Below are 57,025 nucleotides of genomic sequence, written 5' to 3' on the forward strand. Positions count from 1 at the left end.
CATCCACATGGGCCATGTGCGGAACTACGCAATGGGAGACGTCGTAGCCCGCTACAAGCGCGCTCGCGGCTATAACGTGCTGCATCCCATGGGGTGGGATGCCTTTGGCATGCCGGCCGAGAACGCTGCCATGGAGCGCGGCGTACATCCGGCATCCTGGACCTACCAGAATATCGCGTCAATGAAGTCCCAGTTGAAGGCGATGGGTCTCTCGCTGGACTGGAGCCGCGAATTCGCAACCTGCGATGTCGCCTATTATCAGCACCAACAGCATCTCTTCCTGGACTTCCTCGAGAAAGGGCTCGTCTATCGCAAGCAGTCGAAGGTGAACTGGGATCCGGTCGACAATACGGTGCTCGCCAACGAACAGGTGATTGACGGACGCGGCTGGCGTTCCGGCGCACTGGTTGAGCAACGGGAATTGACGCAGTGGTTCTTCAAAATCACCGACTTCAGCCAGGATCTGCTCGAGGCGTTGGATACGCTTGATCAGTGGCCGGAAAAGGTTCGACTGATGCAGAAGAACTGGATCGGCCGCTCCGAGGGCATGATGCTGCGCTGGGAGATCGTGCAGGAGACGGCTCCTGCCGGAGAAACCGAGATCGAGGTCTACACGACACGGCCGGACACACTTTTCGGCGCCTCGTTCCTGGCGATCGCAGCCGACCATCCGCTGGCCAAGGATGCCGCCGCGAAGAATCCGACTATCGATTCCTTTTGCGAAGAATGCCGCCGCGCCGGAACTTCGCTTGCTGCGCTGGAAACTGCAGAGAAGAGGGGTATCGACACCGGCATTCGCGTCAGACATCCTCTCGACCCTTCGTGGGAGTTGCCGGTCTACATCGCAAACTTTGTCCTTATGGACTACGGCACCGGTGCGATTTTCGGTTGCCCGTCCGGTGACCAGCGCGACCTCGATTTTGCGCTGAAGTACGGTTTGCCTGTAGTTCCAGTTGTCATGCCGGCAGGTGGTGATGCTGCGACCTTCAGTGTCGGCGACGTCGCCTATGATGGCGACGGCGTCATGATCAACTCACGCTTCCTCGACGGAAAGTCCACCAGCGAGGCGTTCGAAATCGTTGCTGACCGTCTGTCATCGATGACGCTCGGTAATGCTCCACAAGGCGAGCGTAAGGTGAACTTCCGCTTGCGCGATTGGGGCATCTCGCGTCAGCGCTATTGGGGCTGCCCGATCCCAGTGATCCATTGTGATGATTGCGGTGTTGTTCCCGTTCCAAAGAAGGACCTGCCGGTAAAGTTGCCGGAAGATGTAACCTTCGACCAGCCGGGCAATCCGCTCGATCGTCATCCGACCTGGCGGCATGTCGCTTGCCCGCAGTGCGGCAAGGACGCACGACGGGAAACCGATACGATGGATACTTTTGTCGATTCGAGCTGGTACTTCACGCGCTTCACGGCGCCCTGGGAAACCAAGCCGACCGACCCGAGCGCTGCCAATCGTTGGTTGCCGGTCGATCAGTACATCGGCGGCATCGAGCACGCGATCCTGCACCTCCTCTATTCCCGCTTCTTCACGCGGGCGATGCGCGAGACAGGCCACGTCGACGCCAAGGAGCCCTTCAAGGGTCTTTTCACGCAGGGAATGGTCGTGCACGAGACATACAGCCGCGGCACGGGTATGAGCCGCGAGTGGGTCGCACCGGCAGACATTCGCATCGAGGAACTGGAAGGGAAACGGCGCGCCTATCACCTCTCCAACGGCGAGGAAGTCGCGATCGGATCGATCGAGAAGATGTCGAAGTCGAAGAAGAATGTCGTCGATCCGGACGATATCATCGCTTCTTACGGCGCAGACACCGCCCGTTTCTTCGTGCTTTCGGATTCGCCGCCAGAGCGCGACGTCATCTGGTCGGAAGCAGGCGTCGAAGGCGCTCACCGGTTCACGCAGCGACTGTGGCGTCTGATTGCCGAGGCATCGGATAATCTGCGAGAAGTGGCGCCGACTCCGGCTAACGATGGGGAAGCTCAGGCTATTTCGCAAATCGCGCACAAGACTCTGAAGGCGGTCCAGAACGACTACGATCGTCTCTGGTTCAACAAGGCTGTTGCGCGGATCTACGAGCTCGTCAACGCATTGGCCTCACCCTTGACCCGCGTCGCAGCAGGTGAGGGCGATATGGCGTATCGCGCCGCCGTGCGCAACGCCTCGGAGGTCCTTATTCAGCTGGTAGCACCGATGACGCCACATCTGGCCGAAGAGTGCTGGGCAGTGCTGGGTAACGACGGTTTGCTGGCGCACACCGATTGGCCACGTTATGACGAGGGCCTTGTCGTTGAAAACGATGTGGTTTTGCCGGTTCAGATCAACGGCAAGAAGCGCGCCGAATTGACAATTTCTCGCGACGCAGATCAGAATGCCGTTACCGAAGGTGTGCTCGCATTGGATGATGTCAAGAAGGCTCTGAACGGTCAGACGCCTAAGAAGATCATCGTGGTTCCGCAAAGGATTGTGAACATTGTCGTTTGATATCGCTTTTAAGCTGCTGCGCGGCTCGGGCATGGCCGCAATCGTTGCATCCGCGGCCTTTCTTGCATCCTGCCAGGTTCGCCCCCTCTATTCCGAAAGCTCCGGCGTCGCGGGTAAACTCGCGTCTGTTGGCTTCTCGGAAGCGACGGGCCGCGTCGAGCAAGAAGTTCGCAATCGACTGATCTTCATCGCTTCACGCGGTGGTGGCGAGCCCGAGAACCCAGATTATAAGGTCGAACTCAGTGTTCGATCGAACGTCATCAGCACTCTGCTTGTCGCGTCGTCAGATGAGTCTCTGGCCGGACGCGCGACTGTCAGCGTTGACTACACTCTGAAGTCGACGAAGGATGGCCACGTCATCAAGGCAGGCAATCGCTATGCCACGGCCCTACTTGACTTTCCGGGCCAGGAATTTGCCAAGCAGCGTGCCATTCGTGACGCCGAGAACCGCGCCGCGCGGCAGGCTGCCGAGTTCGTTGGTGCCGATATTGCGGCTGCGCTTGGCCGCTGAGGAGCGGATCGTATGGCGGAGATCAAATCGCACGAGTTTGAGAGCTTTCTTGAGCGATCCGCCCGCAACTACCGCCTCTTCGTGATCTATGGACCGGATCGTGGCCTTGTATCGGAGCGCGCTGCCTTGCTTGCCGGCAAGACGGGCGTCTCGCTGGATGACCCATTTTCACTGATCAAGCTCGATATCGCCGAGTTGCAGCGAGACCAGGGCCGGCTGTTGGATGAGGCTGGGGCGATCGGCCTTTTCGGGGGCGATAAGCTTATCTGGATCCGGGGAGCCGCCAACGAAAGATATCTTGTCGATTCCCTGCAATCTCTTTCAGCGAGCACGCCGGAGGGCACATTTGTCATCATCGAGGCTGCGGACCTCAAGAAGGGCTCGCTCCTGCGCAAAGGCGCCGAGACCGCCCGCAATGTCATGGCGATACCTTGCTACTCCGACGATGCGCGTGCGCTTAACAGCTTGATAGACGGTGAACTTTCAAGCGCCGGTCTCAGCATCACGCCAGCTGCGCGCCAGGCCTTGCTGGAGCTTATTGGCGGGGACCGGATTGCCTCTCGCAACGAACTTCGAAAGCTCGCACTCTACTGCCGCGGTAAGTCGACGATAGAAGAGCACCATGTTACGGAAATTATAGGCGACGCCAGCGCAATCTCGGTGGATGACGCCGTCGATGCGGTGCTGAGCGGCAATCCAACCAGCTTCCTGCACGCGATGCAGAAGATCATGTCGTCCAAGACTGCCGTGTTTCTCGTTATCCAGGCCTGTCTGAAGCAATTTCAGTTGCTGGATGCCATGAAGACCGAAATGGAAGAGAAGCGATTGCCGTCCGCGCAAGTCATGCAGACGCTCGGCCGTCATCAGCATTTTCGACGAAAACCAATTATCGAACAAGCACTTCGAACTTGGTCTACAGACGCCATAGCACGAGAAGCCAATCGTTTGCAGGCCGCCATCTTGCAGACCCGCAAGCGAGCGTCCCTGGAAGACAGTATCGCGCTCCAAACACTACTTTCAACCACACTGCAGTCGGCGCGTCGGTAGCGTTTCTCTTCAGCGGCGCTCGAGAAGACGGCAGATTTCTTCCAGCTGCTCCAACGACTTATAGGATATTCTGATCTGACCGCCGCTTGCTTTGTGATTGATCGTCACATCAAGACCGAGTGCATCGGTTAGGGTCCGTTCCAGGGCCAACGTGTCCGAATCCTTCTGATCCTTTTGATGCGCCAAGGGTCTCGGCTCGGACTGAGCCTTGATATCATTTTGAGCCAAACGTTCGGCGTCACGTACCGACATGCCCTTTGATACGATCGTTCGGGCGAGGGCGGCCGGATCAGAGGTCGGCACCAAAGCGCGGGCATGACCGGCCGAAAGGCTTCCAGCGGCCAAGAGATCTCGGACAGGCTCCGGCAGCTTCAGAAGCCGCAACGAGTTCGCCACATGGCTGCGGCTCTTGCCGATGATTTCACCGAGATCGTTCTGGGTATAGCCGTATTCCGCGATGAGTTGCTCATAGCCGAGAGCCTCTTCCAGCGGATTGAGGTCGGAGCGCTGAACGTTTTCAACGATCGCAATTTCGAGAGCGGTCTTGTCATCGACATCGCGCACGATCACAGGAATCTCGACGAGGCCGGCAAGCTGCGCCGCACGCCACCGTCTTTCGCCGGCTATGATCTCGTATTGGTTGGTCGCCAGAGTCCGGACGACAACGGGCTGAACGATGCCGTGTTGCCGGATAGAACTTGCAAGCTCGTGCAATTCGCCATCATCGAAGAACCGCCGAGGGTTGCGCGGATTACGACTGACGAACTCGATCGGCACCATTTGATCGGCGCTTACTCCGCGACTGGGCGCGTCAACAGGCATCGGCTGATCCATCTCACCGATCAATGCGGCCAGACCGCGCCCAAGTCTTCTTTTCGAGACGTCATCGTTCATGTCTTAACTCGCCATTATCTCTTTCAAATCATGCCGCGAGACGTTGACGTTCGCGTTGAATAACCTCCGACGCCAGCTGGAGATATGCCTGACTCCCTGCGCACTTCAGATCGTAGAGAATCGCCGGCTTGCCGTAGGACGGTGCTTCCGACACGCGAACGTTCCGTGGAATCAACGTATGGTAGACTTTCTCACCAAGATGCGTACGGACATCGTTAACAACCTGTTGCGCCAGATTGTTGCGGGAATCAAACATCGTCAGCACGATCCCCTGGATATCAAGGCGGGGATTGACCGTGCGCCGCACTTGGTCGACGGTTTCTAGCAGCTGACTCAGGCCCTCCAGCGCAAAAAACTCGCACTGCAGCGGCACCAGCACGGAATGCGCGGCTGCCATAGCGTTCATGGTGAGCAGATTGAAGGAGGGAGGGCAGTCCACGAGAATATAAGAAAAGCGGAAAGCCGCTTCCTTCGTCAACGCTTTTTTCAACTTAAAAACACGATCGCTTTGGCTCGCGATCTCCATCTCAATCCCGAGGAGATCCATCGTCGACGGCACAATATGGAGATTCGGAACAGCAGTTTCCTGCGACACCTCTTCAATTCCATAATCGCCCAGCAACAGATCATAGGAAGATAGCCGGCGATGCTTTCGGTCGATACCTAGACCGGTACTGGCGTTTCCCTGCGGATCGAGGTCTACGATCAGGACCCGCTCACCGATTGCAGCAAGCGCCGTCGCCAAATTGATCGCCGTCGTGGTCTTACCGACGCCGCCCTTCTGATTTGCAATGGTGATTATCCGATTTCGTTCGCCAGCCATAGCCAAAGCCCGATCTGTTAAGCCACGCGCTGGAGATTGAAGATTTCCAAAATGACCGAATCCCGGTCGACAGCGCTCTTATGTTCTAACAGATCGAATCCCCAGCCACCATGCGCTTTCTTGAGCTCGCTCCGATAATCCCGGCCTTTATGAAGATAAGCGCGAAGTTTTGCGTTCCGTTTCGACCACGGTTCAATGTAGCCAAAGAGCTTCTCGAGATCAGCAAGCGCCCGCGCGGACACAAAATCACAATCCTCCACGATTAAGGGAGCATCTTCGATCCGAACCGGGTGTACAGACCCTCTGCCGCCGGTTTCGCGGAGGGCCGTGCGCAGGAATGCTGCCTTCTTGTGATTGCTCTCAACGAGATGAACCCACCCTCCACCGAGCTCGGCCAACATGATGGCAGTGACAATCCCGGGAAAGCCACCTCCGCTGCCTAGATCGATCCAGCGAAGAGGGGTTGATTGGAGCTGGAAAATCTGAGCCGAGTCGGCGATGTGGCGGTTCCACGCATCATCCAGGGTCGACGGCGCGCTCAAATTGATCGACCGCGCCCATTTTTGAAAGAGCGCCTCGAAGTGTTCGAGACGCTCCTGTGTTTCACGTGAAACACGTCGACCGTTCAGCTGCATCGTAGGGCTCTCGTAGATTGCAATAAGATGATTTTCAGGCCGACGCCGCGACGTCAATCGCGTTGCGACGCAGGTGAACGAGTAGCAACGAAATAGCAGCGGGCGTCATGCCGTCAATCTTCGCCGCCTGTGCGACATTAAAAGGACGCGCAACACGTAGCTTGTGCTTCAGTTCGTTGGACAAGCCGGAGAGCGCGTTGAAGTCGAAGTCATCCGGTATTACGCGATCTTCGTCCCGCTTGACCTGCGCGATGTCGGCTGATTGACGCTGCATGTAGACGGCGTAGCTAGCCTCAATCTCCAAGGCCCCAGCCACGCGACCGCCGATCTCTTCTAGCTCGGGCCAAATCCGTTCAAGATCCGCGAGGCTAAAATCCGGGTAGGAAAGAAGATCATAAGCCGATCGGCGTTGTCCATCCTGGTTGATCTTCAGGTCAAAGCCCGCAGCTTCACTTGGCGTCACCGAGAGTGACTTCAGTCTGGCGCGACCCGCGTCCAAAGCATCGTTGTATGCCTCAAAGCGATCACGGCGCCTGGAGGAAGCCGCCCCTATGCTCATCGCCAGAGGCGTTAGGCGGATATCCGCATTATCAGCGCGCAGCGATAGGCGGTATTCGGCGCGAGAGGTGAACATACGATACGGTTCGGCAACACCACGCGAGGTCAGATCGTCGACCATCACGCCGATATAGGAATCCGTTCTGCTGAAGCGGACCTCGTCCTGATTACCAGAAAGCCGCGCCGCGTTAATACCCGCGACCAGCCCCTGCGCTGCTGCTTCTTCGTAGCCGGTGGTTCCATTGATCTGCCCGGCCAGAAAGAGGCCCGGCATCTTCTTGACTTCAAGCGTTGGTTTCAACTCCCGCGGATCGACATGGTCATATTCGATCGCATAACCAGGCTGCAGAATAACGACCCGTTCGAGGCCGGGAATCGTGCGAATGAAGGCGTCTTGAATCTCGGCGGGCAGGGACGTCGAGATGCCGTTTGGATAGACCGTATCATCATCAAGTCCCTCCGGTTCAAGGAAGACCTGATGCCCGTCTCGTTCGCCAAATTTAACAAGTTTATCCTCAATCGACGGGCAATAGCGGGGGCCGACGCCCTCGATCTGGCCGGAATACATCGCGGAGCGCTTTAGATTCTCAACGATGATGCGATGAGTCGCCTCCGTTGTCCGTGTAACGCCGCAATCAATCTGCGGGTTCACGATGCGATCGGTCATGAAGGAAAAAGGGATCGGATCTTCATCTGCGCCCTGGCGGCCGACGCTCTGCCAGTCGATGGTCGTTCCGTCCAGTCGCGCCGGCGTTCCGGTCTTCAGACGTCCAAGACGCAGCCCAAGGTTCAGCAGCGTTTGAGAGAGGCCAACGGATGGCTCCTCGCCGACACGACCGGCTGGAATCTTCTGATCTCCGATATGAATGAGCCCTCGCAGGAAGGTGCCGGTCGTCAGCACGACCGATCCGCACGACAGAATCCGGCTATCTTTCATAACAACAGCGGTAACTCGACCATCCTTTATCGACAGATCAAACGCGTCGCCCTCAACCACGGTGAGATTTCGAACGCCCTCAATCTCCGCGAGCATTGCTTGCCGATAAAGCTTACGATCTGCTTGCGTGCGTGGGCCGCGCACTGCTGGGCCCTTCTTCCGGTTCAGCATACGAAACTGGATGCCGGCCGCGTCAGCGACACGACCCATGAGCCCATCCATTGCGTCGATCTCTCGAACCAGGTGACCTTTTCCAAGTCCGCCAATTGCCGGATTGCAAGACATGACCCCGACGGTATCGCGTCGATGCGTCACCAGGGCCGTCTTGGCGCCAAGACGCGCGGCAGCGGCAGCGGCTTCACATCCCGCATGCCCGCCGCCGATGACAATGACATCGAACCGTGAGGTATCCATTCTTCAAGCTCCTGAGATCGTCAGGTGATGCGCGATGTTGTCAGGCGAGTCAAGGCGTTTCACGTGAAACCTGACTACCAAGCCTGGATCGCATGTTTCACGTGAATCATTTTCCGATACAAAATTCACCGAAGATTACATCAAGCAGGTTCTCGACATCAACACGTCCGGTTACGCGTCCTAAGGCATCGCCGGCAACACGAAGATCCTCGGCCCGTAAATCCAGACCGCGGCCCGGGGAAAGAAGGGATGCCCGTAAAGCCGCTAATGATCTTGAAAGCGCGTCTCTATGACGAGCGCGGCTCGGGATGGCCATTGATTGAGGCTGCACTTTTGCCTTTAGACGCTGTATGATTAAGCCTCGAAGCGGCTCCAGTCCCGCGCCGTCCTTCGTGGAAATGACGAGATCGTATTGCCTCACGCTTCGACGTGGAAGATCGGATTTCGTGCCCACCAAAACTGCACCTTCAGGAGGCTCTTCCGTCACGCTGTCTATCGATAGGTCTTCGATAAAGATCAGTAGGTCCGCCTCTGTAATGATCTTCTCCGCACGGCGAATACCCTCACGTTCGACGATCTCATCGGTGTCTCGAAGACCAGCAGTATCGTAGAGTTTGACAAGGTACCCGTCCATACTCATGTCAACCTGCAGAACATCGCGGGTTGTACCTGCGATCTCGGTGACGATCGCAATATCGCGCTTGGCTAGGGCGTTCATAAGGCTGGACTTGCCTGCATTTGGCTTGCCGGCAATAACGACCTTGAAGCCATCGCGGATAATTTCGCCGGCCTCCAACTGCTCGAGATGGCAGGCGAGCTCCTCTGCCAGGCGCGACACATCCGCCCAGACCTGATCCGAGACTGAACCGGGAACATCCTCCTCATCGGGAAAGTCGAGCTCAGCCTCGATCAGCGCCCGCGCGCGGGTCAGTCTGTCTGACCAGCCATAGTAGATCGAGGACAGGCCTCCCGAGCTCTGCTCGACGGCCAGACGGCGCTGCATCTCCGTTTCGGCAGCAATAAGATCCGCCAAACCCTCGACCTCGATCAGATCCAGCTTCCCGTTTTCGAAGGCTCGTCGCGAGAATTCTCCCGGTGCGGCCGGTCGCAAATTCGGAAACCCAGCGAGTTCGCGGTGTAGGGCGTCGACAACCGCACGACCTCCGTGAAGATGCAGTTCCGCGACATTCTCGCCCGTAAAGGAATGCGGCGCCGGGAAGAGCAGGACGAGGCCGGTATCAATCAACAGACCATTACGAGTCCGAATCGATCGCAATGCGGCCTGCCGCGGGGCCGGAAGGCTCCCAATCAGAGCGGCAAGAACAGCCGGCACGTCCTGTCCGCTGATTCGCATGACGGCTAGACCAGCCGGAACAGCGCCACTCGACAGAGCGAATATCGTTTCCTTGTGGGGCAGCATCTTCCTTCTCCAGTTCAAGGCTGAAGAGAACGTTTGTTGAAATGAGAAAGCCGGCCACATCGGTGACCGGCTTTGTCGAGGAATCCGGCTAAGGATTACGTATTCATTGAATCGAAGAAGTCCGGATTGTTCTTCGTCTGCTTCAATTTGTCGATCAGGAACTCAATCGCGTCGGTTGTTCCCATTGGGGCCAGGATGCGGCGCAGCACGAAGATCTTCTGGAGATCTTGGCGCGGCACCAGCAGGTCTTCCTTACGCGTACCGGACTTCAAAATGTCCATCGCCGGGAAGATACGCTTGTCGGCAACCTTGCGGTCGAGAACGATTTCAGAGTTACCGGTTCCCTTGAACTCTTCGAAGATGACTTCATCCATGCGGCTGCCGGTGTCGATGAGAGCCGTCGCGATAATCGTCAGCGACCCGCCCTCTTCGATGTTGCGCGCTGCGCCGAAGAAGCGCTTCGGGCGCTGCAGAGCGTTCGCGTCGACACCACCGGTGAGCACTTTACCGGAGGAGGGGACAACAGTGTTGTAGGCGCGGCCGAGACGCGTGATCGAATCAAGCAGGATCACGACGTCGCGCCCGTGTTCGACGAGGCGCTTCGCCTTCTCGATGACCATTTCGGCCACCTGGACGTGGCGCACGGCCGGTTCGTCGAAGGTCGAGGAGATGACTTCGCCGCGGACAGAGCGCTGCATGTCCGTGACTTCTTCCGGGCGTTCGTCAATGAGAAGAACAATCAGGTAGCACTCGGGGTGATTCGCAGTGATCGAGTGCGCAATGTTCTGAAGGAGAACAGTCTTACCGGTACGTGGCGGCGCGACGATCAATCCACGCTGGCCCTTGCCAAGCGGCGCGACAAGATCGATGACGCGTGGCGATAGGTCCTTCGAGGTGGGAACATCCAATTCCATCCTGAAGCGCTCGTTCGGGTAGAGCGGCGTCAGGTTGTCGAAATGGACCTTGTGACGAATCTTCTCGGGATCGTCGAAATTAATGGTGTTGACCTTCAAAAGCGCGAAGTAGCGCTCGCCTTCCTTAGGCCCGCGGATCGGGCCTTCGACCGTATCGCCCGTCTTCAATGAGAAACGACGGATCTGCGAGGGCGAAATATAGATATCGTCCGGGCCAGGAAGATAGTTTGCGTTAGCGGACCGCAGGAAACCAAAGCCGTCCTGGAGAACTTCAACAACGCCTTCGCCGATGATCTCCACATCTTGGCTGGCAAGCACTTTCAGGATGGCAAACATCAATTCCTGTTTGCGCATCGTGCTCGCATTTTCGACCTCGAGCGATTCGGCGAATGCCAGCAGATCCGTCGGGGACTTACTCTTAAGTTCTTGAAGCTTCATTTCAGCCATGAAGTGACCATTACTCTTAAATTCTGGGGGGAAGGCGATGTCGAGGCTGTAATCGGTCCTGCGAAGGGATCGCAGACGATCGAACTTTACATACATGCCACAAGGATGAGGTGAAGCGAAAATAGCGAGTAAGGGTCACCGCCGCAAGGGGGCTGCTTAAAATCAAGCAAATTTAGCCGAAAGGTCTTTCATCAGAATGGCTTCACCACGACCAGAATGACAATCGCGATCATCAACAGGGTCGGTGCTTCATTCATGAAACGCCAGTAGCGCGCCGACCGTCGGTTTTCATCGCGTTCGAACGTCTTGAGCGCACGTGAGAAGAAGATGTGAATGCCGGTCAGAAGCACCACGAGACCCAACTTCGCGTGCAGCCAGCCGCCGTGAAAACCGTAGACCGACCAGGCGAGATAAAGGCCGAAGATCCAAGTCAGCATCATCGCCGGATTCATGATTACCTTCAGCAGGCGACGCTCCATCACCTTAAAGGTCTCCGACTGCGTCGAACCCGGTTCCGCATCGGTATGATAGATGAAAAGCCGCGGCATGTAGAAGAGGCCGGCCATCCACGAAATCACCGCGATAATGTGAAGCGCCTTGATCCAGAGATAGAGATTATCAGGATTCCAGAGAAATAGCCCAACAGCCAGAAATGCGAAGAACAGAATCGCGAAATGCGCGCGACGACGCGCATAGACGCCAGGCTTTTCGTCAGTCTGCTTTTCCATCAGCTATCGCCTCCATCCGCGGACATGCTCGACGAGCAGCTGGACGTTTTGAGGGTCGGCCTGGGGCGTGATGCCATGCCCGAGATTGAATATCAGCGGGCCGTCACCAAGCTTCTCGAGGATGTCATTGATACCTTCCTGGAGCGCCAAGCCGCCGGCAACGACCCGCATCGGATCGAGATTGCCCTGGACAGCTCCGTCCTTTTGCAGCTCAGCTGCGAAATCCAGAGGCACGGACCAATCAAGTCCGATCGCATCGGCGTTCGTTTTCCGGCGATAATCCTTCAGCAGGAAGCCGGCACCCTTGGCGAAGGCGATGACCCGAGCACTAGGCCGACGCGCTTTGATGGAGGCGATCATCCGCGCAACAGGTTTCACCGCGAACGCCTCAAACTCCCGCTCCCCGAGAACACCAGCCCAGGAATCGAAGATCTGTACGGCATCGGCTCCTGCATCAATCTGCGCGACCAAATAGTCGGCCGAAACCTCTGCCAGGACGGCAAGCAGATGTTCGAAGGCCTTCGGATGCTTGTAGGCAAAGAGCCGTGCAGGAGCTTGGTCGGGCGTGCCGTGGCCGGCGATCATGTAGGTCGCGACCGTCCACGGAGCTCCGCAGAAGCCAAGCAGGGTCGTCTCGGCAGGCAGCTCGCGCCGCAAGCGCTCCACCGTTTCGAGAACAGGCTTGAGGTAGTCGATGACATGATCTGTCTCGATCCTATCGATTCCGGTTTCATCGATTGGATCCATCTCCGGTCCATGCCCCTCCGTGAAGCGAACGTTGCGCTTCATTGCATCTGGGATCACCAGGATATCAGAGAAGAGAATGGCCGCATCAAAGCCGTAGCGGCGAATGGGCTGGAGAGTCACCTCTACAGCATGCTCAGGAGAATAACAGAGATCAAGGAAACTTCCGGCCTTCGCCCGCGTCTCCCTATACTCAGGAAGGTATCGTCCTGCCTGCCTCATCAGCCATATTGGCGGAGGGCTGAGCGTTTCGCCATCCAAGACCCTCATGATTTTCCGGCGGCTTTCACCCACGCGCTTCATCCCTATAAAAAATCTAAGATATTTTAAAAGGTTTCTATTTCTTAGAGTCTGTTTCTATCAAGGATTAAAATTCATCCACTGCCGGAGCCTTTTGTCGCGCCTCCACGAGCTCGCAGCAATTGAGTGTCGGCCTCTTTGCCTGAGATCGTGGAAAAGTCAGAAAATACGAATTATTCCAACTGCATAAAAGGCATCGCAGGTGAGACAAAGCTGTGGAAAAAATATAGATCATGTTCGAATTAGCAGCCGCTATCCACAGAACCAACAAGCCGCGTTTGTCAGCTCCCACGAAATTCGATTTGTGGAAAAGGTGGCATGTTTTCCCTTGCCTAACACCCGCTGGGCCTCTTAGCTCTCCGTTGTCCAGTCTTTTCAACAGGTCACGGAAAATAGCGTGGAGAACCGCACGAACTTCTTCCATCTGCATTTGATTTCTGACTCGACTGGCGAAACGCTAATTTCCGCCGGGCGCGCGGCATCGGCTCAATTCAAGTCCGCGCAGCCGATCGAGCACGTCTATCCGCTTGTCCGCAATCGCAAGCAGCTTTTGCAGGTTCTTCAATCGATCGACAGCCAGCCGGGTATCGTTCTCTACACGATTGTCGACCGAGAGCTCGCGACTTTCATTGACCAACGCTGCGCAGAGATGGGTGTTGCGTCGGTGAACGTGCTGGAACCGGTCATGAACGCTTTCCAGATCTATCTCGGTGCGCCGTCGCGTCGGCGCGTTGGCGCCCAGCACGTGATGAACGCAGGCTATTTCGCCCGCATCGAAGCGCTTAACTTCACGATGGATCATGACGATGGTCAGATGCCGGACGACTATAACGATGCCGATGTTGTAATCATCGGCATCAGTCGAACGTCTAAAACGCCGACGAGCATCTACCTTGCCAATCGCGGCATCAAGACCGCCAATATCCCGGTCGTTTATGGCGTGGCGCTCCCAGAGAGCTTGTTCGCCGCGACCAAGCCTTTGATCGTTTGCCTGATCGCCACGACTGACCGCATCTCCCAGGTCCGCGAGAACCGTATCCTCGGAGCAACGCCGGGTTTTGATCGCGGGGAATATACCGACCGAGCCGCTATATCAGAGGAGCTGAAATATGCGCGATCGCTCTGCGCCCGGCACAATTGGCCCCTCATCGACGTGACGCGCCGCTCCATCGAGGAGACGGCGGCTGCAATTGTTGCTCTCCGTCCGAAGCTGCGTTAAGCGCAACGGCACCAGACCCGTTCGAGGCTCCATGACACCCAAACTTGTTCTCGCATCCTCCAGTCCGTTCCGCCATATGCTGATGCAAAACGCTGGTCTCGCGTTCGAGGCTCATGCTGCCCACATCGACGAGCGCGCAGTCGAAGCACCTTTCGAACGCCAAGGCGCAACGCCGGATGCCGTCGCCCTCGTTCTTGCCAAGGCGAAGGCCAAGGAGGTCAGCGATCGGTTTCCTGCCTGCTTCGTGATCGGCTCGGATCAAACAATGTCTCTCGGCCCACAGACCTTTCATAAGCCTAAGGACATGGCCGATGCCGCGAACCACCTTCAAGTGTTGTCGGGCAAGACGCACCGGCTGAACAGCGCGATTGCGATCGCCTACGACGGCGACATCGTCTGGGAGCATGTCTCGCACGCCGAGCTTACGATGCGCTCGCTCGATGCCGACTTCATCCAACGGCATTTGATGCGCGTCGGAGAGAAAGCGCTTGCGAGCGTTGGTGCTTACCAACTCGAGGGAGAGGGGCTTCAATTGTTTTCGCGGATCGAGGGCGACTATTTTACAATCCTGGGACTGCCGATGTTACCGTTGTTGGAGAAGCTGAGAGAATTGGGTGCGATTGATGGATGATTCACGTGAAACACTTGGCCCGCAGGCCTTCGTTACGGGCTTTCCTATCAAGCATTCCCGATCGCCTCTCATTCATGGTTACTGGTTGAAGACGCTTAAGCTCCCGGGATCATATCGCGCCCATGAAGTAGCACCGGCCAATTTTCCAGCCTTTATCGCGTCGATGAAGAGCGGCGACTCGGGCTTCGTAGGCGGCAACGTCACCATCCCGCACAAGGAAATGGCATTCAAGCTCGCCGACGATCCGGATGCACTTTCTGAGGAGCTCGGTGCAGCCAATACGCTTTGGATGGAGGAGGGCCGGCTCAAGGCGACGAACACGGATGGACGCGGCTTCACTGCAAATCTGGACGAGCGGCATCCAGGCTGGGACAAGGCCCAGTCGGCTGTGGTCCTCGGTGCCGGTGGCGCGAGCCGGTCGATCATCCAGGCGCTGCGCGATCGAGGCATCAAGGAAATTCATCTGGTCAACAGGACGGTCGAACGTGCCAAGGAATTGGCAGATCGCTTTGGGCCGAGTGTAAACGCGCATTCGATGGCGGCTCTGTCAGAAGTCATGCGCGGTGCCGGCCTTTTCGTGAACACGACTTCACTGGGCATGGACGGTGAGGATGCGCCAGAGATCGACTTTTCGTCGCTGCTGTCCGACGCAGTTGTAACGGATATTGTCTACGTCCCTCTGAAGACGCCTTTCCTTATCCAAGCCGAACGACAAGGATTTGCTGTTATCGATGGTCTTGGCATGCTGTTGCATCAAGCCGTTCCAGGTTTCGAGAAATGGTTCGGACATCGTCCCAAGGTCGACGAGAAACTGCGTGCGCTCATTATCAAGGACATGGACAAGCATTGATGTTGCGGATCGGACTGACCGGCTCGATTGGGATGGGCAAATCAACGATGGCAAAGCTTTTCGCGGAAGCCGGAGTGCCCGTGAATGATTCCGATGCGGCAGTCCATGATCTCTATGCGGGGGAGGCGGCGCCGCTCGTCAATGTTGCCTTTCCCGGAACAATGAAAGACGGTGCTGTCGATCGGCAGGAACTGGCTCGCCAGCTGGTTGGAAGCGCTGATGGGTTCAAGCGCCTTGAAGCCATCGTCCACCCGCTCGTCAGAAAGCGTGAGGCGGAGTTCATTGAACGCGAGCGCCAACGCGGCTCGCCGATGGTGCTGCTTGATATCCCGCTACTATTTGAAACAGGAGCCGAGAGCAGGATCGATGTGATCGTGGTCGTTAGCTGTGATCCACAGATACAGCGCGAACGCGTACTTGCGCGGCCGGGTATGACAGTGGAGAAATTCAACATGATTCTTGCGCGCCAGACGCCAGATACGGAAAAGCGAGCAAGGGCCGATTATGTGATCGATACGGGGCATAGCATCGAAACGGCCAGAAAGCGGGTCGCGGAGATCGTCTCGGACTTGAAGCGGCGGCTCGCCAACGGGGACTTCCGGAATGCGTGAAATCATCTTCGATACGGAAACCACGGGCCTGGACAACCGTGTGGACCGCATTATCGAGATCGGCGGCATTGAGCTTTTCAATCATTTCCCGACCGGCAATACGATCCACATCTACATCAATCCAGGCGACCAGAAAGTGCACCCGGATGCGCTTGCCGTGCACGGCATCACCGATGAATTCCTGAAGGACAAGCCGTCGTTCGCAGATGTCGCGCAGCAAATTATCGATTTCTTTGGCGACGCGAAGTGGATCGCGCATAACGCCACATTCGATATGGGCTTCATAAACGCGGAACTAGCCCGACTTGATTTGCCGCCAATCCTGCCCGACCGCGTGCTCGATACGCTGTCGATGGCGCGCCGCAAGCATCCGATGGGCCCCAATTCACTCGATGCGCTTTGCCGTCGCTATGGCATCGACAATACACATCGAACGAAGCACGGCGCGCTTCTCGACTCCGAACTGCTTGCCGATGTCTACATCGAAATGATCGGCGGTCGTCAGGCCGCCCTTGGGCTCGGAAACGCTGTAAGCACGGCCGGTCAGGAAGTCGCGGTCGAAGAGATCATCATCGCCACGCTCGAACGACCACGCCCCCTTGCGCCGCGTCTCAGCGAAGCCGAGCAGCAAGCCCATGACGCACTGATTGCCAAACTCGGCGCGAAGGGTATTTGGGGAAAATACGATCTCACAAACTAAAAATGCCCGGGCAGACCCGGGCATTTCATTTTGTTTCAGCGTGCTATGCGCGTGCTGTTAGTTCGTGGTCGCCTGAACCTTGGCACGCGCCTGCTCTTCGGCAACGCGCTGCGCAAACATCTGAGAGAAATCGATTGGATCGATCATCAGCGGCGGAAAGCCACCATTGCGCGTGACGTCGGCAATGATCTGACGTGCGAATGGGAAGAGCATACGCGGGCACTCGATGAAGAGAACCGGCAGCATGTGCTCCTGCGGGAAGCCGGCAATCCGGAAGACGCCGCCATAGACGAGTTCGGTATGGAAGACCGTCTTGTCGCCATCCTTGGCTTCGGCGTTCAGAGACAGAACAACGTCGAAATCCGTATCGGAGAGCGGATTGGCGTTGACGTTGACATTGATGTTGATGGCCGGAGCCTTGTCACGTGCCTGCAGCGAACGCGGAGCACCCGGATTTTCGAAGGAGAGATCCTTGGTGTACTGGGCAAGGATGGTAAGGCTCGGGCTCGTTGCACCGTTATTGCTGTTTTCGTCGGCCATTGGCTTTTCCTCGAGGGCATTGGATGGTGCCGCTCTATCATTTCGGGCATGGTGTTACAACCCTGGGACAATCGGGCGGCTCGGGTGTTAAGTCACTCGCCGAGATGCTTCCCTGACCAGGGAGAATTGTCGTTGGGTTCGCGTCGATAATCCTCGTCGTCAAGGTCGACGATCTTGGAGTCTTTGGCGCGACTTGACGCTTTGAAGCCGCTTGTTGAACCGACGACAACGAAACGGCGGCTGACATATTGCCAGGCGAGATCACGCAGCGCTGGAATGAAGATCAGCAACGCTATGATGTCGGTGATGAAACCGGGGACCATCAACAACAATGAGGCGATCACGAACATGGCTGGGCGAAGCAGTTCGCGGCCCGGCACCATGCCGTTTCGCCCCTCGGCCGACATACGGCGAAGGATCCCGATGCCTTGGCGTCTGAGCAAGGTCATGCCGACCATAAAGCTCAAAATGACAAGCGCTAGCGTCGGCCAAAGCCCAATCGCCTTTCCGACAAGCACGAAACCGGCAATCTCGGCGAGCGGAAGCAGCAGCAGAAAACCAGGCAAGATCTTCAAAGGCATTGTCTTACTCCGGCCTGAGCCGGACTCCGTTGGAGGGTCGCGTTGCCGACCCTATTTGAATCATCTGTATAGGCGGACTATATGGGAGTACAAATCAGGGAAGTTAACAGCGGCTGCGGCGGGATATGGGTTCAAACGACTTCATCACATTGTTTTTTCTTGTCGCAGCGGTGCTGATTTTTCTGCAGCTGCGCAGTGTTCTCGGCCGCCGTACGGGCAATGAGAAGCCTCCACGCGATCTCTATACGCCGCGCGATGCTATGGGGCCGGAGTCTCCCGACGCTGGAAAAGTGGTGACACTGCCGCGGCGCGACGCATCGGGCGAAGAAGACGATCGCTTCGCCGCCATCGATGCTATCGCTCCGGCTGGCACCGCGCTCAACGCGTCTCTCCGCGAAATAAACAAGGCCGACGCCTCTTTCGATCCGAAGGAATTCGTGAACGGTGCACGAATGGCCTATGAGATGATCGTGATGGCGTTTGCGGATGGTGATCGTAAGACACTGAAGAATCTCCTGTCGCGCGAGGTCTATGACGGCTTCGACGCCGCCATCTCTGATCGTGAGTCTATGGGTGAGAAGGTGAAGTCGACCTTCGTTGGTATCGATAAGGCGGAGATCGCCAGCGCCGAGATCAAGGGCACGGAAGTCCAGATTACCGTCCGTATCGTCAGCCAACTGATCTCGGCCACCTACGACAAGAGCGACAAGCTCATCGATGGCGACGCGGAGAACGTTGCTGAGGTCAATGATCTCTGGACGTTCGCGCGCGATACTCGCTCCCGCGATCCCAACTGGAAACTCGTGGCCACTGAATCGGAACATGAGTGAAGACAAGCCGGGCTTTGCCCTTCAAGCAATACGCTTCGATGATCTGGAAGGCTGGATGGATGATGATCCCTCCGGCCTTTTTGAAGGGATGGAAGCATGCCGGCGGCAGATCATTGAGATCAAGCCGTATCGGACAGGCTCACTCGGCTTGACAGCGCAGGACCTTTTGCCGTTGCTCGAAGCAGCGCGGACCGAGAGCATTTCGTCGGCATCCGATGCCCGGGCCTTCTTCCAGTCACACTGTCGACCGTTCAGAATACTCCGCGCCGATGGCAATTCAGGTTTCGTCACCGCCTTCTACGAGCCTGAGATTATGGTCTCGGCTATGCCGGATGACGAATATCGCTTTCCCTTCTATCGCCGCCCTGATGATCTGATCGATATTGATGCGGGCAATCGTCCTGCGTGTCTGCCCGAAAGCTACGCCTTCGGCCGGCTGAGCGACGGCAGCATTCAAGCCTATCCGGATCGGCGCGCGATCGATGAAGGCTTCCTGGCGGGCAGAGGATTGGAGATTGCTTGGGCGAAGTCGAAGGTCGATGTCTTCTTCGTCCATGTTCAAGGTGCCGCGCGCTTGCGCTACCCGGACGGGAGCATCGGACGTATTACCTATGCCGGGAAGGCGGGACATCCCTTCTCGGCGATCGGCAAGCTACTCATCGAGCGCGGAGAAATCGAACGATCCGAGATTTCAATGCAGACCATTCGACGGTGGCTTGGCGCCCATCCGCATCAGGTGGATGAGGTTCTGTGGCACAATCGCTCCTACATTTTCTTCCGTGAGGTCCCGGCAGCAGATCTGAACGCCGGCCCTGTTGCTGCGGCAAAAGTGCCGCTGATTGCCGGACGTTCGCTGGCCGTCGATCGGCTCATTCACACCTTTGGCTTCCCGTTTTTCATTCGCTCCGAAAATCTCGTCCATCTCGATGGATGCAAGCCGTTCGCGCGACTAATGCTTGCTCTCGACACCGGCTCCGCCATCGTCGGGCCGGCGAGGGGTGATATTTTCACCGGATCGGGGGATCAGGCAGGAGAGCTCGCTGGAACGGTGCGCCATGATGCCGACTTCGTCGTCCTGCTTCCCAATGCAGCCGCAGCGAGGTTCGCTTGATGGCACGAGATCGGAAGCTCAACACCGACGATAGGATACTTTGGGGCAAGGTGGCGCGGAGCACACGCCCAATGCCCGGCAAGAAGGATGAACTGGCCGAGCTCGACGCGTTTCTGACAGAGGCAGAGGTTGAAAAACAGACCGCAGCAAGCCCGAAGCAACCTTCCGAAGGTGAGGCCGAGCCGGCTGCTCCGGTAGCTCTTAAAACACGGTCCGGTGTCCACCACCCGCTTGAGAGACCGGTCAAGCGGAAGATCGCCAAAGGCCGCCTGCCATTGGAAGCCCGTATCGACCTGCACGGGCTGGTCCAAAGCGAAGCTCATATATTGCTTCTCGAATTCCTGATGCGAGCCCACGAGCGAGGGATGAGACATGTCCTGGTGATCACCGGTAAGGGCAGTTCACTCGGTAGCGAAGGTGCTCTGAAGCGCGCCGTCCCGATGTGGTTCTCGAAGCCGGAGTTTCGCTATTTCATCTCGTCTTATGAAACGGCAGCCCACCATCACGGCGGCGAGGGCGCCCTCTACATCCGGCTGTCACGCCGCCACGGAGAGAGATCGTGACGCCGTTCGGTGAGGCTGTCCGTAAGCTGCGCGAACGCAAGGGCGTCTCGCAAAAACAGATGGCGGCGGCTCTCAATGTGTCCCCAGCCTATCTGTCGGCACTCGAACACGGACGACGCGGTTTGCCGACGTTCGATCTGCTGCAGCGTATCGCCGGCTACTTCAACATTATCTGGGATGAGGCGGAAGAACTCTTCCTTTTGGCCCGCTCCTCGGACCCCCGCGTGGTCGTGGATACGTCGGGATTATCGGCCGAACATACCGCATTTGCGAACCTTCTGGCGGGGCGTATACGCGATCTTGACCAAACGACGCTTGGCGAACTGACGAGCATTCTCGAAAACGGCGGAAAAGCGGACGGAAAACGGTCATAATCCCCTGATTTATAGCCAGTTTGAGCGCGCTGGCATTGGGAACTTGGATCAAAAACCCTATATTCTGGCATGTAAAAGGCAGGTGATTCGCAAGTCTCCCCTCTGCCCCGACAACAGGGAAATTCTCGAAAAGTATGACCGATATACCCACGACGGAAAACGGCGTTAGCACCGAATATGGCGCAGACTCGATCAAGGTTCTGAAGGGCCTCGATGCAGTGCGCAAACGCCCGGGTATGTATATCGGTGACACCGACGACGGCTCGGGTCTTCATCACATGGTCTACGAAGTCGTCGACAACGCGATCGATGAAGCGCTCGCAGGCCACGCCGATATCGTGACGGTAACGCTCAATCCCGATGGTTCGGTCACCGTCACCGACAACGGCCGCGGCATCCCGACGGACATCCATAGCGGTGAGGGCGTTTCGGCGGCCGAAGTCATCATGACGCAGCTGCATGCCGGCGGTAAGTTCGACCAGAACTCCTACAAGGTTTCCGGTGGTCTGCACGGTGTTGGCGTTTCCGTTGTCAATGCGCTGTCCGTCTGGCTGAGGCTGAAGATCCGCCGTCAAGGCAAGATTCACGAGATGAGCTTCACGCACGGCGTAGCCGATGCGCCGTTGAAGGTGATAGGCGACGCTGGCAATGAAACCGGCACGGAAGTCAGCTTCATGCCGAGTTCCGAAACCTTCACGATGACCGAATTCGATTACGGCACGCTGGAGCATCGCTTGCGCGAGCTCGCGTTCTTGAACTCGGGCGTTCGCATCCTGCTCAGCGACAAGCGTCATTCGGATGTCAGGCAGGAAGAGATGATCTATGACGGTGGCCTGGAAGCCTTCGTCTCCTATCTCGACCGTGCCAAGAAGCCGCTCGTCGACAAGCCGGTGGCGATTCGCGGCGAGAAGGACGGTATTACCGTCGAAGTCGCGATGTGGTGGAATGACAGCTACCATGAGAACGTCCTTTGCTTCACGAACAACATTCCACAGCGCGACGGCGGTACGCACATGGCCGGCTTCCGTGCCGCGCTGACCCGTCAGATCACCTCCTACGCCGATACGTCCGGCATCACGAAGAAGGAAAAGGTGACGCTGACCGGCGACGATTGCCGCGAAGGCTTGACCGCCGTTCTTTCCGTCAAGGTGCCGGATCCGAAATTTTCGTCGCAGACCAAGGACAAGCTGGTTTCTTCGGAAGTTCGCCCGGTTGTCGAGAACCTCGTCAGCGAAGCGCTGAGCACGTGGCTGGAAGAGCACCCGACCGAAGCCAAGGTCCTGGTCGGCAAGGTGGTCGAAGCTGCCGCAGCGCGCGAAGCTGCCCGCAAGGCACGCGAACTGACCCGCCGCAAGGGCGCACTCGACATTGCCTCTCTGCCCGGCAAGCTTGCCGATTGCTCGGAGCGCGATCCTGCCAAGTCGGAAGTTTTCCTCGTCGAGGGCGACTCGGCAGGTGGTTCGGCCAAGCAGGGCCGGTCGCGCGAGAACCAGGCGATCCTGCCGCTGCGCGGCAAGATCCTCAACGTCGAACGCGCTCGTTTCGACAAGATGCTGTCCAGCCAGGAAATCGGCACGCTGATTACCGCTCTCGGCACAGGCATCGGCAAGGATGAGTTCAATGCCGAAAAGCTGCGCTACCACAAGATCATCATCATGACGGATGCTGACGTCGACGGCGCGCACATTCGTACGCTGCTGTTGACCTTCTTCTTCCGTCAGATGCCGGAATTGATCGAACGCGGTCATCTCTATATCGCCCAGCCGCCGCTTTATAAGGTCTCGCGCGGCAAATCGATCCAGTACGTGAAGAACGAGAAGGCCCTTGAGGATTACCTGATCGGTCAGGGTTTGGAAGACGCTGCCTTGAAGCTCGGGAGCGGCGAAGTGCGAACCGGCCAAGACCTTGGCGAGGTGATCAGCGATGCACTGCGCCTTCGCGCGCTCCTCGACAATCTGCACTCACGCTACAATCGCGCTGCCGTCGAACAGGCAGCGATTGCCGGTGCTCTCAATGCGGAAGCCGTCAGCGACCGCTCGAGGGCAGAACAGCTCGCCGGTGACGTTGCCAGACGCCTCGACCTGATTGCTGAGGAGACCGAACGCGGTTGGGAAGGTGGCCTGACCAGCGAAGGCGGCCTCAAGCTTGAGCGCATGGTTCGCGGCGTGAAGGAAGTCGTCGTGCTCGATATGGCGTTGATCGGTTCCCAGGACGCGCGGCTTCTCGATCAGCTGTCGGCTCGCCTGAAAGAGATCTATCAGATACCTCCGTCACTCTCCCGACGCGACGGCGACGTGGAGATTTCCGGCCCACGGGCGCTGTTGGACGCGATTTTTGCAAGCGGCCGCAAGGGCTTGACGATGCAGCGTTACAAGGGTCTTGGCGAGATGAATGCCGAACAGCTCTGGGAAACGACGCTCGATCCGAATGTTCGCTCCCTGCTGCAGGTCAAGGTCACGGACGCGACGGACGCTGATGGCCTGTTCGCTCGCCTGATGGGTGACGAAGTCGAGCCCCGCCGGGAGTTCATCCAGGACAACGCACTGAGCGTTGCGAACCTCGATATTTAAGCTCCGTACGCAACACGAGATGCGTGTCTTCAAGGCCCCACGCTTCGACGCGGGGCCTTGTCGTAAGGACTAGTTCGCGATGAACTTGCCTCGAAACGCGACCTCCAAAAGAGGTTTGCGCTGGCTCGGGACCTCCCGTTCCTGATTCCGCTCCGAAAGCACGCTCTTGTCAGCAAGGCGCCCGACCGCGATGCCTGCCTCGACCCGATAGCCCTCGGGGATCGAAAAGGTTTTCTGGATCTCTTCGTGCTTGATACCGCCCATGCCGTGGGCGTAGAAACCCGAAAGCCGAGCCTGAAGCGCGAAATAACCCCAAGCGGTACCGGCGTCGAAGGAATGCGTATAGCTCGTCCTTCCTTCGGAGAAATCGCCGTTGAACCCCCTTGAGACAACGTAGATCAGGGCCGAAGCATTCTTTGCCCACTCCTGATTGGATTCGACGAGGAGCCCGACGAATTTGTCCCAATCCTCGGAGCCATTGAGCGCATAAATGAATCGCCAGGGCTGTTGGTTGGCGGATGACGGTGCCCAATGGGCGGCGTCCAGGATCGTCAGAAGCTCTGTTTCATCGATCACTTCGCCGGTAAAAGCACGCGGCGACCACCGCTCCAGGAACAAAGGATTGATTGGGTATTGGGATTCGCGATTGTTGCTCTTTGTCATGGCTCTTCCGAGTGTGGTTTGTCAGGCATTCCAAGTAATCTGGAGCTCTTCACGGAAAGCAAATCGCTTCAAATGGTCGGCGACGACAGTCTCATATCGCTCAAGCTGTGACGGCTCGGCGACCGATAGCGTCACATGAAGCGCAGCCGCATCGGCCACAAACGTTACCTCCGCGGTGTCACTGAAGGGCACGCGACCATGCTCCGCCGTGAATTCCACGGCAAACTTGTGGCCCCAGTGCTTGCAGAGTTGCTGAAGATATTTGCTGGCGTGTGCGGTAGCGACCGTAGATGTTGAAACAGGCATATCAATCTCCATCTCGCCTGTCTTAGGCCCCATCCAATCGACTTGGCAAGCGAGCTTTGCTCCGCGGTCGGTGGACAGTCTGTTTCAACAATGGTGGCCTCCCGCTCGCGTAAAAGCACGCTAAGTTTGCCCAAAATCAGCAATCAGAGGAAAGCGTCTTGCTCGTAAATGGTAAATGGACGGAAGATTGGCAGCCGGTACAGGCGAAGGATGAGAAGGGCGGCTTTGTTCGCCAGACGTCTAGCTTCCGCAATTGGGTAACGCGGGACGGTGCTGCAGGCCCGGCGGGAGAAGGCGGCTTTAAAGCCGAGACGGGGCGCTACCACCTCTACGTCGCCTACATCTGCCCTTGGGCGTCGCGAACACTGATCGGCAGAAAGCTGAAGGGGCTCGAATCGGCCATCTCGGTTTCCATCGTCGAGCCCGCATTGACGAAGCAGGGCTGGCGGTTCGGCGATTATCAGGGGGCAACGCAGGACCATATCCAGGGCGCAACCTATATGCACGAGATCTATACCAGCGCGGCACCAGATTTTACCGGGCGCGCGACAGTGCCCGTGCTCTGGGACAAACAGTTGCAGACGATCGTCAACAACGAGTCAGCTGACATTCTGCGGATGATGAATGACGGTTTCGACGATCTTGCTAGCAATCCGATCGATCTTTATCCCATTGCTCGTCGTCCTGAGATCGATGCTTTCAACGAGCGGATCTATTCGAGCCTCAACAACGGCGTCTACCGTGCAGGCTTTGCCACCACACAGCTTGCCTATGAGGAAGCGTTCGCCGGCGTATTTGAGTGCCTCGACTGGGTGGAGAAAGAGCTCGGCGATCGGCCCTTCTTGTTTGCCGATCACCCAACCGAGAGCGACATTCGCCTATTTGTGACGCTGGCGCGCTTCGATGTCGCCTATCACGGGCTGTTCAAATGCAATCTGCGGCATCTTTCCGACTACGCCAATCTTCGCCGCTTCTGCCGGCGGATGCTCGACTGGCCGGGTATCGCCGAAACGGTCAATTTCGACCATATCAAGCGCGGCTACTATTCGATCGAAAGCCTCAACCCGACGAGAATCGTACCGGCAGGACCCGATCTGGGCGAAATTTTCTGAAGGAGCGTACCGCTTCGGCAAAAAGCCATAATGACACCGGTGAATATCTCGTTCATAGGTGATCAATAAAGCGTCGATCTTGCTGAGGAGGAAATGTCATGAAGCTTATGCGTGTTGGAGAGGTTGGTCGCGAAAAGCCGGCGATACTCGATTCCGATGGCAAGATCCGCGATCTGTCGGCGCACGTTTCGGACATTGGCGGCGATGCCATCTCACCTGAGGGCCTGGCTAAGCTGAAGGCTGTCGATCCGAAGGGCCTGCCCGAACTTGCACCGGGTCGCATTGGCGCCTGTGTTGCCGGCACCGGAAAGTTCATCTGCATCGGCCTCAATTTCTCCGATCACGCTGCCGAAACCGGAGCTACCGTGCCGCCGGAGCCCGTCATCTTCATGAAGGCGACATCGGCGATCGTGGGCCCGAACGACAATGTCTTTATTCCTCGCGGCTCGGAGAAGACCGATTGGGAAGTGGAACTCGGTGTCGTCATCGGTAAGACAGCGAAGTATGTCAGCGAAGCCGACGCGCTTGATTATGTTGCCGGCTACTGCGTTTCCCACGACGTCTCGGAGCGTGCCTTCCAGACCGAGCGCGCCGGCCAGTGGACCAAGGGAAAGTCCTGCGACACGTTCGGTCCGATCGGCCCCTGGCTCGTGACCAAGGACGAGATCGCCGACCCGCAAAACCTCGGCATGTGGCTGAAGGTTAATGGCGAAACCATGCAGAACGGCTCGTCGAAAACGATGGTTTATGGCGTAGCCTTTGTGGTGTCCTACCTCAGCCAGTTCATGTCACTGCATCCGGGCGACGTGATCTCGACGGGCACGCCACCGGGCGTCGGCATGGGCATGAAGCCGCCGCGTTTCCTCAAGGCTGGCGATGTCGTGGAGCTCGGTATCGAAGGTTTGGGCACGCAAAAGCAGACCTTCCTGGCCGATCGCTGAGGTCCATTCTGCGATCATTAAACATTCGAGCGCACCATCATGCCGGGGGAGATTTCCTCGGCATTTCTTTTTGCGGTGCGGATGGCAATGTTGCTGCGCAACAAAAACCTGTTAGTCTGCGTTAAGGTGCCAGCACGTCGTTGGAAAGAATCCCGTGCCTTTTCAATCGGCGTCGTCTTCCAGATTAGAGAAAGGTGGCGCATCTCATGTTTTATCAGCTTTATGAATTGAACCATGCTGCATTGGCGCCATATCGTGCTTTCGCCGATATCATGCGCATGGTCTATGCCAATCCGTTCAATCCAATTTCGCAGACGCCCTGGGGGCGTACGGTGGCGGCAAGTCTCGAAATGTTCGAGCGTACGACCCGTCGCTACGGCAAGCCTTCGTTTGATCTGACCGATACCGCCATTGGCGACCGAAAGGTTGCGGTGCGGGAAGAGATCGTATGGTCGCGAGCCTTCTGCAATCTGCTCCATTTCGCGCGCAACGTTCCAATCGGTCATGCACCCGATCCCCGCATACTTATAGTGGCGCCCATGTCCGGTCACTATGCGACGCTGCTGCGCGGTACGGTCGAAGCGCTGCTGCCAAGCGCCGACATCTACATCACGGACTGGATAGATGCCCGTATGGTGCCGATGACGGAAGGCACCTTCGATTTTGACGACTATGTCGACTATGTCATCGAGATGCTGCGCTTCCTCGGCCCGGATACGCATGTGATTGCGGTCTGTCAGCCTTCCGTGCCGGTCCTCGCGGCCGCTGCCGTGATGGAAGCGGAGAACGACCCGTTCTCGCCTTCGTCGATGACGCTTATGGGCGGGCCGATCGACACACGCATCAATCCGACAGCTGTCAACCAGCTTGCCAAGGAACGGTCGCTGGAGTGGTTTGCGGATAATGTCATCATGAACGTGCCTTGGCCGCAGCCGGGTTTCATGCGCCCGGTCTACCCTGGCTTCCTGCAATTGTCCGGCTTCATGTCGATGAACCTCGATCGGCATGTTATAGCGCACAAGGAATTCTTCATGCACCTTGTGAAGAACGACGGCGAGCCGGCCGAAAAGCACCGCGACTTCTACGACGAATATCTCGCCGTCATGGATTTGACGGCAGAGTTTTACCTTCAGACGGTCGACCAGGTGTTCATCAAGCACTCCCTGCCGAAGGGCGAACTCCTCCACCGTGGCAAGCTCGTCGATCCTACTGCGATCCGCAACGTGGCACTTCTCACGGTAGAAGGGGAGAACGACGATATCTCCGGCGTCGGCCAGACAAGGGCCGCGCAGACGATCTGTGTCAACATTCCCGAAAATATGCGCATGCACTATCTGCAGCCCGATGTCGGCCACTACGGCGTCTTCAACGGCTCTCGCTTCCGTAGGGAAATCGCGCCGCGCATCGTCAACTTCGTGAAGGAACACGCGCGGACAGGAAAGCCTGTCGTAAAGAGGGTTATCAAAGGCGGAAAATCCACGTGATTTAGAGGTATCTGAATTAGCGTTTTCATTTCAATGCGTTGTCCGATTTTGGACACGCATCGCCTTGAAGCGGGCCAGGGGTGTAACCACATCGATTCCAGCGTTCGGTATCTCGCCGGACGCGGAAAATGCGAGGAACACCGCACGATGAACCAGTCAGCATTGCTTCGCCCGGATTGGACTCCGGCTACCATTGCCCTGATGATCCTCGGCTTCGTGGTTTTCTGGCCTCTGGGTCTCGCCATGCTCGCCTACATCATCTTTGGGGAGCGTCTGCGCGGTTTCAAGCGCGACGCCAACAGCGCCGCCGACGGATTCTTTGCCGGCTGCCGACGTTCGCATGGCCGCTATCGCCCGCATTTCTCGACGGGCAATGTCGCTTTCGATGATTGGCGCAAGGCCGAGCTCGACCGGCTGGAAGAGGAACGCCGCAAGCTTGATGAGATGCGTGAGGAATTCGATTCTTACGTACGCGAGCTGCGCCGCGCCAAGGACCAGGAAGAGTTTGACCGCTTCATGCGCGATCGTAAGAACGCCAAGCGTGACGACAACGGGCCGGTAGCAGAATACCAGACTCCCTAATTCCAGCACTGTCCAGCACTGAAACTTGAACCGGCATCGATGATGCCGGCTTTTCTTTGCAAAGAATTCCCGCGAATCATATAGAAAATGCCCATGTTCTCGCTCCTTGCAAAGCCACGTCGCAGTGCCCGGAAGCCCGCTCCGCCCGAGACCCGGACGCTCGATGTGGCTGGCCGCCTGATGCCGTTGACGATCAAGCAGCACGAGCGGGCGACGCGTATCACGTTGCGCATCGAACCCGGTGGTCGTGCTTTGAAGATGACGATCCCGAGCGGACTGGCTCAGCGTGAGGTGAACGCGTTTCTGGACCGTCATCAGGGTTGGTTGCTCACCAAGCTTGCCAAGTTCAAAGCGGACTCCGGCTTGCATGACGGAGGCACCATCCTCTTTCGTGGCCTGTCGCACCATATTCATCACACGGGCAGCCTTCGCGGGCTGACGGAAGCGATTGTGGTCGATGGCAAGCCTGTCTTGAAGGTCAGTGGCATGCCCGAGCATCTCGGACGCCGCATAGCAACCTTCCTGAAAAAGGAGGCGAGGGCGGACCTAGAACGGCTGGCAACGCTGCATGCCCGTTCGATCAGCGCACCGATCAGGTCGATTTCCATGAAGGATACCCGCAGCCGCTGGGGGTCCTGTTCGTCGGAGGGAAATTTGAGCTTTTCCTGGCGCATCGTCATGGCACCGCCGTCCGTCGTCGACTATCTGGCGGCTCATGAAGTGGCCCATCTCAGGGAGATGAACCACGGACCGCGCTTCTGGGCGCTCTGCAGGAAGCTCTGTCCGCACATGGAAGAGGCGAAGGCCTGGTTGAAGCGCCATGGCAGCCAGCTTCACGCCATCGATTTCGACTGACCAAAGCCTCGCAAAATTCAGCTTTTGTCGCGATTTGGCTCGACTCCAAGCGCTTTTCGTGTCACTCCGCTGCCATGAAACCGGATATCAAAATCTGTGGGCTGAAGACGGCCGAAACGATCGATCGCGCCCTGGCGCGGGGTGCCACGCATATCGGCTTCATCTTCTTTGAAAAGAGCCCGCGCTATGTCGAGCCCGATATCGCGGGCAAGCTGGCGGAGCCGGCGCGTGGCAAAGCCAAGATCGTTGCCGTCACCGTCAATCCGAGCAACGACGATCTCGATGAGATCGTGGCACTCTTGAAGCCCGATATTCTTCAATTGCACGGCGACGAGAGCCCGGAGCGCGTTTTGACCATCAAGGCGGTGTATGGGCTGCCGGTCATGAAGGCTTTCTCCGTGCGGACGGCCGATGATCTGAAGCGAGTGGAGGCCTATATCGGCATTGCCGATCGTTTCCTCTTCGATGCCAAGCCTCCGAAGGGATCGGATTTACCCGGCGGCAACGGGGTTTCCTTCGATTGGAGCCTGCTCTCTTGGCTTGACGACAGTGTGGATTACATGCTTTCCGGTGGCTTGAACAAAGCTAACATTGCCGAGGCGCTCGCCATAACAAAGGCGCCCGGGATCGATGCGTCCTCCGGTGTCGAAAGCGCGCCGGGCGTCAAGGACGTGGCAATGATCGATGAGTTTTTCGATGCGGTCGAATGGGCCTGTCAGCCCGAAACGGCCTCAGGGAGTTGAGAGTGAACCAGACGCCAAAACCGAATTCCTTCCGTTCCGGCCCTGACGAAGATGGCCGTTTCGGCATTTACGGCGGCCGTTTCGTCGCCGAGACGCTGATGCCTTTGATCCTCGACCTGCAGGACGAGTGGAACAAGGCAAAGGACGATCCGGAATTTCAGGCAGAGCTGAAGCAGCTTGGCACCCACTATATTGGCCGCCCGAGCCCACTCTATTTCGCTGAGCGCCTGACGGCTGAGCTCGGCGGCGCGAAGATCTACTTCAAGCGCGAAGAGCTGAACCACACCGGCTCGCACAAGATCAACAACTGCATTGGCCAGATCCTGCTTGCCAAGCGTATGGGCAAGACGAGGATCATCGCCGAAACCGGCGCCGGCCAGCATGGTGTTGCCTCCGCAACCGTCGCTGCCCGTTTCGGCCTTCCCTGCGTCGTTTACATGGGCGCTACCGACGTAGAGCGTCAGGCGCCGAACGTGTTCCGCATGAAGCTCCTCGGTGCTGAAGTAAAGCCGGTGACCGCAGGCCACGGCACGCTGAAGGACGCGATGAATGAGGCGCTGCGCGACTGGGTCACCAACGTCGACGACACCTACTACCTGATTGGTACGGCCGCCGGCCCGCATCCCTATCCGGAAATGGTCCGCGACTTCCAGGCCGTCATCGGCACAGAAGCGCGTGAGCAGATCCTGGAAGCCGAAGGACGCCTGCCGGATCTCGTCATCGCTGCCGTCGGCGGCGGTTCGAATGCGATCGGTATCTTCCATCCGTTCCTTGATGATGAAAGCGTCAAAATTGTCGGCGTTGAAGCTGGCGGCAAGGGCCTGAGTGGCGACGAACATTGCGCCTCGATCACTGCTGGTTCGCCCGGTGTTTTGCATGGCAACCGCACCTACCTGCTGCAGGACGGCGACGGCCAGATCAAGGAAGGCCACTCGATTTCCGCTGGTCTCGATTACCCCGGCATCGGCCCTGAGCATTCCTACCTGAACGACGTCGGTCGCGTCGAATACGTCCCGATCATGGACCACGAGGCGCTTGAAGCCTTCCAGACGCTCACCCGCCTCGAAGGCATTATTCCGGCACTGGAGCCGTCGCACGCACTGGCCGAAGTCATCAAGCGCGCCCCGAAGATGGGCAAGGACGAGATCATCCTGATGAACCTCTCCGGCCGCGGCGACAAGGACATCTTCACTGTCGGCAAGATTCTGGGAATGGGTGAGTAAGTCATGACCGCACGTATGGACAAACGCTTCGCCGATCTGAAGGCGGAAGGCCGGCCGGCACTCGTTACCTATTTCATGGGCGGTGATCCGGACTACGAAACCTCGCTCGGCATCATGAAGGCGCTGCCGGAGGCGGGTTCCGATGTCATCGAGCTCGGAATGCCTTTCTCCGATCCGATGGCCGACGGCCCGGCGATCCAGATGGCTGGCCAGCGCGCTCTCAGGGGTGGCCAGACGTTGAAGAAGACGCTGCAGCTTGCAGCCGATTTCCGCAAGACCGATGACGCGACGCCGATCGTGATGATGGGGTACTACAACCCGATCTACATCTATGGCGTGGAGAAGTTCCTGGATGATGCGCTGGCCGCCGGTATCGATGGCCTGATCGTCGTCGATCTTCCGCCTGAAATGGATGACGAACTCTGCATCCCCGCCCTCAAGAAGGGGATCAATTTTATTCGTCTGGCAACGCCGACGACCGACGAGAAGCGTTTGCCGACCGTTCTGCGGAACACGTCCGGTTTCGTCTACTACGTCTCGATGAACGGCATCACCGGGTCGGCGCTACCGGATCCCTCGCTCGTATCGGGTGCCGTCAAGCGCATCAAGCAGCATACCAATCTGCCGGTTTGCGTCGGCTTCGGCGTCAAGACCGCCGACCATGCAAAGGTCATCGGCAGCTCGGCCGATGGCGTCGTTGTCGGCACCGCAATCGTCAATCAGGTGGCAACGAGCCTCACCAAGGATGGGAAGGCGACCGCCGATACCGTCCAGGCCGTCGCCACGCTTGTTCGTGGACTGTCAACGGGTACACGTTCGGCGCGCCTTGTTGCTGCCGAATAGTTTCCCCACATTGGCAAGAGTCAATCAGGAGTTTTCGACTTGAACTGGATCACCAACTACGTCCGCCCCCGCATCAATTCCATGCTGGGCCGCCGCGAAGTGCCGGAGAACCTCTGGATCAAGTGCCCGGAAACGGGTGAGATGGTCTTCCATAAGGATCTGGAAGACAACAAGTGGGTCATTCCGGCCTCCGGCTATCACATGAAGATGCCGGCGAAGGCTCGCCTTGCCGATCTTTTCGATGACGGTGCCTATGAAGCGCTTGTCCAGCCGAAGGTCGCGCAGGACCCGCTAAAGTTTCGCGATTCCAAGAAATATACGGATCGCCTGAAGGACAGCCGCATCAAGACCGAGCAGGAAGACACGATCGTTGCCGGTGTCGGCAAGGTTCGTGGCCTGAAGCTCGTGGCTGTCGTCCACGAGTTCAACTTCATGGGCGGTTCGCTCGGCATTGCGGCCGGTGAGGCAATCGTGAAGGCATTCGAGCGCGCCATCGCCGAAAAATGCCCGCTGGTCATGTTCCCGGCATCGGGTGGCGCTCGCATGCAGGAAGGCATCCTGTCGCTTATGCAGCTGCCGCGCACGACGGTTGCCGTCGACATGCTGAAGGAAGCGGGACTACCCTACATCGTCGTTCTGACAAACCCGACCACGGGCGGTGTTACAGCGTCTTATGCGATGCTCGGCGATCTGCATCTTGCAGAGCCTGGCGCGGAAATCTGCTTTGCCGGCAAGCGCGTCATTGAGCAGACGATCCGCGAAAAGCTGCCGGAAGGCTTCCAGACGTCGGAATACCTGCTGGAACACGGCATGGTCGATATGGTGGTCAAGCGCCACGATATTCCGGATACGCTGGCGCGTGTCCTGAAAATCCTGACCAAGAAGCCTGCGGCAAACCTCAACAAGGAAAGCGGGACGCTCGCGATAGCCGCGAGCGCCTGATCCAATTAGGCAGGTCGCGCGATGATACCAAGGGGCCAAGCCGTAGTGAGCGAAGCAGCGCAGGAAATCGATAAGCTCATGGGATTGCATCCCAAGGGCTTTGATCTGTCCTTGGACCGTATTACCCGCCTGCTTTCCGTTCTTGGTGATCCGCAGAAGAAACTGCCGCCCGTCATTCACGTGGCCGGCACGAACGGCAAGGGCTCGGTGACGGCCTTTAGCCGCGCCCTGCTGGAAGCTGGCGGCTACAGCGCCCACGTCCATACTTCTCCGCATCTCGTAAACTGGCACGAACGCTATAGGATCGGTGTCACAGGCGGTCGCGGGCAGTTGGTGGATGATGCCGTTTTTGCCGAGGCCGTGCGACGTGTCGCGGCTGCCAATGATGGACAGAAGATCACTGTTTTCGAGATCCTGACGGCTGTCACCTTCATTTTGTTTTCAGAGCATCCGGCTGATGCCGCCATTATCGAGGTTGGCCTCGGCGGCCGGTTCGATGCGACGAACGTCATCTCCGATCCCGCGGTTTCGGTCATCATGCCGATCTCGCTAGACCATCAGCCTTACCTTGGTGATCGTGTTGAGCTGATCGCGGCGGAGAAGGCCGGTATCATGAAACGTGGGCATCCCGTTGTCATCGGCAAGCAGGAATATGATGCCGCTCTCGACGTGCTGATGTCGACCGCCGAACGGCTAAACTGCCCGACGGCCGTCTTCGGTCAGGACTACATGGCGCATGAGGAATACGGACGGCTCGTCTACCAGGATGAGTTCGGCCTCGCTGATCTTCCGCTGCCGCGGCTTCCCGGTCGCCACCAGTATGCCAATGCCGCTGCGGCGATCCGTGCCGTCAAGGCTGCCGGCTTCACGGTCACCGAAACGATGATGGAAAAGGCGCTGCTGTCGGTCGAATGGCCTGGTCGTCTTCAGCGTCTGGGCGACGGACACCTGATGGTCAATGCTCCGGCAAAGGCGGAAATCTGGGTCGATGGCGGGCACAACCCCGGGGCCGGCGAAGTCATCGCCGAAGCAATGGCGAATTTCGAGGAAAAGCAGCCGCGGCCGCTCTTTCTGATCATCGGCATGATCAACACCAAGGATCCGGTGGGCTATTTCAAGGCTTTCAAGGGCTTGGCTGAGAAGGTCTATTGCGTACCGATTCGTGGCAGTGACGCGATGATCGATCCGGTTATCCTCGCGAATGCCGCCTATGATGCTGGCCTCATCGCAGAACCGATGTCGACTGTCAGCGACGCGTTGGAGGCAATCAAAGAAGGCGCTTTCGAACAGGCCCATCCGCCGCGCATCCTGATCGGCGGCTCTCTCTATCTCGTCGGTGATGTTCTTGCCGATAACGGTACGCCGCCGAAATAAAAAAAGCCCGGTCAAATGCCGGGCTTCTTCTGTTTATGGACAAATTACGCGGCGCTGGAAATCCAGCTCGAAAGAGCGGTCTTCGGGGCAGCGCCAACCTTGATGTCAGCAACTTCGCCGGCCTTGAACATGGCAAGCGTCGGAATGGAACGGACGCCAAACTGAGCGGCAAGTTCCGGGTTCTCATCGATGTTGAGCTTGGCGACCTTCACCTTGCCCTGAAACTCGACAGCGAGTTCTTCGAGGCTGGGGGCGATCATCTTGCACGGGCCGCACCATTCAGCCCAGAAATCGACGACGACGGGTTCTGCGGATTCCAGAACTTCCGACTGGAAGTTGTTGATATCGACTTTTACGGTAGCCATAGGCTGCTCCTTTAGGGATTCCTGTTGAAGCACATGTGAGCGTGCGGTGCCGGAATTTCAATGTCCGGTATTTCACTTTGTCTCGAGTTGCGCAAGCGCCGACGCCAGAGCATCCGGTGTCAACGTGTGAACGGAACCGTTTTCCGTGTAGACGAGCACGCAATCGATGCGCTTGCCAGGATAGAGCGGCGCCAGGATCTCTCGATAGATGGCGAGCTGCGCCTTGTGGGCAAAAGAGATCGTCTCTGCGGTCTGCGGCGGGACGCGATTGGTCTTGTAGTCGAGTACGACGACGCGATCGTCGAACACAGCCATTCTATCGATGCGGCCCGAGACGGCGTGATCCACTCCGCCGATCGCCAGCGTGCCCATGACCGAGACTTCTGCCTGCCCATGGGTAGAGAACACAGGCTCAAGGCTGGGGTCACGCAACAGTCTCAATACTGAATCGACCAGTTGCTGTCGCTCGGCCTCCGGCCAGTGAGACGCGGCGCGTCTGGCGTAGCGCGTGGCCGCATCTACCCGCTCGCTATGCGGCACGTCCGGCAGCGTCTGCAGCATACGGTGGAGAAGTCGTCCCTTCTGCAGCGAGCGATCGGGCTTGCCTTTTTCGGCAAAAAGCGGGGAGGCGACGAGGAGATCGTCTGCCCCATCGTCAACGATCGTTCCCACACCGGATGGGCTCAGCGGGCGAGGCAGTTGCTTGCGCGGCGGCAGCGGCCTGTCAAGGCCCGCCGGGATGGACTCTTGTCTGGCGGTCTGTTCGATGCGGCCCAGCCGTTCAAAGCTCCGCTCGACCCGCGGAACCCGCCATTCGATGCCAGCCCAGCTACCGTCCGGTCCAGAAAATGTCGCTGCCGACACATGCGGGTGGCTGTCGGTCATCGCAGCGGAAATCATCGCATGCCAGGTGTCGGTGTTGGGCCGAACACCTCTATAACCGCAGACGGTGAGCCGATCGGCAGCTCGGGTCATCGCGACGTAAAGCAGGCGCCGGTATTCCTGTTCCGCCAACGCCTGGATGCGTGTCGCGTCCGCCTGGGTGAGGGAGTTACTGAGATCGCCGAGCGGAACCCAGGCTGGCATGGGCGGTTCGCCCTGCTCCTGCTCCAGCAGCCGAAGTTTAGGCATGTGCGAGTGCGTGAAGGCTTTGGATCCACCATCGACAAGGAACACGATCGGTGCCTCAAGGCCCTTTGATGCGTGCACAGTCATGATCCGGACTTCGTTGCGCCCCTTGTCCTGCTCACGTTTTACCTCTGGCGCTTCGATCTCAAGCGTCGATATGAAGGATTGCAGACCGGGCAGGCCCGAACTTTCGTGATCGAGCGCGAACGTCAAGAATTCATCGAGAATATCGCTCACCTCGGTCCCAAGCCGGGCAAGGAATTGTCGTCGGCCGCCATGGCATCCGAGAACGCGCGCATAGAAGTCGTGGACCGACAGGCTCTTGGATTCATCCAGGAAAAGCTTGAGGCGCGAGACCGCCGTCTCGAAGCGCGCACTGCCGTCGGCGGCGAACTTCTGCACATGCACCCACGCGCTCTCGCCCTCCGAACGAAGCGCGGCAACTGCAAACACGTCCTCTTCGCTCAGATCGAGAAGCGGGCTCTTCATGAGCGCGGCCAGGGAAAGGTCATCTTCAGGCAGTAGCAGGAAGCGGCCGAGCGCCACGAGGTCCTGAACCGCGATGTGGCTTGTCAGGCGCAGGCGATCGGCGCCGGCAACCGGTATGTCGCCACGCCGCTTCAGCGCACGTGTCAATGCGTTGACGAAAGCGTCGCGCTTGCGCACGAGGACGAGGATATCGCCGGCCTCGATCAGCCTCTCTTTGCCCTTCTCGACAATGGTTTCCCTACCCACCAGATTGCCGATCGCATGAGCGATGCGACGCGCGAGAATGGATGGCGGGGCACTCTCCGGCGTCGCATCAAAAGGTGCGGTCCAGTCTTCTTCCTTGATCGCCACCTCAGGCGCGACCATCTCCCAGAGGTCGACTGCGCCTGGGTGGCCGATGCGGTTGGAACGATGAACCACCGGCTCGCCCGTCGCGCTCAGCCCACGAGCATTTTCGGCCGGCGTGAAGATATGGTCGACGGCGGCGAGGACATCCGAGGTCGATCGGAACGAGAGCGGAAGCCGGACCGTCGAGAAGGCAAGCCCGCTTTGGGAGACGCGCCGGCGCGTCTGCTGGCTTTCCTCCGAGAAGCGCTCGGGACGAGCGCCCTGGAACGAGTAGATGGATTGCTTTTCATCGCCAACGGCAAACAGGGTTCGCACCGCATTGCGGGCGCTTTCGCCTGAAAAGAAGTCTTCGGCCAGCGATTGGATGACGCTCCACTGGATCGGGCTCGTATCCTGCGCTTCGTCGACGAGAATATGATCGATGCCCTGGTCGAGCTTGTAGTGGATCCACGGGCCGACATCGCTCTTGTTCAAGAGCTCGGCGGTCCGCGTTATCAGATCCTCGAAATCGAGTTGGCTGCGCTGTTTCTTGAGGTCGTCATAATCCTTGTTGAGACGGTCTGCGAGGATCAGCGCCGCGCGCGTTGCCTCGTACATACGGGCCGTTTTCAACCGATCTCGGCACAACACGACGTGCGCTCGCGCCGTTGCCACAGCATCAACGAGTTCGGGCGCTTCGTTCAACATCGCCTTCACGACAAACTGCGAATCCGCCTTCGGTTCTCCCTTGCCGGTCAGGAAGATCTTCTCCAGCAGCGAAGCGCGGCGTGTCGGTTCGCGCTCGCGTGCTGCTGATCTTAAGCCGGCTGCGATATCCTGCGCCTTGGCGCCACCCTTGTGGCCGGCAACGTCCAAATACAGGTCGAGTACACTGCCGCGCAGGCCCGGAAGCGGCCAGTACTCCTCGGCGATTCCAGTTGTCGTGTCATTGGCGGAAAGGCGAAGTTTCTTGCGCAGCACGGCATCGAGACCACCTTTGCGTTCTGCATCTCGCGTAAAGGTCTGGATCGCGTTGCGATTGGCAATGATCTCTTTCAGCAGATTTTCCAGCCCCGATTCATCGCCGAGATTGAGGACATAACCAAAGGCCTCGGCGAGCGCTGAATCATCCTCCGGTGTCGTCGCGGTGAGGAGGGATCGCCGTGCGTCCGCCAAGAGCGTTGCGGCTGCGCGATCATCGAGCACCGAAAAGTGCCCGGCCACGTTGGCTTCCAGTGGAAACTGATGCAGTAAGGCCTCGCAAAATGCGTGAATGGTCTGGATCTTCAGGCCGCCAGGTGTCTCGAGCGCTTTGGCAAAAAGCCGCCTAGCTTCCGCACGCTTCAGCGCATCCGGTGCCTTGCCCTCGATCCGCGCGATCCGTTCTTCAAGCTCTTCGTCCGGCAGAACGGCCCACTCTGCGAGCCGCTCGAAGACGCGGTTCGACATTTCCGAGGCAGCCGCCTTTGTATAGGTGAGGCAGAGGATTGCCGACGGCCGTGCTCCGGCAAGCAGCAGCCGAATGACGCGCTGTGTCAGAACGTGAGTCTTTCCCGAGCCGGCGTTCGCCGAAACCCAGGCCGAGCGTTGCGGATCGGATGCGATCGATTGCTGGATCGTCGTCCAACTCGTCCAGGCGAGGGGATCGTCGTCCTCGGGCAATGATGGTTCGTCATTCATCGCCGGTTGCCTCTTCGCTTTCTGCGGCCGACCATTCGGAAACGCGCGCCAGATGATCGTAGTCGCCACCGAAGTCGAACTGTTGTGCCGGCACGAGCCGCGAGGTGAAACCCTTCTCGCCTGACTGCAGAAGCGAAACGAACTTGATCAACTGATCGATCGAATCCGAAGCCAGATCCATCGCCGACTTCGCCTTGTCTGTCCTGGCCGATGTCTCGTTGTTGACCTTATCGACGTCGAATCGATTTCCCGGCCGCAAACGCACATAGAGAAGTTCCTGTGGAACCAGACTACCCGCATCCCGGAAGGCACCGGCGTTGAGCGCGGCCGCCTCCAGCGCCAACTGGGGATCGAGAAGTGCACGTGCCTGAGCCGGCGAGGGATTATGCCCAGTCTTGTAATCGATGATGTCCGCAGTGCCTGTTCCTGTGATATCGATCCGGTCGGCGACGCCGCTGAGCCGGATATTGATGGGCTCCAACTCGACACCGCCACGCACCTCTGTCAGCGTTCGTCGAACGCCTGGCTGTCGCTCCGCCTCCCACTCAAGAAACGAGCGGGCAACTTCCCGGAAACGCGGACGCCAAACCGCATCAATGTGCGCGGGGAGCTGCTCCGTATCGAAGAGCTCAGTCAGAATAGTCTCCATCGCCGTTTCCGCTGCAGGTGTTCCGGCGATGTGGCCTTCGCGTACGAAACGGTCGATGATCTTGTGATAGAGCGTTCCGCGCTCTGCGGCGCCAGGATCTCGGTTGAACGGCGCGACGGGATCAAGCCGCAGAACGCGGCGCGCATAGATCGCATAGGGGTCGCGGCGCAAGCGCCCGACTTCACTGAACGAGTACGACTTCGGCTGCATCTCCCGCGGCGGCGTCGGACTTGGACGCTGCGCGGGCGCTTGTCGGTCGCCTTGGTCAACCAGGTTTGCCCAGTGCACAAAGCTGTCACCGCGGCTTTTGAGTTCGGCTTCGAACGCCTTACCGCCGAAGGCAAGCAGTCGTTGCAGCCAGCGCGACGCGACCGTCGGCGTCGAACCTTGTCTGAGGGCGCGCGAATAGATGAGATGACGCGTCCCATTCGCCATTTCAAAATCGTGAGCCAGCTGGCCGATCCGCCGCTCCGGCGGCTCCAGGCCAATCTCCGTCTTCATCGTGCGGGAGACGAAGGGATTGTTGGACGTTTGACCCGGCCACGATCCTTCGTTCAGCCCTCCAAGGATGAGCGTGTCCACACTCTGGAGGCGCGCTTCCAGCGTGCCGAAGATGAACAGTCTTGGATGGCTCAGCGCCCGTGGTTTTGCCGCCTGTCCCGCCAAGAGTGCTGCGACGATATCGATCCACTGCGGACCGTCGGCGTCGATCTGCCCTTCGGTTTCGATGACTTCGCCGAGCATTGAAGCCAGCGTGTCACCGGCCTCGCCCGACCATAGTCCGGCAAGGTCGCCACGCTCGTCGCTCGCTACCGCCTCCAGCGCGCGCCCGGTGCGTCTTGCCCAGTCGGAAAGCGCGAAGCTGGTCGTCAGGCCACGTTCTTCGGGCAGGCTTCTGACAAGCGCGGATGCCAGCGGTTCGGTGGCCGCGGCAACCCGGCGGGCAAGCTCCCGCGCACGGTCGATGGCATCGGCGGGGAGCGCTTTGCGCCATTGCGGCGCGTGGCGATCCAAAGCCTGCTCAGACAACTGTTGCTCGAGAAGCGGTTCCAGTGCGGCGATGTCGACGTCGGCGACGCCACCGCGTAGCGCCAGAAGCTCAAGTGCCGTTACCGCTTCGACAAGCGCGCTGCGCTCCAGCCCGAAGTGTGCCAGCGGATGCTTGAGCAAGCCCACGATGGCGACAGGATCGCCCGGGCGAAGGGTTGCCTCGAGCAGCAGTTGCAGCAATGTTCCCTGCGGTGTCGCTGACAGGGGGGTGCCAGCGGAATCGTCGGCGATGATGCCGAAGCGTGACAATTCCGTGGTCACGCGGCGGGCCAGATTGCGATCAGGTGTGATCAATGCCGCGCGGCTCTCGCCGTCCTTGCCAGGGCGTTCGAGCGCCAGGCGGAGCGCGATGGCGATGGCAGTGGCCTCCTCTCGCTCATTGGCCGCTTCGATCAACGAGACGTCCGCGAATGCCGAAGAAATGGCCTTATCAGACAGGCCCGCCTTCCACCTGCCCCAATCACTGGTGGCTTCGGCCGGCGAGAGCGCATGCGAGAGGATTTCACTGCGCTGTCGCAATTCCTCGGCTGGCTCCGCCAGCGGCGTTACGTCGTCGCGAGTAAGGTTCAGCCGCTTCAGCAGTTGAGCGAGGCCGTATTGCGAGTGGCTGCGGCTTGCCGGATCCGCCGGCTGATCTTTCCAATCCTCCGGCGCCACCAATCGCCAATGCCTTTCGGGCATGCCGAGGTCGAGACCTGGCAGCACGATGACGCCATCCTGAAGATTGGCCACCGCCGCAATCAGGTCGGCTGTCGCAGGCACCGAGCCCGTCGATCCAGCAATGATGATGGGTCCCATCGGGGGGACTGTCGCAAAGCGATTTGCTTCCGCACGAAGGATAGCGTTGCGGTGCCTCGCGGGAGACGACTTGCCGAGCTCGTTCAATCTTTCGGGCCAAAAAGCACTGGCGATCTGCAGGAATTCGGCGGTCAGCTGCCACCAGAGCGCATAGTCTTTCGCGTTCAGGCGAGACAGTTCGCTCCAATCCCGATCTTCGGTCTCGATGGCGTCGATTAATTCCGCAAGATTGCGCGCAAGCCAAATGGCATCGGCAGGGCTCGCGGGCGCGACGAGTGGCGAATCGGAATGGATGCTGCGGACGATCTCCGGCAGTCTGTTTCGCCAGGCAAGGATGAGGCGTGCGAGCTCCAGCAGACGGGCGGTGTTCGATAGCGGCTGCGCGAGATCCAAAGTTGCCGGCAGGGCTTCATCGAAATACCCGCTGTCGTCGTCTGTTTCGCCAAGCGGCCGGATGACCGGCAAAATTGCCGATCGGCCGCCAAGAAGGTCGACGAACTCGGAGCGGAGCACGCGTGCGGCGCGTCTCGTCGGCAGATAGATGGTCACCTTTGAAAGCGACAGAGGGTCGTCGGGATCATACCGGAAACGGCGCGTCAGCCTGCCGTCACAGAGGCTTTCGGCAAGGGTCTTCAGGAAGGGAAGCCCTGCTGGGATGGTCAAAACCCTCGGCCGGTGCTGCTCGACCATCGGTCATGCAAACGTCCGGTATCGCCGGATCGTTTCCTCCGCTTCACCGATCGCCTCGGGCGTGCCGACCGTAAGCCAGTGTCCTTCGAGCACTGTGCCGTAAAGCCGTCCCCGGGAGATCGCCTTGTCGAAATAGAGATTGAGGTTGAATGGCTCGGTCGGAGCGTCATCAAGGAACGATGTGTCCATGGCGATCGCGCCGGCGTAGACGACCGGGCCGGGGCCGGATTCGGCAAAGCGCGTCAACCGGCCATCCCCGGCCATATTGAAATCGTTCTTGCCGTTATGCCCGGTGGTATCTTCCAACTTTACACAGAGCATGGCCATGTCCATACTCTGCGGCTGGAAGAATCCGGCTAAGCGTGTCAGATTGCTTGGAACGCCCAGACGCTCTCCGATCCAGAAAAGGTCGGCATTCGTGACGAACACCTTGCCGGGCGCAAGCAGCTTCAGCCCCTTTGCAAGCCCGCCGCCGTTGTTCATCAGTTTCTCGCGTTCGTCGGAAACAATGATCTCGAGGTCTTTGTAGGAAGCCAGGTGGGCCAGCATCTGGTCGGCGTGGTGATGAACATTGACCACGACACGTTCCACGCCGGCCTCCGCAAGCGAATCCAGCGCGTAATCGATCATCGCCTTACCGTCGATCTTCACGAGCGGTTTCGGGATGGTGTCGGTGATTGGCCGCATGCGGGTTCCAAGACCTGCAGCAAGGACCATGGCTTGCTTGATGCTCATTTGATCCGAGAAATTATGATTCGCTTGGCACTATTCCAGCCCTTACGAGCCAGTCGCGCAAGGGGGCAAGCACTTCGTGTTCTAACGCAACGGAAAGATAGGCGAGCGTGCGCGGCATATGCTTCATATAGCCCGGCTTTCCGTCTCTTTGCATCAGGCGAACCCATAGCCCGGCAAGCTTGCAGTTGCGTTGTGCCGACATGATGGCCCAACTCTTCAGGAAGCGAGCCTCGTCGAAGCCGCCCTGTGCTCTGCGTAGCGTCAGATAGTCGTCCATCAATTGCTGGAAGAGATCGGGTGCGATCGTGACGCGCGCGTCCTGCGCGATCGACGCGAGGTCGTAGGCAGTGGGGCCGATCATCGCATCTTGGAAATCGATCAGTCCGACGCGTGCAATCCCCGCCTCATTCTCTCGCCAGATAATATTCGGTGAGTGAAAATCACGAAGGAGAAGCCCTTTTTCGGAGGTCTCCAATTCGTCGATCAGACCATCCCAGATGGCGAGGTATTCATCGCGCTCCGCATCACTGGCAGCAATACCCTCACGCTTCCAGGGGAGATGCCAGTCGAGAACGAGGCGCACTTCCATCTTCATCGCCGTTCGGTCGAAATCCGGGATGTGGTGGACATGGCTATCCGTCACGCGGATGTCCTGCGGGATCGCCAGCGAGTGGAGATGCGCCAGGCAGGCGACGCTTGCCCGGTAACGATCGGCCATAGGCTGGCCCTGCACGTCCAGAACGCCGTCGACGCCAAGGTCCTCCAGCAGCAGAATGCCTTGGTCGTAGTCGACCCGGTAGACCTCCGGTGCTGCAAAGCCCTCCTGCCGGAGCGCATTTGCAATGGCGACAAAGGGATAGGCATTCTCCGCAAGATGCGCGACCTTCGGATATGGCTTGCCGTCCAGAACCGGGGGCCCTTCCGGCAGCGGCGGCCAATCCATCAGAATGCGGCGCTTTCCATCACCGGGATAAACGGCCTCGTAGGCACGGAGAGATGCATCACCGGTAAGGAAACGACGTTTCGCAAAGGGATATCCCGCGGCATCGAGGAAATCGCGGATCGCGAGGACGCGACGGATTCGGGCGGCCTGCTTGTCCGGCGCCGCAATGGTCACCTGCCGACCTTGGCCCTCGTGCTCCAGCTTCAGTGCAATCCGGTCTGCCGGCAGCTCGTCGCTCGCCATCTCTGGCCACTCCACCAGACAGATGCCGTCCTGGAGAGCCTCGTCGAAGCCAAGTTCGGTCAGTTCGGCCGGATCTCCGAGGCGGTAGAGATCGAAATGCGCGACTGGTATGCGCAGGTTATAGCTTTGCACCAGGGTGAAGGTGGGGCTTGGCACCTCAAGATCGTCGTCATCAGCCATCGCGCGCAGAAACGCGCGGGCAAGTGAAGATTTTCCGGCGCCGAGGTCACCCGAAAGCGCAAGGCAATCACCTTGCCTCAGTGCCAGCGCAAGATCCTCCCCAAAGCGGGTTGTTTCCGCCTCATCCTTTAGGAAGAGGGAAATGACAGGAGTCATCATTCGGCTGCGACGGACGTCGGGAGATCGATCGAAGGAATCCGGCAGGTCACGATCGTGCCCTTGCCTGGTTGACTGTCGATGGTGACCGTCCCGCGGTGGAGACTGACGAAGCTGTCGACGATCGAGAGCCCGAGTCCTGCGCCGCCCCTCTTGCCACTCTTCGCACCGGTGGCGAATCGGTCGAACACGTTGGCGATCATGTCCTGCGAAATACCTGGGCCACGATCGCTGACGGAGAAGACGAAATCTGTCCCGTCGCGCCGGCATTCCAGAGCGATTGATGAGCCTTCCGGAGAGAAGTTGGCGGCGTTGGAAAGCAGCTTTACGAGGATCTGCTTCAGTCTTTGCGGATCAGCAATGATCGAGCCCAGATGCGCCGGAGCGGTAATCTCTAGCGTCACGCCGCTTTCCTGCAGCCTGTCAGCAATCTGCATCGATACGTCGTCGAGCAGGTCGCCGAGATCGATCGGCGAGTAATTCAGGTGCATGATCCCGGCGTCGACTGTGGCAAGATCGAGGATATCGTTGACCAGCGTCAGAAGGACGGAAGACGAGGTCGAAATGTGATCGATATACTCTGCCTGCCGGTCGTTCAGTGGTCCAAGTCCGGGCGTGCGCAGCAGATCGGTGAAGCCGATGATGTTGGTCAGTGGCGAGCGCAGTTCGTAGGAGACATGCTGGACGAAGTCGTTCTTGAGTTCGTCCGCCTTGCGCAGCGCTTCGTTCTTTTCCGTCAACGCGCGCTCGGCGCGAACGCTGTCAGTCATGTTGACGAAGGTCAACATCGTCTGTGCATTCGGCAACGGAATGACAGCGTAGTCAAGCACGAGACCCGAGAACAGCTCGAGCGTTCCCTGGCTGGAGCGGCGCTCGTCGTCAAAGCTGGTGATCAACTCGGCGAAGGTCTTCCATCCGTCTGGACGGTCATAGGATTGAGAGCATGCATCGCCAAGGGCGCGGATATGCGTGCCGGGCTTCGCCTCAGCCTCGGTGATTCCCCAGAGCGCACGGAAGGCGGGATTCGAGAGGCGAATGCGTCCGTCGGGCCCAAAGACGGCAACACCCTCCGAGAGATGGTCGATCGTCTCGCCTTGAACCTTGAGAAGCGTGTTGTAGCGTGTCTCAAGATCGACCTGCTCGGTCAGGTTCTCGAACACCCAGGTGGCGCCGCCCTGCGGATGCGCTGTTGCGAAAACCCGCAGCGTCTGGCCGTTCGGCAAGTGCCAAAGGTCCGATTGGGTATCGAGCGCACGGTAGACCGAAAGCGCGGCTTCCTTCCAGGATTTCCAGTTGAGCTGATCCGGCAGCTTTTTCGCAGCTCGTAGCCGCTCCAGCAGTTCCGCATTGTCGGGCCGGCTCTCGAGGAAAGCGATATCGAGCTCCCAGAGCGAGACGAACGCCTGATTGTAAAACTGCAGCCGCCGGTCGCCGTCGAAGATCGCCACTGGGGTCGCGAGATGATCAAGGGTCTCGGCGTGGCTCTTCAATGTTCGCTCGAGCTCCGCGCGAACGGCTTCGATGCCGGAAACATCGACGGCTATGCCGGCTGAGCCGCTTGGGACTTTGACATCGACAACATCGAAGAAAGTGCGGTTGCCGCGCACTACGGTCGAAATCTTGTCGTGGAAAGGCGACTCGGTGGTGGCGGTAGCGCGGATTCGCTCGCGAGCAACGGTCGTCAGGAATTCCCGGCCCTCATCGATAGCTTGCGCCGGCGTGGTTGCTTCGACGGCTTCGCCGTAGGCATGGTTGACCCAGGTCAGCCGGCCTTCACTGTCACGCTGCCATGCCGGCAGATCGATTGCATCGAGCATGCTCTGAAACGCCGAGATGGACGACAGCAGTCTGTCCCGTTCGATCTTAAGCTCGGCAAGCTCTGCTCGGAGATTGTTCAGCGCCACAAACCGGACAAATGCGCGACCGCCGGAAACCCGACCCTGTGCTTCAAGAATTTCCTCGCGATGGGTTTCAACGACCATGTCGAAGCTATGAGCCGAGCCGCGCAGGCGATCGATCGCGCGCTCGAGTTCGGATGCGGAGCGCGACTTGAGCCACAGCCCGAAAGCAAGGAATTCGCTGTCTTGCGGCGCGCCGGTTTCCGCCGGCAGCTGACCAATAAGCTCAGGGCGCTCATTGCCATCCCAGATGACGATGCGGCGATTCTTGTCGGCGATCAGCGCCTGATATTGCGAGATGCGTTGTTGTGCGTCCGAGAGTGCCGAGCGGATTTCGCGGCTCTCGCTTTCGAGGTTGCCGCGCTGACGTACAACCCAGAGGGTTGAAAGCAGCGCGGCGGAGATCACACCGATAACGACCGAGAGACCGACGACCTGCGACGAGGTGAAAAGATGCGCAGATGCGACAGCCTCAGCTTCGACCTGTGCGAAAACCGGCGGCGCAACCGATGCGATTGCGGTGCCCGCAGCAAAAATCCGTGCGACACGAGCCAGTATTCCTGGCTTCTCGGCGATGGTCTTTGAGTTGCCGACAGGTTTCCGTTCACCTGGATAAAGCGGGCAGGAGTCAGCGTGAGCGCCATCCTCCGCCTGTTCCACCAGGCTGTGCATCATTTCCGACATGCGCGGTATGTCTCCGTCCTTTAATGTGCCGCATCACGACAAGACATCCCATTTTCGAAGCAAACGGACACGTCCATGGCCACGAATCGAGTGTTAAAACAATACTTCGGAAGGGAATCGGCGGGAAGGTCTGTGTCAAAAAATAAGGGCGCCGCATTTGTCAATGTGGCGCCCTCTAGATGTTGTGGATATTTATTCAGAGATCAATATCTGTAGTGGTCTGCCTTGTACGGACCTTGCGGCGTGACGCCGATATAGGCTGCCTGTTCCGTAGAAAGCTGTGTCAGCTTCACGCCGAGCTTGTCGAGATGCAGGCGTGCAACCTTCTCGTCGAGGTGCTTCGGCAAGATGTAGACCTGGTTCTGGTACTGACCGGTCTTGGTGAACAGCTCGATCTGAGCCAGCGTCTGGTTGGTGAACGAAGCCGACATGACGAAGGACGGGTGGCCAGTCGCATTGCCGAGGTTGAGCAGGCGGCCTTCCGAGAGCAGGATGATGCGGTTGCCCTTCGGGAACTCGATCAGGTCGACCTGCGGCTTGATGTTGGTCCACTTCAGGTTACGCAGCGCTGCAACTTCGATCTCGTTGTCGAAGTGGCCGATGTTACCGACGATCGCCATGTCCTTCATCTGACGCATGTGGTCGATGCGGATGACGTCCTTGTTGCCAGTCGTGGTGATGAAGATGTCGGCGGAAGACACGACATCTTCCAGCGTGACGACTTCGAAACCGTCCATGGCCGCCTGGAGCGCGCAGATCGGATCGACTTCCGTCACCTTGACGCGGGCGCCAGCACCCTGAAGCGAAGCGGCCGAGCCCTTGCCAACGTCACCATATCCGCAAACGACAGCGACCTTGCCGGCCATCATGACGTCCGTGCCACGACGGATGCCGTCGACCAGCGATTCCTTGCAGCCGTACTTGTTGTCGAACTTCGACTTGGTGACCGAGTCGTTGACGTTGATCGCCGGGAAGGGAAGGAGGCCCTTCTGGCTCAGTTGATACAGGCGATTGACGCCCGTCGTGGTTTCTTCGGTTACGCCTTTGATGGCGTCACGCTGCTTCGTGAACCAGCCCGGCGATGCGGCCAGACGCTTCTTGATCTGTGCGAAGAGGATTTCCTCCTCTTCGGAATGCGGGTTCGACAGCACATTCTCGCCGGCTTCAGCGCGCGCGCCAAGCAGGATGTACATCGTGGCATCGCCGCCATCATCGAGGATCATGTTGGAAAGACCGCCATCAGCCCACTGGAAGATCTTGTCGGTGTAAACCCAGTAGTCTTCCAGCGACTCGCCCTTGATGGCAAAAACCGGAACGCCGGACGCGGCGATGGCCGCTGCGGCGTGATCCTGCGTCGAGAAGATGTTGCACGAAGCCCAGCGGACTTCGGCGCCAAGTGCAACGAGCGTTTCAATGAGAACGGCCGTCTGGATCGTCATGTGCAGCGAGCCGGTGATGCGCGCGCCCTTCAGCGGCTTTGCTTCGCCGAATTCTGCGCGGCAGGCCATCAGGCCTGGCATCTCGGTTTCTGCGATCGTAATTTCCTTGCGGCCGAAGTCCGCGAGGCCGATGTCGGCGACGACATAATCTTTTTCAGTGCTCATTGGGTTCTCCAGGCTGAAAAGCGGCTCAAAATTCGAAAGCGCACGTGTATGCGCCGGATAGCGTCCACGCGGCATGCGCGGCTATGCTGGCCGTTTAGCAGGCTTCTATGGCGAAGGCAATAATGATATAAAGAAGTCTTTATATGTTTATATGAGTTGCAAGGAGCTCATATTTCCTCACCGAACCGGTTCTGGATCAGCTCGTCAAGCGCATCAAGCGCCTGTGCGGCTTGGTTGCCGCTTGCGGAAACAAGGACGCTTGAACCAGGACTCGCCGCCAGCATCATCAATCCCATGATCGAAGTCCCACCGACCGTCATCCCGTCTTTCGAAACGGTGATAGCAGCATCGAAATTCTCGACGAGTTGAACGAACTTTGCCGAAGCGCGTGCGTGCAGTCCGCGCTTGTTGATGATCAGAATTTCTCGGGAGAGTGCCGTCATAGGCGCGGTGTGCTCACTATTTGCCGCTGAGCACGCGGCTCGCGACGTTGATGTATTTCCGTCCAGCTTCAGAGGCCTCGACGAGCGCCTTTTCCATGTTGTTCTCGCCACGCACGCCGGCAAGCTTGATCAGCATCGGCAGATTCATGCCGGCGATGACCTCGGTGTGGCCACTGCTCATAACTGATATTGCCAGGTTGGAGGGAGTACCGCCGAACATGTCTGTCAGGATGACGACTCCGTGGCCGTCGTCGGCGCGGGACACTGCTTCCAGAATATCTTGCCGTCTCTGATCCATGTCGTCTTCGGGGCCGATACAGACCGTTTCGATGAATTTCTGAGGACCGACGACGTGTTCGACCGCATGACGAAACTCTTCAGCCAGCTTGCCATGAGTGACAAGCACAAGTCCGATCATGATATTACTGCTCCTAGTGGCGTATGCAAACGGTGGGCCCAATATCGCAATGCAGCAATCGCGTCCACCGTGGGGGCACATCTTGGCGATGAAAAGCCGAAGTGCAAGACAAAAATACGACTTTTCAGGCGGGATTTGCCGATTTCGCAGGCATTATCGTCCGATATCCGGCGCTTTTGCCAGCAATGCCGCCAACGGTACCGGAGTATTAGCCAGCAACCGAATGACCGGCAGATCTATATCGTCGACAATAGTCATTCGCTCGCCCTCGGGCGGCAGTCGTTTCTCTCCGGACACGCTTCCCGGCAGGATGGCATAGTGCATGACGGCGCTTGCGACGTGCGGCATTTGCACGATGCCAGTGCCGCGCAACTCGATCAAACCGGCTATCGAGGCAGGGCAGGTGGCCATCACGGCTCCAGCCTGTGTCGAGACCAGCACCTGGTCGTCGGCAACGAGTATCGCCGACATACCCATGCGCTGGGCTTCGGCGATGCAGGCAAAGGCTAGCATCGACTTTCCCCATCCCGAAGGGCCCATGAAAAGAAGACCGGTGCTGCCGACGACGATAGCGGTTGCGTGGATGTTCGAAGGGGCGGCGGTCATGCGGTCGTATTGGCGGGAAGGGCGAGGATGAAGCGCGCTCCGAGCAGCTTTTCGCTCTCGGGATCGATGATGTTCTCTGCGCGCAGCGAACCGCCATGAGCCTCGGCGATCTGGCGGCTGATCGACAGACCGAGGCCGGAATTCTGGCCGAAACCTTCAGATTCAGGTCGATCGGTATAGAAACGCTCGAAGATGCGATCGATGTTTTCGGCCTGAATGCCCGGTCCGTTATCCTCGACGTAAACGATGCAGCGGGAGCGCGTTCTGACCAGCCGCACGGTGATCCTGCCGTCATGCTCCGGTACGAAAGAGCGCGCATTCTCAATCAGATTGGTAACGATCTGTCCGATCCGGAGGTCGTGGCCGTTCACCACGAAGCGCGTCTTGACGCCCGGTTTGCGCTCGATGGCGAACTCGATCTGCACTTCTTTCTTGCGACTGCGGATCTGTCGCGACACGTCGATAAGATCGCGAAGCAGGATTTCCAGATCGACCGAGCCTGCATCGACTCGCGCCAATTCGGCATCAAGGCGGGAGGCATCGGAAATATCGCTGATCAGGCGATCCAGCCGCCGAACGTCATGCAGGATGACATCAAGAAGCCGCTTCTTGGAGTCATCCGTTTTGGCAAGCGGCAGCGTTTCGACTGCGCTGCGGAGCGACGTCAGCGGGTTCTTCAGTTCGTGGCTGACGTCGGCCGCAAAGCTTTCGATGGCGTCGATACGGTCGTAGAGAGCCGTCGTCATCTCACGTAATGCAATGGAGAGGTTGCCGATCTCGTCCTGACGGGCAGAAAAGTCCGGAATTTCCTCGCGTTCCTTTGCGCCGCGGCGAACACGGATCGCGGCAGCCGACAGGCGCCGCAGCGGGTTGGCGATCGTTGAGGATAAAACGAGAGACAGGAGAACGTTGACAAGCGTCGCGACTCCGAACACGCGCATGATGCCCAGGCGCTCGGCGTGGACGATGTTGTCAATATCACCGGCTTGCGTCGATAACAGCAGCACGCCGAGTACAGCGCGGAAGCGTTGGATCGGAACGGCGACCGAGACGATCAGCTCGCCCTTCTCGGTGGTGCGAACCACGGCGCCGCGCACGCCGGTCAGCGCGTTCATGACCTCGGGATAGATAGAGCCGTCACCGCCGGGCGCTTCTTTATAGAGGGGCAGGTTTCCCGGTTGCAGAACCTTGTTGAAGATCGTCGTGAACCACTGGCCCCAAGTCTGCTCCTCGTCATCGACCGGCGGCAGATCAAAACGTAGGACTTGACCGCGTGAATAGAGGTGGCGAGAGTCGAGCAGCAGGTTGGCATCGGCATCGAAAATTCGCGCACGGGTTCTGGTTGGAGAGATTAGTCGGCGCAACACTGGCGCGACCTTCTCCGGATCAATCGGGAATTCGAGATCCTCGTCGTTTGGAACCGGCGTAATGCTCTGGCCAGCCTGCAGTTCGAGCAGTTTTTCCGGGTCGATGGTGATCGAATTGGTGTCGACCGAAGCGGAAGCCGAGACCGCGCCGGCGATGATTTCGCCCTGCGTCAGGAGACTTTCAACGCGGGCGTCGATCAGCCCTTCGCGGAACTGATTGAGGTAAAGAATGCCGCCGACGAGAACGACAAGTGCGGCGAGATTGAAGAAAAGGATGCGGCGCGTGAGGCTCGAGAAGACGGCGTTGCCGAAGATGCGGCGGATGATCGTGAAGGGATGCGACCAGCGTCGTCCCCTGACGCGGCGATTGCTTACGCCTTCCGCCTCATCCAGATCCCTTTCCTGCACCAACTGTGCCAACGACAGGCCCTTTCGGAGAGCGGACCGCTTTCGCGATCGCCTGCTCTCGACAATTCTCTAATGCCGCGCCGCTTCGGCGTCAGGCTGCTTCGCGGAAGCGGTATCCCACTCCGTAAAGCGTTTCAATCATATCAAAGTCGGTATCGACCATCTTGAATTTCTTGCGAAGCCGCTTGATGTGGCTGTCGATGGTGCGATCATCGACATAGACCTGCTCGTCATAGGCCGCATCCATCAATGCGTCACGGCTCTTGACGACGCCTGGTCGTTGGGCCAGCGAGTGCAGGATGAGGAATTCGGTCACCGTCAGCGTCACCGGCTCGCCCTTCCAGGTGCAGGTGTGGCGTTCCTGATCCATGACCAACTGGCCACGTTCAAGCGAACGAGCGAGCTGCTGTGCCGTGCCCGGCTTGGGGGCGGCACCACCGGCTGCGGCTGCGGCTTCGCGGCTTGATGCGCGGCGCAGCACGGCGCGAACGCGCTCGACGAGCAGACGCTGCGAGAATGGCTTGGTGATGAAGTCGTCGGCGCCCATCTTCAGGCCGAACAGCTCATCGATTTCCTCGTCCTTGGAGGTGAGGAAGATGACCGGCATGTCGGATTTCTGCCGCAGGCGGCGCAGGAGTTCCATGCCATCCATGCGTGGCATCTTGATGTCGAAGATCGCAAGCTGCGGCGGACGCGCGAGAAGACCGTCGAGGGCGGATGCGCCGTCCGTATAAGTCTCGACCTTATATCCTTCAGCCTCAAGTGCGATCGATACCGAGGTGAGGATGTTGCGGTCGTCATCAACGAGCGCGATTGTCGGCATGGTATTCATCTCCGTCATCTATGCGCGTCTCCAGGAATTTTGAAGGTCCCCCAGGCGGCCTTTCTGAACCGGATGCGCTTATGGGGATAAAGGTGGAACAAATTGTGGCAAAGATAAAGGGTGGGATTGTTGTAAAGTTTTGATGGCAACCAAAAGCTGCATCGAGACTTCGCCGAGCCACTTCCGTTTCAAACGATTTAAAATATATCCGGAAAATTTAAATCGATTAATAGTTTGATATTACTACATTTTATTGATTTTCCGCTATTGCGTTTTAAAAAAACCGCCCGTACGGTCACCCTCAGTTCTTAACGGCACGAGCCTCAAGGAAGGAAAAGACCATGGAGCTGTTCGGAGTCCACAACCCGGCGATAGAGCTGGCGACGATCGGTTTGGGGAGCGCAAGCAGCGCTCGCTATAACTTTGCGGCCGCCTCTCTCTATGAAGAATCGATTCGCCGGGGCGAGGCTGAGCTGACCGCCCATGGAGCCCTGCGTGCCCTGACGGGGCAGCACACCGGGCGCTCGCCGCGGGATAAGTTTGTCGTTCGTGACGCCAACACGGACGATCAGATCTGGTGGGACAACAACAAGCCGATGTCGCCGGAGCACTTCGCGCTCCTGAAGCAGGACATGCTTGCTCATGCCGCCGGCAAGGATCTATTCGTTCAGGATCTCATCGGCGGCGCCGACGAGAACAACGCGCTGCCGACACGTGTCGTCACCGAACTTGCCTGGCACTCGCTGTTCATTCGGAATCTGCTGATCCGTCCGGAGCGCTCGGCCCTTGAGGCGTTCGTTCCTAAACTGACGATCATCAATCTGCCGACCTTCAAGGCCGATCCGGCGCGTTACGGTTGCCGCAGCGAAACCGTTATCGCCTGCGATCTGACGAATGGCGAAGTGCTGATCGCCGGTACGCTTTATGCCGGCGAGATGAAGAAATCGGTGTTCACCGTGCTGAACTACCTGCTGCCGGCAAAGAGCGTCATGCCGATGCACTGCTCGGCGAATGTCGGCCCTGATGGCGATGCCGCGGTCTTCTTCGGCCTCTCGGGCACCGGCAAGACGACGCTCTCGGCAGATCCGGCCCGCACGCTGATCGGCGACGATGAGCACGGTTGGGGCGAGGACGGCATCTTCAATTTTGAAGGTGGCTGCTATGCCAAGACGATCCGCCTGTCGGCGGAAGCCGAGCCAGAAATCTATGCAACGACGCAGCGCTTCGGAACCGTTCTCGAAAACGTCGTTCTGAACGATCAGCGCGAGCCCGACTTCAACGACGGCTCACTGACGGAAAATACGCGTTGTGCCTACCCGTTGGATTTCATTCCGAACGCCTCGAAGACTGGTCTTGCCGGTCACCCGAAGACGATCATCATGCTGACGGCCGATGCCTTTGGCGTCATGCCGCCGATCGCCAAGCTGACGCCGGACCAGGCGATGTATCACTTCTTGTCCGGCTACACCGCCAAGGTGGCGGGTACCGAGCGGGGTGTAACCGAGCCGGAAGCGACCTTCTCGACCTGCTTCGGCGCGCCGTTCATGCCGCGTCATCCGTCGGAATACGGCAATCTCTTGAAGGATCTCATCGGTCGCCACGGCGTTGAATGCTGGCTGGTCAACACGGGCTGGACTGGCGGTGCTTACGGCACCGGCAGGCGCATGCCGATCAAGGCAACGCGCACGCTGCTTGCCGCAGCGCTCTCGGGCGAACTCGGCAAGACGGATTTCCGCGTCGATCCGAACTTCGGCTTTGCGGTTCCAGTCGCGGTGCCGGGCGTCGACACGGCAATCCTCGATCCGCGTTCGACGTGGCAGGATCCGGTCGCCTACGACGCGCAGGCCGGCAAGCTCGTGACGATGTTCATCGAGAACTTCGCAAAGTTCGAAGGCCACGTCGATGGCGGGGTGCGCGATGCGGCCCCGGGGTTTCGCGCCGCCGCTGAATGACGGGCCAAAACATTGATGATTCACGTGAAACCCGGCGGTCTCCGCCGGGTTTCTTTGTCTGTTCCCAAGGGCCGGCCGATGTGAGATAGAAATCGCATGGCCAGCGACCCGCTTTATATCAACGATCGAATCACCATCGCCGGATGGGAGCTGACGGAGCAGTTCGTCTTGGCGGGTGGCCCCGGCGGGCAGAATGTCAACAAAGTCTCGACAGCCGTCCAGCTCTTCTTCAACATTCCCAACTCACCTTCCTTGAACGAGCGCGTGAAGGCGAATGCCGTGAAGCTTGCCGGCAAGCGCCTCTCGAAGGAGGGCGTCCTGATGATCGAGGCAAGTCGCTTCCGCAGCCAGGATCGCAACCGCGAAGACGCGCGCGAGCGCCTGAAGGAGCTGATTCTCGAAGCTGCCAAACCACCACCGCCGCCGCGGAAGAAAACCAAGCCGACAAAGGGATCGGTTGAACGCCGGCTGAAAGAGAAGTCGGGTCGCGCCGAAGTGAAGAAGATGCGCGGCCGGCCGCTCGGAGATTGATATGCTGAAGCTGCCGAATGGCGTCAATCACCTGCCAGACTATCTTGACCGGCCCCGGCAGCAGGCTTTGGTCGATACCATCCGGTCGATCGTCGCGGATGCGCCACTTTTCGTGCCTGTCATGCCCGGCACCGGCAAGCCGATGTCGGTGCGCATGACGAACTGCGGCCCCCTCGGCTGGGTCACCGACAAGGAGCACGGCTATCGCTACCAGCCGACCCATCCCGTCACGGGCAAGCCGTGGCCGGATATGCCGGCGGAGTTACTGGAAATCTGGAGCGACGTATCCGGCTACGACAAGCCGCCACAGGCCTGCCTTGTCAACTTCTACTCCGATGAGGCGCGCATGGGCCTGCATCAGGATAAGGACGAACAGGATCTCGCAGCGCCGGTCGTGTCGATATCGCTTGGCAATAGCTGCCTTTTTCGCGTCGGTGGCCTCGCGCGCAACGACCCAACGCTTTCCTTCAAGCTTTCAAGCGGCGATATCGTGATCTTGGGCGCGGAAGGGCGCCTTTGTTTCCACGGCGTCGACAAGATCTATCCGTCGACATCGACGCTGCTGAAAAACGGCGGCCGGATCAATCTGACGCTTCGCCGGGTAGCGGCTTAGAGCTTTCTTAGGGCGACCTGCTCGATGAGGTGATTGTTGCCCTTGCGCAGGATCAGGTCGGCGCGCGGGCGCGTCGGCAGGATGTTTTCGCGCAGGTTCTTCAGGTTGATGTTTTCCCAGAGGCCTTCTGCGATCGTCAGCGCTTCCCCTTCGCTGATCGAAGCATAGCGGTGGAAGAAGGAGTGGGGATCGCGGAACGCCGTTTCGCGCAGCCGCATGAAGCGTGTCACATACCAGTCGTGAATCCGGCTTTCGTCCGCATCGATGTAGATGGAGAAGTCGAAGAAGTCGGAGACCATCGGAACGATCTTGCCGCCGGCCGGCAGGTCGCGCGACTGCAGGACGTTGATGCCCTCGAAGATCAAAATGTCGGGCCGGTCGACGATCTTGTACTCGTTCGGCAGCACGTCATAGACCAGATGCGAATAGGACGGCGCCCTGACGTTTGGCTGTCCGGCCTTGATCGCCGCCAGGAAACGTAGGATTGCCGCAGTGTCGTAACTCTCGGGAAAGCCCTTGCGCTGCATCAGGTTTTCACGTTGCAGCACGGCGTTCGGATGCAGGAAGCCGTCGGTGGTGACGAGATCCACTTTCGGACTGGACGGCCAGCGTGACAGCAGTTCTTTCAGAATACGGGCAGTCGTCGATTTGCCGACGGCCACCGAACCCGCGATGCCGATCACGAATGGCGTCTTCGCGACGTTGGAGAGGCTGAGGAAGCGGTTGCGCTGCTCGAAAAGTAGCTGAGACGATTCCACATGGGCCGAGAGAAGGCGCGACAGCGACAGATAGATCCGCCGCACTTCGTCAAGGTCGATCGGGTCGCCCATAGAGCGCAGCCGTTTGACCTCGTCCCCCTTCAGAGTCAGAGGCGTATCCGCACGGAAGCGCGCCCATTCCTCCGAAGAAAAGAAGTGATAGGGCGAATAGGCATTCGCCTGAAAATGATCGAGCGTCTCGGGCGCTCCTATGAGCTGTCTTGCGATACTCATGAACTTTGCCGGCTCGCCTTTTCTTTCAGGCCGGATTGAGCGGTACGGCGCTCAAGCTCCGCCATGACACTTTGCAACGGAATGCCCGCCACCTTCAATACGACCAATAGGTGATAAAGCAGGTCGGCGGCTTCATAGGTGAGGTTTTCACGATCATCGGCAATCGCTGCCATTACCGCTTCAATCGCCTCTTCGCCTAGTTTCTTGGCAGCTTTCGGCTGACCCGCGGAAACGAGTTTTGCCGTCCAGGATTCGTCCGGCGAGGCCTTCGATCGCGCATCGACGATCTTTTCGAGATCGGCAAGGGTGAATTCGCTCATAATTCTGCGTTCCCTCAGTCCAGACGCATGTCGATGCCGCAGGACGACATATAGCGCTTCGCCTCGCCCACGGAATAGGTGCCGAAGTGGAAGATCGATGCGGCGAGAACGGCGTTGGCATGTCCCTCCTTGACGCCCGCCACGAGATCGTCGAGGTCACCGACGCCGCCCGAGGCAATGACCGGCACTCGGACTGAATCCGCGATGGCGCGTGTCAACTCGAGATCGTAGCCGACCTTCGTTCCGTCCCGATCCATCGAGGTAACAAGCAGTTCGCCGGCGCCCCGCTCGACCATTTTCCGCGCGAAATCCACCGCGTCGATGCCGGTCGCGTTGCGGCCACCATGCGTGTAGATCTCCCAGGCACTGACATCGCCTTGGACAGGGGTGGTCCGCCGCTTGGCGTCAATTGAGACGACGATGCA

53 protein-coding genes (2 of these 53 running past the window's edge) are annotated in these 57,025 nt (G+C 58.6%); 26 read left to right on the forward strand and 27 right to left on the reverse strand.

What is annotated here, in order from left to right; genetic code table 11:
* The 3 genes in view from leuS to holA are tightly spaced (at most 12 nt apart) and all read left to right on the forward strand, a layout consistent with a single transcriptional unit that may run on beyond the window.
* Positions 1–2,488: the 3' portion of a leucine--tRNA ligase gene (leuS, locus tag NBG89_RS16820; RefSeq protein ID WP_431320873.1), read on the forward strand. The gene continues 143 nt to the left of window position 1, outside the view; only the last 2,488 of its 2,631 coding nucleotides appear in the window; its start codon lies beyond the left edge, outside the window; it ends in the stop codon at positions 2,486–2,488.
* On the forward strand, positions 2,478–2,999 hold the full coding sequence (gene lptE, locus NBG89_RS16825) for an LPS assembly lipoprotein LptE (protein ID WP_431320874.1): 522 nt from the start codon (positions 2,478–2,480) through the stop codon (positions 2,997–2,999). The genes leuS and lptE overlap by 11 nt, the downstream gene beginning before the upstream one ends.
* A 12-nt stretch (positions 3,000–3,011) precedes the next feature.
* Positions 3,012–4,046 (forward strand): DNA polymerase III subunit delta, encoded by a 1,035-nt coding sequence (gene holA, locus NBG89_RS16830; RefSeq protein WP_431320875.1) that lies wholly within the window; start codon positions 3,012–3,014, stop codon positions 4,044–4,046.
* A 9-nt stretch (positions 4,047–4,055) separates the two neighbouring features.
* Here the strand turns inward: holA and NBG89_RS16835 are convergent, their stop codons facing one another.
* The 8 genes from NBG89_RS16835 to hemE all read right to left on the reverse strand — a co-directional run bounded on the left by NBG89_RS16835 (position 4,056) and on the right by hemE (position 12,854).
* Complete coding sequence (locus tag NBG89_RS16835; protein ID WP_431320876.1) at positions 4,056–4,940, reverse strand: ParB/RepB/Spo0J family partition protein; 885 nt, start codon at positions 4,938–4,940, stop codon at positions 4,056–4,058.
* 28 nt (positions 4,941–4,968) lie between these two features.
* Positions 4,969–5,763, reverse strand: a complete 795-nt coding sequence (locus NBG89_RS16840) for a ParA family protein (protein WP_431320877.1) — start codon at positions 5,761–5,763, stop codon at positions 4,969–4,971.
* Between the two features lie 17 nt (positions 5,764–5,780).
* Positions 5,781–6,398, reverse strand: coding sequence for a 16S rRNA (guanine(527)-N(7))-methyltransferase RsmG (gene rsmG, locus NBG89_RS16845; protein WP_431320878.1), 618 nt, complete (start codon positions 6,396–6,398; stop codon positions 5,781–5,783).
* Positions 6,399–6,432: 34 nt separating this feature from the next.
* Entirely contained in the window at positions 6,433–8,307 is a 1,875-nt protein-coding gene (gene mnmG, locus NBG89_RS16850; RefSeq protein WP_431320879.1) for a tRNA uridine-5-carboxymethylaminomethyl(34) synthesis enzyme MnmG, read from the reverse strand.
* Between the two features lie 106 nt (positions 8,308–8,413).
* Entirely contained in the window at positions 8,414–9,727 is a 1,314-nt protein-coding gene (mnmE, locus tag NBG89_RS16855; protein ID WP_431320880.1) for a tRNA uridine-5-carboxymethylaminomethyl(34) synthesis GTPase MnmE, read from the reverse strand.
* Between the two features lie 95 nt (positions 9,728–9,822).
* Positions 9,823–11,088: a transcription termination factor Rho gene (gene rho / locus NBG89_RS16860; protein WP_007528691.1), complete on the reverse strand. Its 1,266-nt coding sequence runs from the start codon at positions 11,086–11,088 to the stop codon at positions 9,823–9,825.
* Positions 11,089–11,279: 191 nt separating this feature from the next.
* Entirely contained in the window at positions 11,280–11,816 is a 537-nt protein-coding gene (gene hemJ / locus NBG89_RS16865; RefSeq protein WP_431320881.1) for a protoporphyrinogen oxidase HemJ, read from the reverse strand.
* Between the two features lie 3 nt (positions 11,817–11,819).
* On the reverse strand, positions 11,820–12,854 hold the full coding sequence (gene hemE, locus NBG89_RS16870; protein ID WP_431320882.1) for a uroporphyrinogen decarboxylase: 1,035 nt from the start codon (positions 12,852–12,854) through the stop codon (positions 11,820–11,822).
* A gap of 403 nt (positions 12,855–13,257) precedes the next feature.
* Here hemE and NBG89_RS16875 point away from each other — a divergent pair, with 403 nt between their 5' ends.
* The 5 genes from NBG89_RS16875 to dnaQ are packed head-to-tail and all read left to right on the forward strand — an operon-like array spanning position 13,258 to position 16,871.
* Positions 13,258–14,079, forward strand: a complete 822-nt coding sequence (locus tag NBG89_RS16875; RefSeq protein ID WP_431320883.1) for a pyruvate, water dikinase regulatory protein — start codon at positions 13,258–13,260, stop codon at positions 14,077–14,079.
* Between the two features lie 31 nt (positions 14,080–14,110).
* Positions 14,111–14,710 carry a Maf-like protein gene (locus NBG89_RS16880; protein ID WP_431320884.1) on the forward strand — a complete coding sequence of 200 codons (600 nt, stop codon included), beginning with the start codon at positions 14,111–14,113 and terminating at the stop codon, positions 14,708–14,710.
* Positions 14,703–15,560 carry a shikimate dehydrogenase gene (locus tag NBG89_RS16885; RefSeq protein WP_431320885.1) on the forward strand — a complete coding sequence of 286 codons (858 nt, stop codon included), beginning with the start codon at positions 14,703–14,705 and terminating at the stop codon, positions 15,558–15,560. Before NBG89_RS16880 ends, NBG89_RS16885 begins: the two co-directional genes overlap by 8 nt.
* Complete coding sequence (gene coaE, locus NBG89_RS16890) at positions 15,560–16,171, forward strand: dephospho-CoA kinase (RefSeq protein ID WP_431320886.1); 612 nt, start codon at positions 15,560–15,562, stop codon at positions 16,169–16,171. The genes NBG89_RS16885 and coaE overlap by 1 nt, the downstream gene beginning before the upstream one ends.
* Positions 16,164–16,871 carry a DNA polymerase III subunit epsilon gene (dnaQ, locus tag NBG89_RS16895; RefSeq protein ID WP_431320887.1) on the forward strand — a complete coding sequence of 236 codons (708 nt, stop codon included), beginning with the start codon at positions 16,164–16,166 and terminating at the stop codon, positions 16,869–16,871. The genes coaE and dnaQ overlap by 8 nt, the downstream gene beginning before the upstream one ends.
* A 57-nt stretch (positions 16,872–16,928) precedes the next feature.
* Here dnaQ and secB read toward each other — a convergent pair whose 3' ends face one another.
* Both secB and NBG89_RS16905 read right to left on the reverse strand, forming a co-directional pair.
* A complete protein-coding gene (gene secB, locus NBG89_RS16900; protein WP_016556856.1) occupies positions 16,929–17,411 on the reverse strand; it encodes a protein-export chaperone SecB in 483 nt (160 codons plus the stop codon).
* Between the two features lie 92 nt (positions 17,412–17,503).
* On the reverse strand, positions 17,504–17,992 hold the full coding sequence (locus NBG89_RS16905) for an FxsA family protein (protein ID WP_431320888.1): 489 nt from the start codon (positions 17,990–17,992) through the stop codon (positions 17,504–17,506).
* A gap of 125 nt (positions 17,993–18,117) precedes the next feature.
* On the opposite strand from NBG89_RS16905, the gene NBG89_RS16910 reads away from it, so the two are divergent.
* From NBG89_RS16910 to gyrB, 5 genes are all read left to right on the forward strand, one after another.
* Positions 18,118–18,822 (forward strand): Tim44/TimA family putative adaptor protein, encoded by a 705-nt coding sequence (locus NBG89_RS16910; protein ID WP_431320889.1) that lies wholly within the window; start codon positions 18,118–18,120, stop codon positions 18,820–18,822.
* Positions 18,815–19,933, forward strand: coding sequence for a murein transglycosylase A (gene mltA / locus NBG89_RS16915; protein WP_431320890.1), 1,119 nt, complete (start codon positions 18,815–18,817; stop codon positions 19,931–19,933). Before NBG89_RS16910 ends, mltA begins: the two co-directional genes overlap by 8 nt.
* Positions 19,933–20,496, forward strand: coding sequence for a Smr/MutS family protein (locus NBG89_RS16920; protein WP_431320891.1), 564 nt, complete (start codon positions 19,933–19,935; stop codon positions 20,494–20,496). Before mltA ends, NBG89_RS16920 begins: the two co-directional genes overlap by 1 nt.
* Positions 20,493–20,870: a helix-turn-helix domain-containing protein gene (locus NBG89_RS16925; RefSeq protein ID WP_431320892.1), complete on the forward strand. Its 378-nt coding sequence runs from the start codon at positions 20,493–20,495 to the stop codon at positions 20,868–20,870. Before NBG89_RS16920 ends, NBG89_RS16925 begins: the two co-directional genes overlap by 4 nt.
* A gap of 134 nt (positions 20,871–21,004) precedes the next feature.
* The gene (gyrB, locus tag NBG89_RS16930) at positions 21,005–23,440 is read left to right on the forward strand and encodes a DNA topoisomerase (ATP-hydrolyzing) subunit B (RefSeq protein WP_431320893.1); all 2,436 of its coding nucleotides are present in this window, start codon (positions 21,005–21,007) and stop codon (positions 23,438–23,440) included.
* A gap of 69 nt (positions 23,441–23,509) precedes the next feature.
* Here the strand turns inward: gyrB and NBG89_RS16935 are convergent, their stop codons facing one another.
* Complete coding sequence (locus NBG89_RS16935) at positions 23,510–24,103, reverse strand: nitroreductase family protein (protein WP_431320894.1); 594 nt, start codon at positions 24,101–24,103, stop codon at positions 23,510–23,512.
* Between the two features lie 21 nt (positions 24,104–24,124).
* Positions 24,125–24,421 (reverse strand): DUF2218 domain-containing protein, encoded by a 297-nt coding sequence (locus NBG89_RS16940; protein ID WP_431320895.1) that lies wholly within the window; start codon positions 24,419–24,421, stop codon positions 24,125–24,127.
* A 146-nt stretch (positions 24,422–24,567) separates the two neighbouring features.
* On the opposite strand from NBG89_RS16940, the gene NBG89_RS16945 reads away from it, so the two are divergent.
* The 10 genes from NBG89_RS16945 (at position 24,568) to NBG89_RS16990 (ending at position 34,508) form a co-directional block, all read left to right on the forward strand.
* Positions 24,568–25,521 (forward strand): glutathione S-transferase family protein, encoded by a 954-nt coding sequence (locus tag NBG89_RS16945; protein WP_431320896.1) that lies wholly within the window; start codon positions 24,568–24,570, stop codon positions 25,519–25,521.
* 98 nt (positions 25,522–25,619) lie between these two features.
* Positions 25,620–26,462 (forward strand): fumarylacetoacetate hydrolase family protein, encoded by an 843-nt coding sequence (locus tag NBG89_RS16950; RefSeq protein WP_088693192.1) that lies wholly within the window; start codon positions 25,620–25,622, stop codon positions 26,460–26,462.
* Positions 26,463–26,668: 206 nt separating this feature from the next.
* Positions 26,669–27,946: a polyhydroxyalkanoate depolymerase gene (locus tag NBG89_RS16955; RefSeq protein ID WP_431320897.1), complete on the forward strand. Its 1,278-nt coding sequence runs from the start codon at positions 26,669–26,671 to the stop codon at positions 27,944–27,946.
* 147 nt (positions 27,947–28,093) lie between these two features.
* Positions 28,094–28,528 (forward strand): DUF2852 domain-containing protein, encoded by a 435-nt coding sequence (locus NBG89_RS16960; protein WP_088693194.1) that lies wholly within the window; start codon positions 28,094–28,096, stop codon positions 28,526–28,528.
* 93 nt (positions 28,529–28,621) lie between these two features.
* The gene (locus NBG89_RS16965; protein WP_431320898.1) at positions 28,622–29,383 is read left to right on the forward strand and encodes a M48 family metallopeptidase; all 762 of its coding nucleotides are present in this window, start codon (positions 28,622–28,624) and stop codon (positions 29,381–29,383) included.
* A 74-nt stretch (positions 29,384–29,457) separates the two neighbouring features.
* Positions 29,458–30,126, forward strand: a complete 669-nt coding sequence (locus tag NBG89_RS16970; RefSeq protein WP_431320899.1) for a phosphoribosylanthranilate isomerase — start codon at positions 29,458–29,460, stop codon at positions 30,124–30,126.
* A gap of 2 nt (positions 30,127–30,128) precedes the next feature.
* Positions 30,129–31,349: a tryptophan synthase subunit beta gene (gene trpB / locus NBG89_RS16975; protein WP_431320900.1), complete on the forward strand. Its 1,221-nt coding sequence runs from the start codon at positions 30,129–30,131 to the stop codon at positions 31,347–31,349.
* A 3-nt stretch (positions 31,350–31,352) separates the two neighbouring features.
* A complete protein-coding gene (gene trpA / locus NBG89_RS16980) occupies positions 31,353–32,192 on the forward strand; it encodes a tryptophan synthase subunit alpha (RefSeq protein WP_431320901.1) in 840 nt (279 codons plus the stop codon).
* 39 nt (positions 32,193–32,231) lie between these two features.
* Positions 32,232–33,134 carry an acetyl-CoA carboxylase, carboxyltransferase subunit beta gene (gene accD / locus NBG89_RS16985; protein WP_431320902.1) on the forward strand — a complete coding sequence of 301 codons (903 nt, stop codon included), beginning with the start codon at positions 32,232–32,234 and terminating at the stop codon, positions 33,132–33,134.
* Positions 33,135–33,155: 21 nt separating this feature from the next.
* Positions 33,156–34,508 carry a bifunctional folylpolyglutamate synthase/dihydrofolate synthase gene (locus tag NBG89_RS16990; RefSeq protein WP_431320903.1) on the forward strand — a complete coding sequence of 451 codons (1,353 nt, stop codon included), beginning with the start codon at positions 33,156–33,158 and terminating at the stop codon, positions 34,506–34,508.
* A 44-nt stretch (positions 34,509–34,552) separates the two neighbouring features.
* On the opposite strand, the gene trxA is transcribed toward NBG89_RS16990, so the two are convergent.
* The 12 genes from trxA to NBG89_RS17050 all read right to left on the reverse strand — a co-directional run bounded on the left by trxA (position 34,553) and on the right by NBG89_RS17050 (position 52,192).
* A complete protein-coding gene (trxA, locus tag NBG89_RS16995) occupies positions 34,553–34,873 on the reverse strand; it encodes a thioredoxin (RefSeq protein WP_007528746.1) in 321 nt (106 codons plus the stop codon).
* 72 nt (positions 34,874–34,945) lie between these two features.
* The gene (gene addA, locus NBG89_RS17000; RefSeq protein ID WP_431320904.1) at positions 34,946–38,497 is read right to left on the reverse strand and encodes a double-strand break repair helicase AddA; all 3,552 of its coding nucleotides are present in this window, start codon (positions 38,495–38,497) and stop codon (positions 34,946–34,948) included.
* On the reverse strand, positions 38,490–41,684 hold the full coding sequence (gene addB, locus NBG89_RS17005; RefSeq protein ID WP_431320905.1) for a double-strand break repair protein AddB: 3,195 nt from the start codon (positions 41,682–41,684) through the stop codon (positions 38,490–38,492). Before addB ends, addA begins: the two co-directional genes overlap by 8 nt.
* A gap of 3 nt (positions 41,685–41,687) precedes the next feature.
* A complete protein-coding gene (locus tag NBG89_RS17010) occupies positions 41,688–42,419 on the reverse strand; it encodes a nucleotidyltransferase family protein (protein ID WP_088693203.1) in 732 nt (243 codons plus the stop codon).
* A 13-nt stretch (positions 42,420–42,432) separates the two neighbouring features.
* On the reverse strand, positions 42,433–43,944 hold the full coding sequence (tsaE, locus tag NBG89_RS17015) for a tRNA (adenosine(37)-N6)-threonylcarbamoyltransferase complex ATPase subunit type 1 TsaE (protein WP_431320906.1): 1,512 nt from the start codon (positions 43,942–43,944) through the stop codon (positions 42,433–42,435).
* Positions 43,941–46,523, reverse strand: coding sequence for an ATP-binding protein (locus NBG89_RS17020; RefSeq protein WP_431320907.1), 2,583 nt, complete (start codon positions 46,521–46,523; stop codon positions 43,941–43,943). The genes tsaE and NBG89_RS17020 overlap by 4 nt, the downstream gene beginning before the upstream one ends.
* A 203-nt stretch (positions 46,524–46,726) precedes the next feature.
* Positions 46,727–48,127 (reverse strand): adenosylhomocysteinase, encoded by a 1,401-nt coding sequence (ahcY, locus tag NBG89_RS17025; RefSeq protein ID WP_431320908.1) that lies wholly within the window; start codon positions 48,125–48,127, stop codon positions 46,727–46,729.
* Between the two features lie 167 nt (positions 48,128–48,294).
* A complete protein-coding gene (locus tag NBG89_RS17030; RefSeq protein WP_018859428.1) occupies positions 48,295–48,570 on the reverse strand; it encodes an HPr family phosphocarrier protein in 276 nt (91 codons plus the stop codon).
* Positions 48,571–48,586: 16 nt separating this feature from the next.
* On the reverse strand, positions 48,587–48,988 hold the full coding sequence (locus NBG89_RS17035; RefSeq protein ID WP_007528763.1) for a PTS sugar transporter subunit IIA: 402 nt from the start codon (positions 48,986–48,988) through the stop codon (positions 48,587–48,589).
* Between the two features lie 153 nt (positions 48,989–49,141).
* Positions 49,142–49,594 (reverse strand): HPr kinase/phosphorylase, encoded by a 453-nt coding sequence (locus NBG89_RS17040; protein WP_431320909.1) that lies wholly within the window; start codon positions 49,592–49,594, stop codon positions 49,142–49,144.
* Complete coding sequence (locus NBG89_RS17045) at positions 49,591–51,354, reverse strand: stimulus-sensing domain-containing protein (protein WP_431322725.1); 1,764 nt, start codon at positions 51,352–51,354, stop codon at positions 49,591–49,593. Before NBG89_RS17045 ends, NBG89_RS17040 begins: the two co-directional genes overlap by 4 nt.
* 106 nt (positions 51,355–51,460) lie before the next feature.
* Positions 51,461–52,192: a response regulator transcription factor gene (locus tag NBG89_RS17050; protein WP_189637167.1), complete on the reverse strand. Its 732-nt coding sequence runs from the start codon at positions 52,190–52,192 to the stop codon at positions 51,461–51,463.
* A 341-nt stretch (positions 52,193–52,533) separates the two neighbouring features.
* On the opposite strand from NBG89_RS17050, the gene NBG89_RS17055 reads away from it, so the two are divergent.
* From NBG89_RS17055 to NBG89_RS17065, 3 genes are all read left to right on the forward strand, one after another.
* Positions 52,534–54,144 (forward strand): phosphoenolpyruvate carboxykinase, encoded by a 1,611-nt coding sequence (locus NBG89_RS17055; RefSeq protein ID WP_431320910.1) that lies wholly within the window; start codon positions 52,534–52,536, stop codon positions 54,142–54,144.
* 96 nt (positions 54,145–54,240) lie between these two features.
* The gene (arfB, locus tag NBG89_RS17060; protein WP_431320911.1) at positions 54,241–54,675 is read left to right on the forward strand and encodes an alternative ribosome rescue aminoacyl-tRNA hydrolase ArfB; all 435 of its coding nucleotides are present in this window, start codon (positions 54,241–54,243) and stop codon (positions 54,673–54,675) included.
* 1 nt (position 54,676) lies between these two features.
* Positions 54,677–55,288 carry an alpha-ketoglutarate-dependent dioxygenase AlkB family protein gene (locus NBG89_RS17065; protein WP_431320912.1) on the forward strand — a complete coding sequence of 204 codons (612 nt, stop codon included), beginning with the start codon at positions 54,677–54,679 and terminating at the stop codon, positions 55,286–55,288.
* On the opposite strand, the gene coaA is transcribed toward NBG89_RS17065, so the two are convergent.
* The 3 genes in view from coaA to hisF are tightly spaced (at most 14 nt apart) and all read right to left on the reverse strand, a layout consistent with a single transcriptional unit that may run on beyond the window.
* Entirely contained in the window at positions 55,285–56,280 is a 996-nt protein-coding gene (gene coaA / locus NBG89_RS17070; protein WP_431320913.1) for a type I pantothenate kinase, read from the reverse strand. The two genes, NBG89_RS17065 and coaA, sit on opposite strands and share 4 nt — an antisense overlap.
* Positions 56,277–56,600: a phosphoribosyl-ATP diphosphatase gene (locus NBG89_RS17075; RefSeq protein ID WP_025583058.1), complete on the reverse strand. Its 324-nt coding sequence runs from the start codon at positions 56,598–56,600 to the stop codon at positions 56,277–56,279. Before NBG89_RS17075 ends, coaA begins: the two co-directional genes overlap by 4 nt.
* Positions 56,601–56,614: 14 nt before the next feature.
* Positions 56,615–57,025, reverse strand: partial view of an imidazole glycerol phosphate synthase subunit HisF gene (gene hisF, locus NBG89_RS17080; RefSeq protein ID WP_431320914.1) — the 3' portion only. 372 nt of this gene lie beyond the right edge of the window; only the last 411 of its 783 coding nucleotides appear in the window; the start codon falls outside the window, past its right edge; its stop codon occupies positions 56,615–56,617.

Source organism: Rhizobium sp. YTU87027 (genome assembly GCF_050644135.1).
Lineage (GTDB): Bacteria > Pseudomonadota > Alphaproteobacteria > Rhizobiales > Rhizobiaceae > Rhizobium.

What these genes read in the sequence shown, in the direction of transcription:
- holA (WP_431320875.1), top strand. Translation starts at nt 3,012, where the DNA reads ATGGCGGAGATCAAATCGCACGAGTTTGAGAGCTTTCTTGAGCGATCC.
- NBG89_RS16835 (WP_431320876.1), bottom strand. Translation starts at nt 4,940, where the DNA reads ATGAACGATGACGTCTCGAAAAGAAGACTTGGGCGCGGTCTGGCCGCA.
- NBG89_RS16840 (WP_431320877.1), bottom strand. Translation starts at nt 5,763, where the DNA reads ATGGCTGGCGAACGAAATCGGATAATCACCATTGCAAATCAGAAGGGC.
- rsmG (WP_431320878.1), bottom strand. Translation starts at nt 6,398, where the DNA reads ATGCAGCTGAACGGTCGACGTGTTTCACGTGAAACACAGGAGCGTCTC.
- mnmG (WP_431320879.1), bottom strand. Translation starts at nt 8,307, where the DNA reads ATGGATACCTCACGGTTCGATGTCATTGTCATCGGCGGCGGGCATGCG.
- mnmE (WP_431320880.1), bottom strand. Translation starts at nt 9,727, where the DNA reads ATGCTGCCCCACAAGGAAACGATATTCGCTCTGTCGAGTGGCGCTGTT.
- rho (WP_007528691.1), bottom strand. Translation starts at nt 11,088, where the DNA reads ATGGCTGAAATGAAGCTTCAAGAACTTAAGAGTAAGTCCCCGACGGAT.
- hemJ (WP_431320881.1), bottom strand. Translation starts at nt 11,816, where the DNA reads ATGGAAAAGCAGACTGACGAAAAGCCTGGCGTCTATGCGCGTCGTCGC.
- NBG89_RS16880 (WP_431320884.1), top strand. Translation starts at nt 14,111, where the DNA reads ATGACACCCAAACTTGTTCTCGCATCCTCCAGTCCGTTCCGCCATATG.
- NBG89_RS16885 (WP_431320885.1), top strand. Translation starts at nt 14,703, where the DNA reads ATGGATGATTCACGTGAAACACTTGGCCCGCAGGCCTTCGTTACGGGC.
- coaE (WP_431320886.1), top strand. Translation starts at nt 15,560, where the DNA reads ATGTTGCGGATCGGACTGACCGGCTCGATTGGGATGGGCAAATCAACG.
- dnaQ (WP_431320887.1), top strand. Translation starts at nt 16,164, where the DNA reads ATGCGTGAAATCATCTTCGATACGGAAACCACGGGCCTGGACAACCGT.
- secB (WP_016556856.1), bottom strand. Translation starts at nt 17,411, where the DNA reads ATGGCCGACGAAAACAGCAATAACGGTGCAACGAGCCCGAGCCTTACC.
- NBG89_RS16905 (WP_431320888.1), bottom strand. Translation starts at nt 17,992, where the DNA reads ATGCCTTTGAAGATCTTGCCTGGTTTTCTGCTGCTGCTTCCGCTCGCC.
- NBG89_RS16910 (WP_431320889.1), top strand. Translation starts at nt 18,118, where the DNA reads ATGGGTTCAAACGACTTCATCACATTGTTTTTTCTTGTCGCAGCGGTG.
- mltA (WP_431320890.1), top strand. Translation starts at nt 18,815, where the DNA reads ATGAGTGAAGACAAGCCGGGCTTTGCCCTTCAAGCAATACGCTTCGAT.
- NBG89_RS16920 (WP_431320891.1), top strand. Translation starts at nt 19,933, where the DNA reads ATGGCACGAGATCGGAAGCTCAACACCGACGATAGGATACTTTGGGGC.
- gyrB (WP_431320893.1), top strand. Translation starts at nt 21,005, where the DNA reads ATGACCGATATACCCACGACGGAAAACGGCGTTAGCACCGAATATGGC.
- NBG89_RS16935 (WP_431320894.1), bottom strand. Translation starts at nt 24,103, where the DNA reads ATGACAAAGAGCAACAATCGCGAATCCCAATACCCAATCAATCCTTTG.
- NBG89_RS16940 (WP_431320895.1), bottom strand. Translation starts at nt 24,421, where the DNA reads ATGGAGATTGATATGCCTGTTTCAACATCTACGGTCGCTACCGCACAC.
- NBG89_RS16950 (WP_088693192.1), top strand. Translation starts at nt 25,620, where the DNA reads ATGAAGCTTATGCGTGTTGGAGAGGTTGGTCGCGAAAAGCCGGCGATA.
- NBG89_RS16955 (WP_431320897.1), top strand. Translation starts at nt 26,669, where the DNA reads ATGTTTTATCAGCTTTATGAATTGAACCATGCTGCATTGGCGCCATAT.
- NBG89_RS16960 (WP_088693194.1), top strand. Translation starts at nt 28,094, where the DNA reads ATGAACCAGTCAGCATTGCTTCGCCCGGATTGGACTCCGGCTACCATT.
- NBG89_RS16965 (WP_431320898.1), top strand. Translation starts at nt 28,622, where the DNA reads ATGTTCTCGCTCCTTGCAAAGCCACGTCGCAGTGCCCGGAAGCCCGCT.
- NBG89_RS16970 (WP_431320899.1), top strand. Translation starts at nt 29,458, where the DNA reads ATGAAACCGGATATCAAAATCTGTGGGCTGAAGACGGCCGAAACGATC.
- trpA (WP_431320901.1), top strand. Translation starts at nt 31,353, where the DNA reads ATGACCGCACGTATGGACAAACGCTTCGCCGATCTGAAGGCGGAAGGC.
- NBG89_RS16990 (WP_431320903.1), top strand. Translation starts at nt 33,156, where the DNA reads ATGATACCAAGGGGCCAAGCCGTAGTGAGCGAAGCAGCGCAGGAAATC.
- trxA (WP_007528746.1), bottom strand. Translation starts at nt 34,873, where the DNA reads ATGGCTACCGTAAAAGTCGATATCAACAACTTCCAGTCGGAAGTTCTG.
- addA (WP_431320904.1), bottom strand. Translation starts at nt 38,497, where the DNA reads ATGAATGACGAACCATCATTGCCCGAGGACGACGATCCCCTCGCCTGG.
- addB (WP_431320905.1), bottom strand. Translation starts at nt 41,684, where the DNA reads ATGGTCGAGCAGCACCGGCCGAGGGTTTTGACCATCCCAGCAGGGCTT.
- NBG89_RS17010 (WP_088693203.1), bottom strand. Translation starts at nt 42,419, where the DNA reads ATGAGCATCAAGCAAGCCATGGTCCTTGCTGCAGGTCTTGGAACCCGC.
- tsaE (WP_431320906.1), bottom strand. Translation starts at nt 43,944, where the DNA reads ATGATGACTCCTGTCATTTCCCTCTTCCTAAAGGATGAGGCGGAAACA.
- NBG89_RS17020 (WP_431320907.1), bottom strand. Translation starts at nt 46,523, where the DNA reads ATGTCGGAAATGATGCACAGCCTGGTGGAACAGGCGGAGGATGGCGCT.
- ahcY (WP_431320908.1), bottom strand. Translation starts at nt 48,127, where the DNA reads ATGAGCACTGAAAAAGATTATGTCGTCGCCGACATCGGCCTCGCGGAC.
- NBG89_RS17030 (WP_018859428.1), bottom strand. Translation starts at nt 48,570, where the DNA reads ATGACGGCACTCTCCCGAGAAATTCTGATCATCAACAAGCGCGGACTG.
- NBG89_RS17035 (WP_007528763.1), bottom strand. Translation starts at nt 48,988, where the DNA reads ATGATCGGACTTGTGCTTGTCACTCATGGCAAGCTGGCTGAAGAGTTT.
- NBG89_RS17040 (WP_431320909.1), bottom strand. Translation starts at nt 49,594, where the DNA reads ATGACCGCCGCCCCTTCGAACATCCACGCAACCGCTATCGTCGTCGGC.
- NBG89_RS17050 (WP_189637167.1), bottom strand. Translation starts at nt 52,192, where the DNA reads ATGCCGACAATCGCGCTCGTTGATGACGACCGCAACATCCTCACCTCG.
- NBG89_RS17055 (WP_431320910.1), top strand. Translation starts at nt 52,534, where the DNA reads ATGGAGCTGTTCGGAGTCCACAACCCGGCGATAGAGCTGGCGACGATC.
- arfB (WP_431320911.1), top strand. Translation starts at nt 54,241, where the DNA reads ATGGCCAGCGACCCGCTTTATATCAACGATCGAATCACCATCGCCGGA.
- NBG89_RS17065 (WP_431320912.1), top strand. Translation starts at nt 54,677, where the DNA reads ATGCTGAAGCTGCCGAATGGCGTCAATCACCTGCCAGACTATCTTGAC.
- coaA (WP_431320913.1), bottom strand. Translation starts at nt 56,280, where the DNA reads ATGAGTATCGCAAGACAGCTCATAGGAGCGCCCGAGACGCTCGATCAT.
- NBG89_RS17075 (WP_025583058.1), bottom strand. Translation starts at nt 56,600, where the DNA reads ATGAGCGAATTCACCCTTGCCGATCTCGAAAAGATCGTCGATGCGCGA.